Origin of the sequence: Desulfoplanes formicivorans, from assembly GCF_001748225.1 — a bacterium.
GTDB lineage: Bacteria > Desulfobacterota > Desulfovibrionia > Desulfovibrionales > Desulfomicrobiaceae > Desulfoplanes > Desulfoplanes formicivorans.
The window spans coordinates 1-57671 of sequence record NZ_BDFE01000004.1; the positions used below are offsets into that span (position 1 = coordinate 1).

Below are 57671 nucleotides of genomic sequence, written 5' to 3' on the forward strand. Positions count from 1 at the left end.
TAGCCGGGAATAATTTTGTGCTCACATCATGAAATTATCCGTTTAAGTCTTTCCGTTTACTGTGAGCGACATTTTTACTTTTTGCAGGCAAATCATAATTGACAATTTTAAACTACGTTAACTTCCTTGTCTGATACATCTTTTCTAAATCTTCTATACCATCCAGTCCACATTAAAATTATTAGAATCCAAAACAATGCTCAGGGATAAGAATCCGCAAAAGCACAAGTGATAGGTGGTGGGACAAGATCGAATGCTTCAGCGGACGTAGCAATTGTGATCCTGCGCTGCTCGCCCGTAAGGGCTGATTTCCTTTACTTGGAAAGACGAGATGATTTTAATTCCTCAGTCCCGCCACCAATGACATATAATCGGCACCTACTCCCAGACTTTCGACAACAGCTGGAACCACCACCGGGTTCGTCGGCCACCATCACGGCATCCGTTTTAAATTCAGCATCATAGATCATAAGTCCTGCAAATATTGATCATCCACTCCTCCTGGTTGATTGTCAGGATAGAGACTTAACTCCGACTTCTCAAGTCTGGCCCTTGGAGCAGGACCCTCCTCCTTCCTTCCCGGCCTTCAATCACTCCACAATTGCATCCGCAACAAATCGTGATCTGCGCATGCAAAGCTCCCTGGGCGTTTTCCTAAAACCAAATTCACAAGCCTCGTTTTTCCACTTGCTCATCAAGGAGAGTTTTGCTAGCAACGTTTGCACGTTAGCGCTAATGAAATAACATTCAAAAGGAAGGAACTAAAAATATGCAGGAAAATAAGTGGGTAATAGCGATAAACGAATTCTTGCACGTTGGCCTGGCCCTGGTAGCCATCATAGCGATCGTGTCCATCATCACAGGAATCATCCGGGAATATATCCCGCAGGAGAAGTTGCAAAAAAAGCTGTCCAAGCATGAAAAATGCGGTCCGATAATAGGAGCCCTTTTGGGCATACTGACCCCCTTTTGCAGCGCATCAATGGTGCCCGTTGTTATGGGCATGGTCGAAGTGGGTGCATCCATGGGGACAATCTTTGGATTTCTGATCTCCGCACCACTATGTAACTTTGCTGTTGTCGGGTTGATTCTCGCCACCTTTGGCGTAAAAGTGGCCACAATCTATCTCATACTAACCCTGGGAGGGGCCATTCTTGCTGGATACATCATCAGAATCACGCCTTTAAAACATGAAATTCGTCGCAATATCACCAACAAGACGACTTGTTGTAGTGCGAACATGAATACATGTTCCAACACGTCCATACAGCCATTATCATCATGTTCTTGTGGTCAACCACAAAAAACATGCGCAACCCATTATAGTCGCGTTGTTGCTGCCATGCCTTTTGCGTGGACACTCTTTAAACGTATTATTCCTTATATACTGATTGGTGCAGTCATAAGCGCTTTGTCGGCTGCCTTCCTGCCTGCGGATGTGGTTGAAAGGTACGTTGGCAATGATAGCTGGTATGCCATTCCGGTAGCTGCGACCATTGGAGTTCCGCTCTATCTGAGAATAGAAATGGCGATTCCCCTTCTGCAGGTTTTGATTGCAAAAGGGATGAGCATGGGGGCAGCGATGTCACTACTCATAGGCGGAACTGGTGCAAGCCTGCCGGAAATCGCGATTATTTCATCGGTACTCAAACCCAAGGCGGTTATCGCTTTTGTTTGTACCGTTATCCTGATCGCCATGGCTGGGGGATGGTTTTTTATCACCGTAAGTTAACCCCTACGCAGCGTACCCCAATAGCAGAAAATCTTTCCTGAGCGTCTGTTATTGGGGTACGCCCCAGTTTCATGAAAATAACTTTCTGATTTTTTTGAATTTATATATCATGCTGCTGGAAACATAGACAACAAAAAGCCGCATGACACATATGCAACACCATCAAGAATATATGATTATTACAGTTAAAAATATATTCAAAAACATACCGTATACTTTTAGATTGAACACATTATGATGCATGCGCTTTTGAATACATAAAATATGGCAATCACATTGCGCTATACAATATAAAATTGTCATAAAATGCTCATTTACAAACAAAAAAGACAAAACCAATGAAACTTGATTTTTTACGAAGTATTAAATATTTGTGCCCGTACACTCATATCTGGCGAGCTGTGCGCTGTATGTTCGCTGAAAAGAAAATACCAGCAACAGCCAGACAGGGTGCTCTCATTGCGTTGCTGGGGTTGTCCTGCCCTCTGTTCTGGATTGCCTATTTTTCTGGTGCCAGCAGGGAGGAGTTGGTCTTTCATGGATTGCATTCTGCGATGGTTTTCGTTGTAGGCATTATTTTATTCCTGATCGGAATCATGAAAGACATCAAACGCAAAAACCAGAATAGAAATGAGTGAACACACAAGTCATCAAATCGAACTATTGTTCGTTCGTTTTGATTGATTCGCACAAACAGGATCTTATATTTTTATATATCGATCTATCCCTACCTTTTATAGTTGGTCAAACAATACATATTGGAGCATAAAAAAATGTTATCAGACAACAACTTTTATGTGCGGGCATTAAAAGCATTATCAGAACCAAACAGATTACGTCTATTCTGGCTTCTTGTTCAGATAGACGAACGCATCTGCGTAGCCGAAGCCATAGATGTACTTGGTGATTCATACTATAATGTTTCACGAAACTTAAAGACATTATTAATGGCGGATCTTGTTTTTGCAGAAAAGGAAGGAAAATGGGTTTTTTACACCCTCAAGAAAGGAAATCATCCGTTCAGAATCAACATATTAAATGCAGTACGAAGTATTCCCGAAGAAGAATTCATGGATGAAATCAAAAAATGCAAATTGCGTCTTACCTTGCGCCAGAATGGCAGGTGCGTCATAGGGCCAGGCAGCAAGGAATGGGAAGAACTGAGCTCCTGCGGAGTATAGCCTGCCGGGATAGACGAATTACCCTCCACCACCGCCCTTTTTTCCTCACCCCCCTCTTTTGACACCAAAAACCGTGGTTCCGGATAACACCCCTGGTACCGCAGGCGCTCATTGCCCAAAAATCTGTCTTATTGCTTCCACAACACACGCCCATCTGACCGTGCAAACAGGCCCAGCCCCAAGGTTCCGGCTTGAAAAAACGTGCCGGGAGCTTTGACCGGCAAGGCGAACAACGCATTGCATGTGTTTGCTATTATCGAAACAGTCCGGTCAGGCTCAACCTTGAGAACGCGTCCCTTCAGCTGACCCTGCCCCATACCCTGACCCGACGTCTCCCATTCTTGCGCACGATTTTCCACCTGATTCCGAGAGCGGGCATGGACCCGGTCCGGATGGAAACTGGACGAATTCCGCCACACAAACATGTCTGCGATTTTTCGATGAGCCTGTATGGTGCCCACGGCACATGGAACAGCATGCTCCTTCTTTCAGCTTTCCAGGCATGGCTCTGGCAATGTTTTTACTCTCGTGATATGCACAGGGGATGATAAACCTTCAAACCCGGAGGGTAGCATGGCTGTTATCGAACAGGTATACGGATTTTTTATTCCCAGCGTCACACTGATCGGCATTGGAGCTTCCAAGGAAATTCCCGCGCGCATCAAGGCGCTTGGGGCCCAAAACCCCCTTCTTGTCACGGACAAGGGCATCACTGCTGCAGGAATCACCAAAACCATTACCGATCTGCTGGATGCAGCCGGCCTGGCATACGCGATCTATGACGAAACCGTACCCAATCCCACGGACACCAATGTTGCAGACGGAGTACAAGCATACAAGGACGCCCATTGCGATTCGCTTATTTCCCTGGGCGGAGGAAGCTCTCACGACTGCGGCAAGGGTGTGGGGCTCGTCATTGCCAATGGCGGCACAATACATGATTTTGAGGGGCTGGATAAAGCAACCAATCCTCTGCCTCCGTATCTTGCCGTGAATACCACGGCAGGAACGGCCAGTGAAATGACCCGGTTCTGCATCATCACGGATACTTCCAGGAAGATCAAAATGGCCATTGTAGACTGGAGGGTCACGCCGGACATAGCCATTGATGACCCCAAGCTCATGATGGGGATGCCTCCTGGACTTACGGCAGCAACAGGCATGGATGCCCTGACCCATGCCATTGAAGCGTATGTCTCCACCATTGCCACCCCCATGACCGACTGCTGTGCCCAAAAAGCCATTGAACTGATCGCACAGTATCTGCCCAAGGCGGTTGCCAACGGGCAGGACATCAAGGCCCGGGATAAAATGTGTTATGCCCAGTATCTCGCCGGCATGGCCTTTAACAATGCCAGCCTCGGCCATGTCCATGCCATGGCTCACCAGCTGGGCGGTTTCTACGATCTGCCCCATGGGGAATGCAACGCCATCCTGCTGCCCCATGTGGAACGGTTCAACCTTATTTCCAACATTGATCGCTTTGCAGATATTGCCATGTTCATGGGGGTCAATATCGAAGGCCTCTCCCAACGGGATGCTGCGGAATTGGCTCTGGAGGCCATTGTCCAGCTGTCATCTGATGTGGGTATCCCCAAGGGGCTCATTGAACTGGGCAAGCGCTATGGCAAAGAGATTAAGGAAGAAGATATCCCCATTATGACTGCTAACGCCCAAAAAGATGCCTGTGGGCTGACCAACCCGCGCTGCATGAAGGCCGAAGATGTGGCTGCCATTTACAAAACGGCTTTGTAACGCTTCGCTTGCACTGAAAGCCCTCATGTCGGAGCGATGCAAGTCAAACAACGATATAACGCCAACAAGCCGGACAGGACATACCTGCCCGGCTTGTTGGCCATCAGCCGGTCATAAGCAATTATCCTCTCCCCTTGTCCCGGCAATCACCTGGGCACATTCGTTCCCGGACCTCCAAAATCAAAGCAGGCTGCAACATGACCGCGCCTGCATGAACATCCTTCCCTCCTCCCTTGTATACCCTAAAGACGATTGAACCAGCATACAAAAGATTTCAGATTGCCAACCCCAAACAGCGCCAACGGATTTGATTGCCGTGCAACCGAACGTGAAAATGGCCATCGTCTTTGAAAAGGGCTTTGTGCACGGCCATGTCGCCCCGCAAGCAACGCCCATCGCACAGACACAATCCAGACTGGCATGGATGGTGCCGTTGGATGAAACGGTAATCCCTGTGTACAGACGTAAGCCCATCAACAACCATGGCCAAAATGTTGCAGAGTCTACCAGGGCCATCCACTGTTTATGGACAGTTGTTTCCCGCGTTACATAAACTTCCAGGTCAGGTTCTTTTCAACACCACAGAAAAATGATCTGCTGGCTACAGCGTACTGCACATGCAAATCCATGCGGCCCTATTGTGAAATATCTGAAAACACATCTGATGGCCTGGGACAGGCAATTCAAAAACCTATTTATACCAATATTTTTCATCAAACACGATTTACGACAAAAAAATACATGCAGATATATACAAATATTTGTATACCCATAAATCGCAGGCATAAAAAAAATGAGTTCCATCAAGTATCGCCCGGAAATAGACGGATTACGAGCTGTGGCTGTTATACCAGTTATCCTGTTTCACATGGATATTCCGTGGATTCCTGGTGGATTCCTTGGTGTTGATGTTTTTTTCGTGATATCAGGGTATCTCATTACCTCAATAATATTAAAAGAACATGAAAGAAATACCTTTTCCTTCAAGCAATTCTGGTTGCGGAGAGTACGAAGGATATTGCCGGTTTTGATTGCAATGGTTTTTGCTTCCCTCACTGCCGGGTATATGATCCTCTACAAACCGGATATAAACGACCTGGGGCAGCAGGGCATGGCTTCTTTGTTGTCAGTGGCCAATATCAGCCACTGGTTGCTTGAGGGCAACTATTGGGGAGCCAATGCGGAAGCTTCTCCTTTTTTACACACATGGTCTTTGTCTGTTGAAGAGCAATTTTATTTTTTCTTTCCGATTATACTTATATTTCTTTTAAAATATTATAGCAGATACATTGTTCATATTTTATGTTTCTGTGTTGCAGCCAGCTTATCATTATTTATATATGGATCAAAATTTCATCCAGAAGCAACGTTTTATTTGCTTCCAACACGTGCATGGGAACTAGGAACAGGATGCCTGCTTGCCATTTTATACACAAAATACAATTCAAGAATATTTTTTAGCAATACTTTTTTTGCTTTTTCAGGACTTGCTTTTATTTTAACATCTTTTTTTATCATTTCCGGAGAATCCGAAATATCATATTTGTTTGCAGCACCTGTTTTTGGGTCTGCATGCGTTATTGCTTTTTCAAACCAAAAAAATAATTTTGTTTACAAGATACTATCAATTCCAATCATTGTTTACATTGGGAAAATATCATATTCGTTATACATATGGCATTGGCCTGTGCTAATATACTCAAAAAATATTTCTTTGAAAGAAGATATCCAGTTTTCATTTTTTACGAAACTATTCATAATGTTTTTACTGTCCATTTTTTCATATTCAGTCATTGAAAAATATACTCGGAAAAACATAAAAATAGTCCCGTATATTTTTTTAATGCTTTTTTCTATTCTTTTCTATGCTTATGACCTGTCAGCTTCAAAGCATACAGAAGATATTTCTGGATTTACCAGAACCGAGTGGAAAGGAAATATGTACAACGTATCCCCGTATCAAGCATCTCCAAACACCATACCCAAAAGGATGCAGGGCATAACTGTTCGAAAAAAGATTCGTATGAACAAAGACCAATACCTGCGTGAGGGTATTAAAAAAATATATGGTTCAAAATTACCAGAAATTATGGTTTTTGGGGACTCACACGCACTCATGTGGTCAGGACTTCTGGATGAAGTTGCAAAAGATACACGAACTTCCATTTGCTTTTATGGTGCAGAAGGCACGCCAACATTCTTTTCAATTCCGGTACAAAAGGCCCAAGGTACGCGCTATTTTACTGCCGATGAAAAATATGTATTTGATACGTCAAGGCTTCGATGCTTAAAAGAGTGGAAACCCAAAATTGTCATTATTGCAGCAAGATGGTCCAATAAGAACATTGAAAAAACCCAAGACCTGCTTGAGTATATCGGAACAATCGGATCGCAGGTTTTTTTGATTGAAGATCCGCCAGAACTGTTTTTTGGGGATAAAAATGCTCCCCAATACCTCTCATTTTTAGGCATCGTTCCCAAGAAGGGAACCATGCGATATATACAACATGTACATAATCCCGACTATGAGAAAGGACGATCCCTCATACGTACCATTTCAAAAAAATATTCTTATTGCCATATTATCCCTACAGCAGATCTGTATATAAACAATGACATGACACTTGTCGTGAAAGACAACGATTGTTTATATATAGATGATGATCATTTAAGCACACAGGGGTCTTTGATTGCCTACACAAGGATACTTAACTACCTGTCCCTTTTTATTTAATTTTAAAACATGTTAAATATATTCAAATAGTAACAAAAACGTATCCATGCACTCAGATGCACTCTCAAAAAAATCAGTTCAGCGATTGTGTGCACAAACAGTCCATCCCCGGACCCCTTGTTGTTCACAATTGTTCATCATTGTCATCCAACCTTACAGGAGAACCCCATGTCCCTCACTGAAAAGCTGGCAGAACTAAAGGCCCAGAATCTGGCAAAGATTCCTAAGGACGCCCAGAAGATCATGCTTGCCGATCTGGAAAAACTGGCCAAGTCGGACCTGGTGGAAAACGCACCCAAACAAGGCGACACCCTTAAGGACTTTACGCTGCCAAACCACAACGGCGAAACCCGCCATCTTGCGACTCTTCGACAAAACGGCCCAGTGGTCATCATCTTTTACCGCGGGGGATGGTGCCCCTACTGCAATATGGAACTGCACGCCTACCAGCAGGCCCTGCCAGACATCAAGGCAGCAGGAGCAACCCTGGTGGCAATCACCCCGGAACTTCCTGATGCCTCTCTTACAACGGCTGAAAAACATGGACTGGAGTTTGAGGTTCTTACGGACCAAAACTCCACGTATGCCCGCGAAATCGGCATCGTCTTCACTCTGTCCCAGGAGTTGCGCCCCATCTATACAAGCTTTGGCATTGATATCGAAGGACACAACGGGAAAAATCAATTTGACCTGCCCCTTGCTGCAACCTTTGTGGTCGATACCAACGGCACCATTGCCTATGCTTTTGTTGCTGCAGACTATACCCTGCGCGCCGACCCGGCTGACGTTGTAAAGGCACTGCGATCCCTTAAAAAATAATCCACCCGAAAACACAAAATCCCTGCATCTGGGTGTTGTTGCAAGCCCCTCTCACGGCATGGAAGACAACTCGTTGGGGTTCACGGCACAACGTGTTGCCCTGCCAGGAACAGCAGGCTGCCCGTTGGGAGATCAAAAAAGGTAATCCCATGTGACCAACAGGATGGAACACGGATGAATATCAAGATCCATCGTATATATGATGATGACGTGCCCCAGGGATATCGCGCTCTTGTGGATCGGTTGTGGCCACGCGGTATTTCAAAGGAAGCAGCCCATCTTGACGGCCATTGGAAAGACCTGGCTCCAAGCAACGGACTGCGCATCTGGTTTGGTCATGATCCTGGGAAATGGAATGAATTCAGGAAACGCTACCTGGACGAACTGCGCACCAACAAACACAGGGCCCAGGAACATCTTAAAGAGGTGGACAGGCAAAACCTTGTTCTCCTGTACGGTGCAAAAGACAGAAAACACAACCACGCTCATGTTCTGAAAGACTTCCTGGCAAAGCTGACCTCATAACCTGCCGCGATTGTGCTGGGTCACATGGTGTTCGGCTGGTCTTGGCACGGGGAACGCGGTTGCGGGCATCCAAACCTTCATTGACGCGACAGATTCTCGTGGCAACAGAAAAAAGGGACTATGACCCGCAAACCGTGTCTTCGTGCCAGAGGTGCTGTTGCAGGCCAAGAGCGTGACAAGGATGCTGCCTTGAGGTCGTTTATTGAACGATTGCTCAAAAAGCATTGACACTACTTCCTCCTTTTTTTAACTTGATCATTCATTCAAGAAAGCAACGTTCCTTTTACCCCGGAGAAACAATGCGTGCTCAAGTTATCGGCATTTCAGGAAGCCCGGTCAAAAATTCCAACACGGATCGCCTTGTCCAGGCGGTCCTGAACAGCACAGGCCTTGCAACCGAATTCATCAAACTGTCCCAGCATACCATCCGGGGGTGTATGGCCTGCATGAGATGCGTCAACGACAATATCTGCAAAGTCAAAGACGATTTCCCGGAAGTGGCCCGAAAGGTAAGGCAGGCTCAGGCATTGGTTGTTGGCGGCTATCCACCCTATGGATCACTGGACAGCTTTACCAAGGCGTTTTTGGAAAGGCTGTTCTCCCTGCGACACCGCCATGGCTGCAACCAGGGCAAGTTGGCCGTCACCGTGGTCACAGGCAATGGTCGCGGCACCCCCGGGATAGATATGGCAAGCGCGCAGATCAAGACGGCATTGACCCATGAAGGCATGGAAGTGCTCGGCCAGCTCAAGGTGACCGGCAATCTGAAATGCGTACGTTGCAGTCATGGGCAAACCTGTTCCATGAGCGCCCTGCCCCGACTTTTTGGCGATGATATCAATACCCTCCCCCAAACGTACTGCCGGGTTGAAGACCAGAAAGAGACGTGGGAACAGGCTCAAAAACTTGGCAGGGAAATCGCCACAAGGTTGGCCGGAAACCGTGAAACCACATGAAGAGTCAAACACGGCCAGGCATTGCGGTTGCTTTTGCAAGGGACCACGCAGCCCTTTTCCACCCGTTTTCTTCCATCCGGGCAGCAACCGTCCCCGATTCCGGTAGGTGGTCAAGGCCAGAGGCTCCTCTATCTCGCGCCAAACATTGCACAATATCCCGGCCCCAAGCTGCTCCATTGTGTTAACGGCCCGGGCACGGTTTCCTTTCTCATCCAGCACCGTAAACAGAATCTTTTTCAGGACCACCAAGGAGTGCTCCCATGTCCCCTTTGAGCCCCAAAAAACTCAATATCCTCTGGACCAACGACAATCCCGTCACCGCAGAATTGATGGTTTTCATGTACGCCATCACCGCCAAGGAGCGGAAGCTGTGGGATGAAATAACCCTCATCATCTGGGGGGCAACCGTGAAACTGGTCAAGGAAAATGAAGATATTCAGGCCCTTGTGCAGAAGGCCCAAAGGTCTGGAGTCCATGTTTCCGCCTGTCGGGCCTGTGCCGACGAACTGGATGCCGTCAAGACACTGGAAGCACTTCATGTTGAAGTTATTTACTGGGGCGCTCCCCTCACTGAAATCCTGCAGAACAATGGCAAACTGATCACCATCTAAAAGAAGCATATCTGACGGCAGACAAAGGGTTACGTGCAGTGCGCGGCCCGCATGACCGGAAACATTTCGGACCATGCGGGCTTTTTTGTATCCCAAAACGATTAGCATTGAATTAACATATCCCCCATGGTATCCTCATATATCAAAGGTGTTGTGCGCCCGGTTGTCCGTGGACAAAGAACAGCACGCCGAAACATGGAGGGAACAATATGAAATCAATGACATCTATTGAGGGGCAGGTGGCTGTGGTCACCGGAGGTACAGCAGGCATGGGCAAAGCCGCATGTATCCGCTTTGGCGCTGAGGGTGCAAAGGTTGCTGTTGTCGGCCGCACCCCCCAAAAAGGCGAGGCGGTCGTCAACCAGATCACCAACGCGGGTGGCGAGGCCATATTCGTCAAGGCGGAGTGCGCCCATGAGACCGAGGTCAAGGCTGCGGCAAAGACCATTTTGGATACCTGGGGCCGAGCCGACATTCTGGTCAATACGGCGGGCGGATTTGTTAACGCTCCACCCCTTGAGGAGGTTACCCAGGAGGGAATGCATCAGAGTTTCGACTGGAATGTGATGGCAAAATTCCTCATCACCCGGGAGCTGGTCCCGGTCATGAAAGACAATCACTACGGCCGCATCGTCAATATATCCTCTGTGGCCGGACGCACGGCGCTACCCGTTGCCTCAATCGAATATTCCGCCAACAAGGCCGCAGTCATCGGCCTGACCCGCCGTCTGGCCAAGGAACTGGCGCCCTTTGGCATCACGGTCAACGCCATTGCCCCCGGGCTGGTGCGCACCCCACGGGTACTCCGCGTCAGTTCTCCGGAACTGCTGGCCGAACGTGAAAAAGCAATCCCCGTTGGCCGGGCCGGCAAACCCGAGGAACTGGCCCACGGCATCTGGTATCTGTGTACACCGGGTGCGGCATTCACCACGGGCGCGGTACTCGACATCAACGGAGGAATGTGGATGGGTTGAATCAGGGAGAGGTCATCGTGAACAGAGGGACTGTTACCCAACGTGCTTCCGCAGGGTGGGCAGAAAGATGGAAAGCATTCCTTGTCTGGCAGTATATTTCATGTACAAAGATACAGGCGTCAGCCACCATACGCCACGCCATCAGCCTGCAAGCCGATCCAGCAGCGTGGCCACCAGTTCGTCCAGCCGCTTACTCTCGGGCAATCCAAGGACAGACGTATCCGTCATCTGGCGTTTGATCAGACCTTCCACCACCGGCACAGCCATCCACTTTTCGGGAAGGCCATCCAGCCTCGGCGGCTCCCCGCCCTTGTAGCGGTTGAGCACCAACAGCTGGTTGGTCACTCCCAGATCCAGGGCCAAACGTCCCACCTGGGCACCGGTCTGCAAACTGCGCATGCTGGGTTCCGAAACCACCACCAGCCCATCCACATGGGTCGCTGTACCTCGACCCAGATGTTCCACGCCCGCCTCCAGATCCACCAGCACCCAGTCGTCGCGATCCATGACGATATGTGCCAGCAATGCCTTGAGCAAGGCATTGGCGTCACACGCGCACCCGCCGCCCGCATTGGTGACCGCGCCCATGACCAACAGCCGCTTGCGCCCGGGGGTTGTCCCGGACAATGGCGTGCCTCCCAGGGGCAGATCAACCGCCAATTCCTCGGGCAGATCGCCCACTTCAGGATTCAGGTTCAAAAACCCGCCTTCGTGAATGCGTTCGCGCACCAGATCACTGCGCCGGACCAGGGGCTCGGGAAGGGCATCAGCACTCAGGCCCGAGGCCTGGCCCAGGGACAACGCCGTGTCCGCATCCACCAGCCATACATTTTTCCCGCTTCGGGCCAGCCAGTCCGCCACCCACGCACACAACGAGGTCTTGCCTACACCGCCTTTGCCTGCAAACGCTATCTTCATGCAACATGCCTCCCAAGGCCTTTCCCGCTTTTTGCAAATGTATGGATGTCTTTTGCTCCAACAACCAACAGATCATTTAGGTATCTGATGACTCCGCATTACATGCCAATGCCCTAGCACCCCCTGCACGCAGATACACCTGCAAAATGGGGCAAAGGGATGCCAGGGCATGTTGTTACTCACTCAGGCCAAGGGCCTTGCGTTTGGTTCGGATGCGTTGGTCGAACATGTCGGCAGCCTTGACCATATCGGGTTCAATGAAAAAGGTCGCGCCAACCAGGTCTTCCAGGCCGGATACGGCCAGATCCGTTACGGTCTTGGAACCCAGAATATTCGGCGGGTGGCCAAGGTGGGTATAGATGCCCGAGGCCACGGCATACAGGCCGATGGCAGCGGCCTTTTCCGAATACCATTCGGGCGAGGACGCGCCCACGGGCAAATCGGAAATGTCCACCTTCAGGGCGTTGGCCAGGGCCGCGCAAAGCTGCAGAATACGAGCATTATCCACGCAGGAGCCGTAATGCAGAACAGGCGGAATACCCAGGGAGCCGCAGACCTTTTGCAAGCCGGGACCCGCCTTTTCAATGGCTCCGGGCACAAGAAGCCCGGCCTTGCCTGCGGCCGTGGTCACACAGCCGGTAACAAGTACCAGGATGTCCTTTTTGATCAGCTCTTCAGCGAGCTTCACATTCATGGAATCCTGCTTGATCTTGGGATTGTTGCAGCCGACAATGCCCACGGCGCCTCGAATGTCGCCTGCGGCAATGGCCTGGACCATGGGATCAAGGGAGCCGCCCAGGGCGGCAATGACCGCTTCATTGGAAAACCCGGTCATGATCTCGATGGGCTCACACGGGATGTCCACCCTTCCCGGATCGCGCTGGGCAAAGGCCTCCACGGCAATGGACACGATTTCACGGGCCTGCTTCATGGCCGTTCTGGGCTGGAAGTCGAAATGGATGGCCCCGGTAAAACGAGCCTTGTTGGCCGTGTCGATGAACTTGGTGTGATAGCATCCAGAGATCTGAACCAGGGACGGCATGATGCACTGGTAGTCGACCACAATGGCTTCCACCGCACCCGTGATGATGGCCAGTTCGGTCATCAGATGGTTACCTGCCATGGGAATACCCTGGCGCATGAGCAACTCGTTGCCGGTACAACACAAACCGGCCACATTGATGCCGGTTGCGCCCAGCTCCTTGGCCCGGTTGACAAGTTCCGGCTCGCGAGAGGCAGCCAGAATCATCTCGGAGACCACGGGATTGTGTCCGTGAACCAGGATGTTGACCTTGTCCGCCTTGATGACCCCTAGGTTGGCCGTGGACATCTTGGGAGTGGGAACACCAAAGATGACGTCGGACAATTCCGTGCCGATCATGGAACCTCCCCAGCCATCAGCCAGGGCCGTGCGGGCCGCATGGATCATGGTATTGGGCGCGTCATTGTCGCAACCCATGTGGGTGCGGTGCATCATTTCCGCGATCTCCCGGTCCACTCCCCGCGGGGTCATTTTGAGCCCGGCCCATTTGTCCTTGCGCACCTGGGGTACCCGGGCCAGAAAGGACACCTCTTTCTTGCGCGAACCAAAATCAGCAAAAAAACAGTCCATGACGTCGCGGGCCACCTCCATGGTCGAGCGGCCTTCGGTCTGGATGCCGACTTCCCCGGCAATGGCGCGCAGCTTGTCTTCAGCGACGATCCTGTAGTCCTTGGTCTCACCTTCGACAATGGCCTCCAGAACCTCAATGAGGTCCCGTCCATGATCCGAATGCCCGGCCGCACCTCCGGTTACGAACCGGCCAAAATTGCGGGCCACGATAACATCCGCATCAGCGCCGCACACGCCCAGGGGATTTTTCTCACTGACCCGGCACGGGCCCATGGTACAATTGCGGCAGGTGGTACCCAGCTCGCAGAATTTGCAATGCGGGGTCTGCCTGTCCAGCCGGTCGTGAACAGTCTGGATACCTTCGGCGCGGGCCTTCCTGAGCATGGCCTTGGCGTCGTCCCAAATGGTCAATTCATCGATAGGTCTTGGTTCTTTAGCCAAAATATGCCTCCTGTTCCATGTTTCGGGTCCGATCCAGGCACCCCCCGTTCATACAACGTCTCCACTGATACGCAATAATACCATACCAAATGAAAACGGTTTTGTACATCGGCTGGTGTCACCACAAACAAAACCTGGAGCCTCCCGGCACGTTCAGGTTCACAACAAACAGGGCCTGCTTGATGCGTATTCCCCCCCCTCTGCCAACAGGAAATCAACCAGGAATGGTGTTTCAGACCTGGGCATACTTGGTTCGGGTCGGTCACGAACCAAAGGGGGGCAAACCTTGCCATGACCGGCCTGAAAGAATCGGGAAGGTTTTGCCACGAGACCTGCCTTCCACATGGTGAGGGCCTCTGCTTGGAGTGAATCACCGGGATATTCCTGCCCAACCCCCTGTTACTGGTGCTTGATATTCTGGGCCCTTGCATTTTACATATAGACGTTTGGCAAACAGCGATACGGCATATGACGGGACGGGCATAGTTTGCAGGACCGTCCCGTAGAAAATCAGGAGGTTTGGATGGCTTATTTTTGGGATGCCATGAACGCGAACGGGATGTTCATTGTGCGACTCCTGGTAGCAATGATTCTTGGAGCATTTGTTGGCCTGGAACGTCAGACCCGAGGCCGGGAAGCAGGCTTGCGGACAAATATTCTGGTTTGTCTTGGCTCGGCCACAATAATCGTTGTCTTCCAGAAACTTTCCATGGAATTCAATGTGGGTGCAGAATCGGCCATCCGCATGGACCCGGCTCGCGCGGCTGCCGGCGTGATCACCGGCATTGGTTTTCTGGGCGCAGGTACCATTGTCAAAAGCAAGGATTTTGTCCGTGGCCTGACAACGGCCGCCTCCATCTGGGTCGTGTCCGCAATTGGGGTAACGGTTGGCCTTGGTGAATTTGTCATTGCATATGTACTGACCATGCTGGTGCTGGTGGCCTTGTACGCCCTGCATCGTCTTCCCATTGTCCGCGATCACTATTTCTCCCTGCACATGAAGTGGGAAGGCGATTTGACCCTGCTTGACCAAATAATCGATCAACTCCAGGAAAAAGGGATACAGATCAAAAATCGCAGCATAACCCGCCAGCCCAAAACCGGGAGTTGCCATGTGACCCTGGTGTTGCGCACGCGCCACGAGAAAACAGTGGCGCACCTTGTCAGCAAACTGCAAACAGATACACGATTTGACGAGGTTGGATGGCATTGATTTTCGGATTGACCCACGCGGCCTGCCTCCCCATGGACATGGCCCGTTGTCCCACCAGGAGCCGTCAGCAAACGTTCCCCACCGGTTGACACGCGGATCATGTTCTTGCTGATCACAAAGAATCAAGGTAATTTTTCCAGGTCATGCATGGCACACGGTTCGGTCATGGGGACAGGCACCATCCTGGCCGGTTGACCAGCCAGCAGGTGTGCTCATCGCATCGCGGGTTCAATAAAATGGATTGCACAATGTTTCAGGACTCAACCAATACATGAAAAAGAGGGGTTTCAATGTCTTTGATCAAGTGGAATGACAGCTTCAGCGTCAAGGTTGCAGAAATCGACAAACAACATCAAAAACTGATCGTCATGATTAACGATCTCAATGACGCCATGAAGCAGGGCAAGGGCAAGGATGTTCTGGGCAAGATCATCAATGGTCTGGTTGAGTATACAGCAACGCATTTCAAGACCGAAGAGAACTACTTCAAACAATTCAACTACCCCCAGGCCCTGGCCCACAAAAAGGAACATGATGCCTTTGTCCAAAAGGTCTCTGAATTCAAAGACGAATTCGAGAAAGGCAAGATTTCCCTTACCCTTGAAGTCATGAAATTCCTGAGCGACTGGCTCCGCAATCATATCAAGGGCACCGATAAACACTATTCCCAGTTCTTTAATGAACATGGTCTGAAATAAGCCCCAGGCAGAACTCATATCCCGAACAGCAATGAGCAAACCGACAAGAAAGCTCATTGCTGCCCGGGATGCAGCCTATCAAAAGCGCCCTCCCTGAGTATCATGGCTCGTGGTTCCCGGACGTGATCTGACCGATCTCCTTTCTGACACGCCAGCCCCATACAGCCTTACCGTCTGATTCTCGCACCCCAGCAGCTATCCATCCGATTTTCCCTCCAGAGCACCCATCCGTTGGCAGCCAGGACATGGACAGGCACACCTCCCAGGAACCCCTCGCCTCCTGACATGCGCATACGAACCACAGACGGCCAGTCTCCCTGCCTGTGCAAAATCGGGATGTCTTTTCCCAAAAAACCTTTGAATGGCATGTGCAAATCAGGTAGGGTTGAACCTACCTTGTCTCCTCTCCGGGCAACCCATAACCCATGGGAAACGGCCGGGGCACAAGGTCAATGCAATACATCCCAATTGACAGTCTGTCCGGCACACATCGTGGCTGGCAGGTGGTTGCGGATTGTTCCTGCATAACGGATTCCACGGGATCCTTTGGAACATCAAAGCGTACATTCAAGGCCAAGGGAGGCACGACATGCAAAAAAGGCAGATTCGCAAGGGCGTTCATTGGATGGGAGCCATAGACTGGAACCGAAGATTGTTCGACTCGCTGGTACCTTTACCCGATGGCACCAGCTATAACGCCTATCTGGTTCAAGGATCGCACAAAACAGCTCTTATTGATACGGTTGACCCGATGATGGAAGAGGTATTGGTTCGCCAGCTGGCACAGGTGCCCGAAATCGACTACATCGTGTCCCAGCACGCCGAACAGGACCATTCGGGCACCATTCCCCTTGTGTTGGAAATATATCCGCAGTCCACGGTCGTGTGTTCTCCAAAAGCAAAAAAACTTCTTCTGGAACATCTGGAAATCCCGGACCAGCGCATTCAAACCGTTGAGGATGGCGACTCCCTTTCCCTGGGCGACAAGACCCTTCGGTTCGTTCATACGCCCTGGGTCCACTGGCCCGAGACCATGATCACCCACCTCCCCGAGGACCGCATCCTGTTCACCGGTGATTTCCTGGGTTCACACATTGCCACAACCGATCTTTATGCCGGAGAAGATCCCTATGTCATTGAAGCGGCAAACCGTTACTACGCTGCCATCATGATGCCTTTTCGCACAATGATTCAAAAAAACCTCAAAAAAGTGCGCAACCTTGACTTTGACCTGATAGCACCCAGTCACGGGCCCATGTACGACCACCCTGAACAGATTCTGGCGGCCTATGAGGAGTGGAGTTCTGACAAGGTATCCAATCATGTGGTCATCCCGTATATCTCCATGCATGGCAGCACGGAAATCATGGTGGATCATCTGGTAGCAGCCCTGGCGGACAGAGGCGTCAAGGCCCACAAATTCGACTTGACGGTTACGGACCTGGCCAAACTGGCCTCTGCCCTGGTTGATGCGGCAACAATCGTCATCGGCACTCCCACGGTACACGTCGGACCGCACCCCCTTGTCTTTTCCACTGTCAATCTGGCAAACGCCTTGCGGCCCAAAGTGAAGTACGCTGCCATCATCGGCTCCTATGGCTGGGCAACCAAGGCGGTTGAGCAGATATCGGGCCTGATACCCAACCTGAAGGTGGAGATCCTCGGCACCATCATGAGCAAGGGACGCCCCCAAGACGAAACCTTTGCCCAACTGGATGCCCTGGCTGACGCCATCCAGGCAAAACATCAGACCATCTGACCTCCCACAGGGAAGGGCATGTCATGGCTCTGGTGCACCACGGGACATCTGCCCGCAATGATGTTTCAAAACCGCTTGTTATCTCCATGAAAAGACATCTCTGACTCCTGTTCACAAGGGGCTTCAATCACAAAGGCCACGCGCACTTGGCATGCACGTGGCCTTTTGTCTGTTTCCTTCCGGATGGCTACCGCCCTATTTGATGGTGATCCTGTCACTGCGGGTCAAGGAGATCCTCTTGCTGGTTCCCGGTCCGGTCTTGAGAAGGATAATCGTGGCCTGCTCAACATAGGGGTCTGCTGCCGAAAGGCAGTCAACAGGCAACACCACATGCATCCCCCGGAATCCGGCAGCTGTTGCCGTGTGCAGGACAGCTCCGTGAGCCGCAGTGCCCGTAACAATGACCGAAGTGATGCCCTTGCTTTTGAGAATATCTTCAAGATCGGTATTCCAGAATTTATCCACGCTGGAATGCACAACAGGTTCGCCTGGTTCGGGAGTGACCGGTGGCAGCATGGTGTCCAATGTGCCCCGGGGGGTCATGCTGTAAACCACGGGAAGCCCGGCAGCACGGGCCCGTTTGATCAAGGCGGCGATGCGGGGAACGGTTTCCAGGCATCGAGGCCGACGAGCCTGGTTGCAGGTCAGCTCCTCGATGTCCAGGACGAGCAGGGCCGTGGTTGCCGGAGCCACTGTAACCGTTCGGATTTCCGGGAGATCAGGAGGTGAAACCTCATCCCAGATCTCGTCAATGGATGCGGCCATGGCCGCACAGGGCAACAGGCAGAAAAGCAGGAGAAGCACATGTGGTACGCGTCGCATAAAGACCTCCTCGGTGCTGCATGGTGGATGATCCCTGGTCCGGGAGCCTGACACAACAGAATCCGGGCAGGGACTTTTCAATGTAACCAGTATTGATACCAATGCACCATATTTTCAGATTTGAAAACACTACCCAGCAAAAAAACGACAGCCCTTCATGTGCCCGGCACCTATTTCTCCCGGTCAAACAGAATGTCCGGCTCCACGGCACGTGCCCGGGCCGTGCCCGTAAGTACCATGGCCTGGACCAGTTCGGACCTGACCTGATCCAGATAGGCCTCTACCCCTTCCTTGAGCCCACCCACAGCAGCCACGGCAATGGGCCGACCGATCATGACGGCATCAGCCCCCAGGGCAAGCATCTTGAGCACGTCCGTGCCCGTGCGCACCCCGCCGTCGACCAAAACGGCCATGTCTCCCCTGACAGCCTGGGCCACCCGGGGAAGGACCCGGGCCGTGCCCGGAGTGTGATCCAGAACCCGCCCGCCATGGTTGGAGACCACAATGCCGGCAGCCCCGGCATCCCGGACCCGTTTGGCATCGTCCGGGGTCATGATCCCCTTGACAAGGAATGGAACCGGACAGCGTTTGATGATCTCGGCGAGTTTGGTCACGGGCTTGGGACTGACAGGTCGACCCATTTTTCTCAGGGTAATCAGACCGGCCGCATCAATATCCATGCCCACGATCCTGGCACCACTGGCCAGGGCCTTGTCCAGTTTGTCAAAAAGTTCGGCATCTTCCCATGGTTTGACAAACGGAATACCTGCACCGCCCAGCCGGGAGATGGCCGCAAACCCGGCTTCGGAAATAAACGCAGGAACCCCGTCCCCGGTGCATCCCAGCGTACCATGTTCCACACACCCTTCCAGCACCCCGTGAATATATGCCTCTTCCGTGACCTTTCCGCCCATGTTGAAGGACACCCCGCCAATGGGTGCGGCAAGCACGGGCATGTCCAGGGTTCTGCCGCAGATTTCCACTGACGTGTCCGGGTCGATCACATGGTGCACCAACCGCATGTTCAGCTTGCGTTCGGCAAGAGCGCTCACATTGTCCCGGAAGGATGCGGCCGTACCCAGCCCGCCCATGCCAGGCACCTCGCCCACACAGGCCCGACCATCACACACCGGACAAACCCTGCAATATCCCTTCATCCGCTCCCTGGCGGTTTGCCGTATCTCCTGCAAATCCATAATGCTCCCGAGTTGAACTGTTTATACTGTATACATCAGACCAGTTCCCAAACCATGATTCAACATGCTTGCAGACCCCATGGCAACCCGTATGGGATCTGCAAAATCACCTGACCACCCTATGGTTTGATATAGGCAAACCCGTTGTTTTGCAGATCAATCAATGCAACAATGCCGGCGGCCACAACCTCGCATTGGGGAAGAAGTTCCTCCTCCTTGATGGAAAAAGCGTGCAAGGCGTTGTTGCAGACCTGAAAACCCACCCCACGTTCTCCCAGTTCACGCACTCTGGAAGCCACCTCGTCGGCACTTCCCTGCCTGAACAGATTCACAGCAGGACCGTTGACCACAACAACGGATTTACCCTCGGGCTTGGCATTCAGAAAATTGGCCACATTGTTCAGGGCCAGCTGCAACCTGTTGGGATCGTTCAGATCTACGTGAAAACATGCTTTGTATGTCATCTTTTTTTCCTCCTTGTGGATGTTTGAAATATTTTTTGCGCATGACGCACATTCCCGGGCAAATACCCAACTCCCCTTGACCGGGCAATCAAAAAACAGGCTCCAAACTCGTTCACTCAGCCGAATATCCGGCCAAGATCACGCTGTTTTTCTCCAAAAATGAAAACCAGTTATGTTTTTTTCAACCCCTTTAACACAATCAGGACCAAACATTTTTTCTTGTGACACGAAGCACAGATTGTGCGTCCCACAACCGGCTTCCATGATGCACGCATGGGGTTTCGTTGACTCTATGGTTGATATGACATAAATGATCTGCTATCATACAGCATCGTACATTTTCCAAGGAGGACAGCGTGTTACGCATCCTGTTCACAATTCAGTTCCTACTGCTGATACTTGGGGGTTCCATCCCGTGCACAGCATCGAACCTCGCCAAGGCTGAAAAACAGGTCCAACAGAATCTGGCCAGGGAGGCCCAGGCCCAAAAAAGTCTGGAAGCCTGGGAAAATCAGAAGGCCTCCATTGAGGCCCGCATCCGTGATCTGATCCTGGAAAAAACCTGGCTTGAATACCAAAACCAAAAATACCAGGGGTACATCCAAAGGGAATTGGCCGAGCTGGACGAGCTGGAAACCCGAAAAAAGGAAATGGAACACATCAACATGCGCCTGGAACCGTTTCTGGACGAGACGGTTGCCAACCTGAAGGCTCTTGTGGCCACTGATCTTCCCTTTCTGCCCGAAGAACGAGCCAGGCGGATCGCCTTTCTCGAGGAAAGCCTCGGGGATTATCACCTGAGCCTAAGCGAAAAACTTCGCCGGGTTCTGGAGGCATTGCAGGTGGAAGCGGATTACGGCCGAACCCTGGAGGCCACGGACGCGTCCATTACCCTGGACGACACGACCATCCAGGGCCGCATCTTTCGGCTGGGCCGGATCGGACTTTTCTTCCAGTCCATTGACAAGCGTGTTATCTCCCGGTTTGACGCCTCAACGCGAACCTGGGTTCCTCTTTCCACTGATTATGAACGGGATCTGGACCAGGCCCTGCAGATGGTGGATCGCAAACGGGCCGCATCCCTCCTGGTACTGCCCGTACAGGGAGGAAGCCGTGAATAACAGCATTCATGGACTGATCCGCCTGCCAATGGTCATCCTCACCCTCTTCCTTGTCTGGACGTGTCCCGCATGGGCAACGGACGAGGCCACCCCGACATGGCAGGCCATTCACAAGGATCTGGCCAGGGAAGCCCGAACCGTTGCCAGGGAAGCCCAAACCACCCGGGCCATCATTGCCAAAGAAAAAAAAGAACTCCAGGCCCAGGCAGCCCGACTCGAAGCAGACATTGCCCGGGAAAAACAACGCCTGTCCACACATAAAAAGGAATTCGAACGCCTTCTGGCCAGGGAACAAAAGGCCCGCCTTGCCCTTGAGGAGCATCTCGAAGACATCAAAACCATGGAAACCGTTGTCAAAAGCGCTGCACGGGACGCAGACGCCATGATCCACGACAGTCTGGTGTCCCCGGCCTTTGACAACCGCCTGGCCCAGATCTCCCCCCTGCTTGACGCCAACCGTTTTCCCGGGTTTGAGGATATTGCCCATCTCATCGGCCTGTTCTTTCAGGAAGCCCAGGAGACCGGAAACATAGCCTTGATCACCCGTGAAATCATTGGGCCCGATGGCAGCAGAACTCCGGCTGAAATCCTGCGCGTTGGCGCATTCACGGCCCTGTACCGCCTCAAGGATGGAAATGTGGGATATCTGCGCACAGCCAAGGACGGCAAAACCTGGATCGCGGTTCCCGCTGCCCTGGGAAGGAGCATACGCCATCACATACAAGCTGCCTTTGAGGGACAATCACCAGACATTCCCTTGGATATTTCCCGAGGTGCAGCATTACAGGGTCTGGATCGCCAGAAAGATCTTCTACAATGGTTGCGCTCCGGCGGCGTGCTCGTCTGGCCCATCCTGTTTGTCGGAGGCATCGCCCTGCTCCTGACGGTTGAGCGCATGGTTGTTTTGTTGCGACAAAAAACCACGCCAGGCGAGACCATGGCCCAGATCCTCTCCCTGGTGAAATCACGCAACTGGGAAGGCTGCAAAACAATCTGCTCGACCATGCCCCGCTTTCCGGCCATACGGGTCATGGCCCGCAGCGTTGAAGCGGCCGAATCTTCCAAGGATGTTCTGGAAGCCGCCCTGGAAGAGGCCATTCTCAAGGAAATTCCGTCCATGGAACGTTTTCTGGCCACCTTGAACATCCTGGCCGCCATCGCTCCCCTGCTCGGCCTTCTGGGCACGGTCACGGGAATGATCAGCACCTTTCAGGTGATCACCCTGTACGGAACCGGTGACCCCCGCATGATGTCCGGCGGCATTTCCGAAGCCCTGATTACCACCCAACTGGGCCTGGCCGTGGCTATCCCCATCATGATTGTGCACCATTTTCTCCAACGCAGGGTGGAGACCCTTCTCAGTGATATGGAAGAAAAGGGAACCGCTTTTGCCGCGGCCGTTCTGGAGGGGAAAGGGAAACAATGAGCCTTGCCCATATCGCCCGGGAGTCCCTGAACTATCTGTACAGCGGAGGCATGATCATGATCCCTTTGCTTCTGGTCTCCGTGTGCATGTGGGCACTCATCTTCCGAAAACTGGTTACCTTCAGTACAATGTTCAAAAAGGAGGTCCCGTTTAGGGAATGTCTGGACGCACGTTCCAGGCCGAATCCGTCCGGAGCGCCCTGGCAGCAGCGCCTTGTTGCTCTTTTTTTTGACCAGCGGACCGGAGACCCCTCCTTTGACATGACCCTGGCCGTTTCCCTGGCCAAAACCCAGTCGGCCCAGGCCAGACGGTACATCGGAACCATCCTCGTACTGGCTGCAGCAGCACCGCTTTTGGGGCTCCTGGGCACGGTCACGGGAATGATCAGCACCTTTGATGTCATGGCCCAATTTGGTACAGGCAACGCAAAGGCCATGGCCTCGGGTATCTCCCAGGCCCTGATCACCACCCAGACGGGACTCTTCATTGCCGTACCAGGGCTGTTCATGGGTAACTTTTTACGCCGCAGGGCCGAAAACCTCGCCGACAAAATGCAACGCTTTGCCATCAGACTGGTGGGGGAAGGGGGAAGTGCGCACTTGAGTACACAGTGCACAGTTAGCGGTGAGTCAGGTCGTTAATAATCGTTGTTATAAATGAAAAAATATATTTTTTCTGATGTTATTCGTTTTTTATGTTCGGTTGATAGTGGCATCGCTTATCCTCAAAATCCTGCATAGTGCGCAGTTGTGAGATGTTGGGATCTTAACATTTCGCCAATAACTCCGCGCACTGAGTACTGTGTACTGAGCCCTGTGCACTTAAGTGCACACTCAAGTATAACTTAAATTACCATGAAATCACTCCGTCATATCCGTGCAAACCGATCCAGGGGGGCTGAAATCAATATGGCTCCCTTGCTGGACATGGTTTTTATTTTACTCATTTTCTTTGTGGTCACCACGAGCTTTGTCAAAGAATCAGGGGTGGACGTGCACCGTCCCGTGGCCAAGACAGCCGTGACCAAGGAAAAGGCCAACATGATCATCGGTGTCACAGCCCAGGGGCATATCTTTATCGAGGGCAAAAGTATCGATATCAGGTCCGTGCGCACACGCATGGAACGCTTCCTGGCCGAGACCCCCGAAGGCTCGGTTGTGGTGGTGGCGGACAAAAAAAGTGAAACAGGGGTTGTGGTGCAGATCCTGGATGCCTGCCGCCTGGCAGGCGTGACCAACATCAGCGTTGCAGCCAAACGACCGGCATGAAACTCGTCTACAATCTGACCTTCTGGTGCGTGCTTCTTGCCGCAGCCATCCTTGTCAACATTTTCATATGCATGGTGGCGCCCATTCTTTCGGACAATGAGGTACACCAACAGCACGACCTGTCCTCTATGCCCGTTCTCCTGACTCCGCCCCCGCCCCTGCCAGAACAAACCAAGCGCGAAATCATCAAAAAGCCCACGCCCACACCCCGCAAACCGGTCAAAACGCCGACCCTGTCAATGCAGCAGCCGCTCCAGCACAAATCCCGGCCCAAACTGACATTCAAAACACCTTCCTTTGAAATGGCCATGACCAATCAGATCTCTCCAGGCCTGGAAGTGGCACCGCCTTTGCCGGATGCATCCACGGATTTCACCAGATCCGGCCCTCCTCAATCGGCAACCATCGGTTTTGAACTGGGCGAGCTGGACACCCCGCCCATACCCATACGCCGAGTCCCGCCGGTTTATCCATTCCAGGCCAGACGCAAGGGAATCACCGGCAAGGTCACGGCCCGCTTTCTGGTCAATATGACCGGTATGGTGGAAAAGATTTCCATTGTCACCTCGGAACCCAAGGGCGTCTTTGATCAGGCCGTCAAGGAGTGCATTGCCAAATGGCGCTTCAAGCCCGGCATCTACAAAGGGAAACCCGTGGCCACTTGGATGATGATACCTATTTCCTTCAAACTTTGATCGCGTTGTTACATGTCAGGTGTTTTCGTGGATCGCAGAAACATTGTTACCATCTGCTGCACGTTCAGGAATAACATGAAATTTTCAACAGGCATCTTCCTCTTCTTTCTGATTGTTCTCAGCACGGCCAGCCATACCCATGCCGAGAACAACCTCTCTGTGCCCGAACAGCGCATCCTCTACCGGGCCCAGCAGGCCATGGACAGGGAAGACTACCCCGAGGTTCGAAAAACACTTTCTTCGTATCTCAAACGGCATCCGGACACGGAGCCCGCCTTGTTCTTTCTTGTTCTGGGAAATGCCTGCTACCAACAAGGGGATCTTGCTGCGGCCAACAAATGGTACCAGCAGGGTCTGAACAAACACCCGGGCAACCTTGCCCTATGTCGCAACCTGGCCGCAGCCAGATACGGACTGGAACAATTTGCCCAAGCAGGCAAACTCTTTGAAAAAGCATTCAAGCTCTCCCAACCCGGGGAACCCCAACTCCTCTACCAGGCGGGCATTGCCTTTTATCAGGCGGAACAACTTGATGACAGCCGCAGGGTCCTGGAACAACTCCTTGAGACGGCTCCAACCACACGCAGGGAATGGCTCGCCCTCTTGATTCAGGTCTGTTATGCGCAACAAAACCTCACGCGTACCACACGCCTTCTCACATCATTTCTGGAAACCTATCCGTCGGAACGGGCCTATTGGAAACTCCTGGCCGGTATCCGCACGGAGCAGGAACGTTATGCCCAGGCCGCTGCTGCCCTGCGTACGGCATTGAGCCTGGGCAACGCAACAGCCAGAGAATGGAAGGAACTGAGTTCCCTGTATTTTTATCTCAACGCCCCCTTGCAGGGAGCCATGTGTCTGGAAAGGGCGGCAGCACTGGCGCCTGACGCCAGAGATAACGATGCCCTGGCCAAAGGATTTCTGCGCGCCCATCGGATCGACAAGGGCTTGCACTACCTTGACCAGGCCATTGCCCGTCAGGCAACGCCCCAGCGCTTGATGACCAGGGCCAGGACCCTGATGACAACCCGCCGTTTCAAGGAAGCTATAACCACCTTGCAGCAGATCGTGAACATGCAATCGAATACACGCGATGAGGCCTACCTGCTCATGGGTTACTGCGCCATGGAAACCCAGAATTGGCACCAGGCCGCAACCTGGTTTTCACATGTCAAAAATGACAGATTTGCATCTCACGCAGCATCTGCCCTACAAGCCCTAGCTCCCCTTCTTGAAATCGATGTTGACCAATAAAACCATAATTCTTCCAATACCTCCAGGCATTTCGCTTTATTTCAAAACCCATTGACATGAAATCATTTCATACCTTACAAGTATATCATTTTAGACCTACATGCTTTCTTCAACACAACTCATTTTGGCTGGGAGGTAGAAGAATGAAACAAACATGGTCGTGCATCATCCTCGCCCTGATCATTGGACTCATGGGTCAAACAGCTTGGGCAGAGGACGGATCCCAAGCAGCTGTCTACAATTTGGGAGAAATGGTGGTCACCGGAGACAAACCCGGGGTCAAGGATATGGCCATCACCAACGACATCACGTCCGAGGAAATCAAGGCCACCAATGCCAAGACAGTTGCCGAGGCCTTGCAATACGTGCCCGGGATTACCGTGACGACCGGAGTGAAAAACCAACCCAATATTTCAATGCATGGGTTTGATTCAAGCAAAATCCTTATTCTTATTGATGGTATCCCCTACTACGAAACCAATTATGGCAAACTGGACCTGAACAAGATCCCGGCAAGCGTTGTTTCCAAAATCGAGGTTATCAAGGGAGCCCCTTCGGTTCTTTATGGTGCCAATGCCGAAGCCGGTGTCATCAACATCATCACCAAACAGGGAACTGAAAAACCCTGGGCCGAGGCCAATGTGGGGTTTGGAGAAAACAACACCTATATTGCCGAAGCATCCCATGGCGCTCAAATCGGCGTGGTCAACTACTGGCTGAGTTACAGCAGGCAGCATACCGACGGATGGCGGATGTCCGATGATTACGATGTCCATGATGGTGAAGTCTACCACAAGCCTGGAAATGATCCCGCTGACAAAATTGAAATTGAAGACGGCGGGTTCCGGGACAATTCCGCGTACACAACCGACGCCCTTTGGACACGTGTCGGCCTGGTACCCGACGAGGAAACCCAGTACTTTGCCACGTTCCACTATATAAGCAGCGAGTATGACATGCCCGCAAACGTGGATTCAGTTACAATTCGCAATTTCGGCGATGAGGATCCGGAAAACTTCTCCAAGGGCTTTGGCAAAAGCGACGACAATATTGACTGGGGAATTGATCTGAGCGGCAAGCAAAAGGTAAACGACATTCTGACGGTACGGGGCAAACTGTTCTACCATAACCATCAGGACGTCTATGTATCCTACGATGATCCTGTCGACTATGACGATACCATCGCCCATAGTAAATACAAGGACTACATGGCAGGTGGTTCTCTGATCACCGACCTTGACCTTCTGGAATGGTATACGACTCGCTTCTCCCTTCATTATCGCGGAGACTCTCACAAAGAACGTACATCAGAAAAAGCGGATTATTACGATGCCTTCTCTTATACGGGATCTGTTGGCATGGAAAACGAGTTCAGGCCAATAGAGGGATTAACCTGTATTTTGGGTGCCAGTTATGATTGGTTTGAAGTAACCAAATCAGACTTCCTGAATGATGATGGCGATGAAATTGACAAACCAGATACCATGGACGAATTCAATCCCATGGTGGGACTGAGTTATGAATTCAAAGACACAACAAAACTCTATGGATCAATAGCACGGAAAACAAGATTCCCCACACTGCAATATCTTTATTCCGGAAGTTCATACAACCCTGATCTTGAAGCCGAGCACAGCGTCAATTATACAATCGGGATTTCACGATCATTATTTGACTGGCTGGACGCAAGTATTGAAGGCTTTTACAGTGACATTTCAAATTGGATTTCACGCGATTACAACGAAGACGGGCTTGATGGTGACGGACAGTATCAAAATGAAGCAGAAGTTGTCTTCAGTGGTGCTGAAATCAACTTCAAAGCGTACCCCATGGAAAACCTGACTCTTTCTCTTGGATACACATACACCATTGCCAAAAATAAAAGCGATGAAGCCGTTACCGAACATATGGTAAACATCCCCAAACACAAAGTGGATATGGGCATTGATTACCTCATCCCGGTCGTCACAACCAAACTCCATCTCCAAGGGATTTACTTTGGCGAGAGTTATGCCGAAGTCCCCATAGAGGAAGGTGACGACCCCGAAGAGAAACTGCACGACTACTTCATCCTCAACGGTCGTGTTTCCAAACAATTCCTGGAACACTTTGAAGGATACGTTGAAGTGAACAACATCTTCGACAAGGACTACTATTCCGAAGAAAGCTTCCCCGGTCGCGGAAGGAGCTTTCTGGTTGGTCTGTCCGCCAAGATCTAAATTCCCTGGCACCATTCCTTCCCTCAGGCTTCTTGAGGGAAGGAATGGTGCACCCTGTAATCGCCACATGGCTGCCCCAATGTTTCGCAATCTTATCCCGAGGATATCGATGTGAACACCTCTTTTCGCCCACCGGCCCTGTTTTTCTCCTTTTTTTTCCTTTTTATCCTCGCCTCCCCGGCCCTGGCCGGATGGACCGTAACCGACATGGTGGGGCGCAAGGTGTTCATACCCCAAAAGGCCCAGCGCATCGTGACCACGTTCAAGCCATCCACCCTGTCCGTGTACTGTCTTGGTCTGGCCGACCGGTTGGTGGGTGTGGACAACGAGTGCCGGTATGAACCCTTTACCACCGGGGTGTATCCGCCCATTGCCAGGGCAGCAGGTGTGGGGAGCAAGAGCTCGGGGCTGAATCTTGAGACCATTGTGGATCTGAAACCGGACCTAGTCATTCTCTTTTCCCAAAAGGACGGCATTGCTCTGGCCGACCGCCTGGTAGGTCTTGGCATTCCTGCCATTGTCATTGTTCCTGAAGATTTTGCCAAATTGGACCAGACCCTGCTGCTCATCGGCAGGGCAGCCGGAGTGGAAGATCATGCCCGCAAGATGGTTGACCTGTGTCACGAGATCCTAAGCAGCGTACAGCAAAAAGTAGCATCCATCCCCTTAAGTGAGCGCAAACGCTGCTATTATGGGGGCTCCCGAGGATTCTTCTCCACAGCATCAGGCGACATGCTCCAGAGCGAGATCTTTGCCAAAGCAGGCGGGATCAATGTTTCACAATCCTTTACCGGTTATTTCAAACGCATCTCCCCGGAACAGTTCATCACCTGGGACCCGGATTTCGTGGCCGTGACCAGAAATACCCGCAAAGGACTGACCGGTGTACTGGCCCGCAAGGAACTCCAGGGGGTCAAGGCCATTGCCCACAAACAGGTCTATGTGTTTCCCGCGGATATTGCGCCATGGGACTTCCCTTCGCCCCTGTCCACACTGGGAGTGGTTTGGTGCGCCACACGCCTTTACCCTGACCTCTTTTCCGAAGCCGAGCTTGAACAACGCATCGACCATTTTTTCCTGACCCTCTTCGGGAAGACACTCACTGACCTCGGAGGCTCGCTTGGCGACAGAGTCTTCCCGTAATCATCTTGTACAACGCCTCACCACGCGTTTCCGCAAGCCCAGGGTCTTCGACCCCCACAAGACCACCCTGGGGGATACGGGATATCGGACACTCCAGTACGCCACCCTAGGGGGGCTCATGCTTCTGACGATCATATCCCTGCACACAGGCAGACTGGATATCTCATCAAGCGAAATCAGAACCATTGTCTGGGCAGCGCTCACCGGTACCCCCGTTGACAATGCGCTTCTCTCCAAATCCCTGGTCTTTTTTCAGGTCCGCCTCCCCAGGTGCATTTTGGCCATCCTCGTGGGTATGGGGCTTTCCGCTTCTGGTGCGGTATACCAGGCCCTTTTCCGCAACCCCCTGGTCTCACCCGATATCCTGGGCGTGGCAGCAGGCTGCACCTTTGGAGCGGCCCTTGCCCTGATCCTGCCGGGCAGTTCCTTTGCCCTGGTCCGGGTACTTGCCTTTATTTTTGGCCTGACTGCTGTCTTTTCAGCTCTGGGCATTGCCCGGGCCGTTGGAGTCAAGCCCATTCTCATTCTGGTTCTGGCAGGGCTTGTGGTCACCTCGTTTTTCAACGCCTTTGTCATGATCCTCAAATACATGGCCGACCCGTACAACCAACTTCCGGCCATTGTCTTCTGGACCATGGGCAGCTTCAGCCGGGCTGCATGGAAGGACGTGAACACCCTCATTCCCCTTGTGGGCCTGGGGCTCATACTCATTACCCTTCTCAGATATCGGTTAAATGTTCTTTCACTAGGCGATGTTCAGGCCAAATCTCTGGGGCTCAACCCCAAAGCATACCGAATCCTGCTTATTGTCATCAGTTCGCTCATTGTGGCTCTGGCCGTGGCCACCTGCGGTCAGGTTTGCTGGGTCGGCCTGGTCATCCCCCATATTGCCCGCACTCTGGTTGGTCCCAACCACAAAAAAATGCTCCCCGTGACTATTACCCTGGGGGGCCTGTTCATGCTTCTGGCCGATGATATTGCCAGGTCCGTCACAACGGCCGAATTGCCCATCAGTATAGTCACATCCCTCATCGGGGCCCCGTTGTTCGCCTTTCTTTTATACAAAAACCGCGGGAGCGGATGGATATGAGTCTTTCCTGCCATTCTCTCAATTATTATTACGGCCCCCACCATGCCTTGAAGAATATTGATTTCGAAATCAAAGACGCCTGCTTCTGCGCTCTGCTGGGACGAAACGGGTCAGGCAAGACCACGCTCTTGCACTGCATGAACGGCATTCTCAAACCCTCGTCAGGCAGCCTCGTGCTGGATGGGATGGACATGACCAGGGCCACGGCCAGGGAGATCGCCCGGCAGGTGAGCATGGTACCCCAAGAACGGACCGAAATGTTTCCCTTTAACGTCCTGGATGTGGTTGTCATGGGTCGGACCCCGTTTCTCAAGATGTACCAGTCCCCTTCAGATCTGGATTACGCCATGGCCAAGAAGGTCCTGGCCATGCTGGGCGCCCGGAAATTGGCCCCCAGAAATTTCAATCGCATTTCAGGTGGAGAACGCCAACTTGCCCTGATGGCCAGGGCTCTGGTGCAGGACCCCACAACCCTGCTTCTGGACGAACCCACCAATCACCTTGACTTTAAAAATCAGTACCTTCTCCTGGAGCGCATCAAAGCCCTGTGCCGGGAGCGGAAAACCCGGGTGGTCACATCCATGCACGATCCCAACATGGCCACCCTGTTTGCCGACTGGGTGGTACTTCTCAAATACGGCCGCATTGTTGCCCAGGGGCCGACCCAGGAAATCATGACTGAAACCAACCTGAGCGATCTCTATGAGACCGAACTCAGAAAAATCAATATAGGCACGGACCGACCCGTGTTCCTCCCTGCCAGCGTGACCGCATGAAACCCACAACCATCATCCTCACCGGCGCACCCCAATCGGGCAAATCAACCCTGCTGGCCCGGGCCCTGGACAGGCTTTCCGACCTGAAGACGACGGGCTTCCTGGCCAAAGGGTTGTGGAAAAACAATCTGCGTGAAGGATTCGACCTCGTGGACCTGACAACCGGCAAGACAACCCCTCTGGCCAGGCGTAATCCTCTGGCCCCCCCGAAGACCATTCCGTTCACCTTTTTCCGGGAAGGCATGGAGGCCGGAAACAAAGCCCTTGATCCTGCAAAGTGCAAACATGCCGACCTTGTGTGCGTGGACGAAGTAGGCAAGCTGGAAATGCAGGGCAGGGGATGGGCCCGACTCCTTGGCCCCCTGCTTCAACTGGAACACCCCGTCCATCTATGGGTGGTTCGACAGGAACTGGTGCACCCGGTATCGTGCATCTGGAGTCTTCAAAACCCGGTTATTGTGGACGTCCACGACCCGACGGCCCTGGAACTCCTTGTAACCCATATCAGGACACAACCATGATCCAAGCCCTGTACCCCACCCTGGTTTTTGTGGCACTTACCTGTTTTGTTCTGACCACTCTTCTGGCCCGGTTTGTCTCGCCCCAAACCGCTCGCCTGGCCCTGGGATTGGGTACGGGAGTTTGCGGACTGATCGTTGGTCTCCTTGTGGGGATCATGGAACGTCTTCCCCTGTTTGGTGCCTATGAAGCATTGACGTACACGGCATTTGTGGTCGGATTCCTGGAACTGTGGGCCGGCTCCTCCCACCAGGGATTGAAACGGCAAACCCTGCTCACCGGCATCATGACAAGCCTGCTGCTTTTCCCCCTGGTTTTCCGCTCCGATGTCATGCCCAGGCCAAGTTTCTTCTTGTATTCCCACCCCCTGGTGGCCTGTTTTTTCTTTTGCAGACTCACGGCCCTGGGATTTTTCGCCCATGCGGGCATTGCCTATCTCGCCGGAGCCATCCCATCTGACAATCCCAACATCCGACTGACCAGCGAGACACGGGGCCGCAATTTTCTTTTGCTGGGAACAGTGGTGTTCCTCCTGAGCGAATTTGCCGGGTCCCTCTGGTGCTATGCGGGTTGGGGTGATTCCTGGCGGTGGAGCGGAAACTTTTTCCGGTCCACCATGTTCTTTCTTTTGATCATGCTTGGACTGCATCTCCCTGCCCGCTGGAAAACGCAGCCCCGGATGACCTGTTGTATCGGTTCCTTTGCCTGTTTGTTCATTGTTGTCTGCGTGCTTGGTCGTCAGCTTCTGGAATAGTCTGCCAACCCCATCGGATCTTTCCTGCCAATCTTCATCACCTCGGAACAATCATGCTCAAACGACTTTCTTCCATGTACTTTGCTTTCTGGGCCATTACCGCCCTGGTCCTCTGGATGGGTCTTGGAGCCCTTCTGGCCAGCAAGGGCGGCCCCTATTACGACCTATTCAAGGAACTCAACGAGCAAATGATCGCCACCTGGTTGGTCCGGGATGCGCAGGATCAACCAATCATTGCCGGCTGGTTCGCGGGCTTGTGCCTGATTGCTGGTGCCCTGCTCCTCAATACCGGATTGTGCATCTGGCAGCGCATCGTGCCCATGTTCCATGCTGGCAGGATGTCCAGAAATCTTCTCGCCGTGATGCACATTCTGGTGATTCTGGTCATGCTCGGCCACGGCCTGAGCATGATTGTGGGGGACAAATACGCCAACAAGGTCATGTTTCCGGGCCAGACCATTGCCTTTGGAGACGGCTACACCCTGCGCATGGATTCATTGGTCTTTGTGGATGATCCGACCCTGCTCCGTCTTCCCCAGCACGACAAGCACATGAAGATGACCAGGGATGCCGTCCATATGCAGGACAATCAGGTAACCCTGACCCTTTCCAAAAACAATCAGGTCATTGCCCGCCCCCAAGTCAAGATCATGGAACCCTTTGATCACGGCTCCCTGCACGTTGTTCTCAAAACCTTTGTCTGGCCCAAAAACAAGAACCATGTGGGAGCGGTCATGATCATTGTTCGCAATCCATTGGCCACCTTGTTTTTCATTATCTATGCATTGATGATCGCAACCCTTGGATGGTACGTGATCATCACCTGGAAAAAGCCGCTCTCCAGACGGCATGCCAACCAGCTAACCCAGACGGCCGCCACCTGATCACGACCATCACCAATTTCGACGAGACGTCCCAACAACAAGGAAGATATCATGTCACCAACCATCAGAACACGACTCAAGGAAAACGCACTTTCCCTGGCTCAGGACCGTACCGTGGCGGATGTGCGTATCGGACTCGGTTACACGGCCGTCCAATTGGACAACGGACAAACAGGCGTTGCCTGCACCTTTCACAAGGATGCCAAGGGCGGATGCACCGTGTTCCAGGGTCTGCGCCCCCTCAAGGGCACACCCGCAGCCAAGGTCCTGACCATGCTGGATGCCACCGATCCCATTGCATCGGCCGTGGCCATTGCCACAAGTAACGCCCTGACCAACACCCCTTCCCCGGACATGACCACCGGAGATATCCTGGAAAACATTACCCTCTACCCCGACGATCATGTGGGCATGGTGGGTTTTTTCGCACCGGTCATTCCCAAACTCAAAGAACGCACAGGTCGGCTGGACATTTTCGAGAAACAGGACCGCGGTCCAGGCACCCTGCCTGCGGACGCAGCCAGGGACATCCTGCCCTCATGCCAGGTGGCCGTCATCACTTCCACATCCATTATCAATCATACGGTTGACGATCTCCTCAACGCCTGCACCAACTGCCGGGAGGTGATCATGCTCGGGGCATCCACACCGCTTCTTCCGACTGTTTTTGCCCGGACACCGGTCACCGTGCTTTCGGGAATCATTGTCACCCAGCCGGAGAATATCCTGCAAATCGTCAGTGAAGGAGGCGGAATGCAGCTGTTCAAAAAAAACATCCACAAGGTGAATTGCCGCGTGCAAAAGTAAGAGGAAAAGGATTTGCCGCCAAGGTTCCGGTCAAGGCCTGCCCATCATCCGGACATGCACGTGAGCCTTTTTGGCAAAAAAGATCCCCCAACCGGCCATCCATGCGGACGACTGGTTGGGGGACGTTTTCCTTTTGACAACAACTGCCGTTAGAGGGCCTGCAATCCCTTGAGCACCTTTTCGGGCCGGGCGGGAAGATGGGTGATGCGCACACCGCAGGCGTTATAAATACCATTGATGATGGCCGCATGGGGAGAGGCCAGGGGCAACTCGCCTGTTCCCGAGGCACCAAACGGACCGTCGGGCCGAGGGCTTTCCACATAAATGAGTTCTATATCGTCGGGAATATCCCTGATTTCGGGAATACCCGCCCCCTTCATGGTGGAATGTCGCTTGATGTCCTCATAATCCTCGCTCAAGGCAAGACCGATTCCCTGGGCAAGACCGCCATAGAGCTGCCCGTCAACAACAAGTTTGTTGTTGATCTTGCCCACATCAGCCACCATGGTCATCTTCTCCACGGTTGTCTTGCCGGTTGTGGTATCCACGGCCACCTGGGCCATGAACAATCCGTACATGTAGCAGCAAAAGGGACTGCCCTGGCTGTTCTCATCACAGGCCTTGCACGGCGCCACCCATTTGCCCTCGTACCGCAGGGGCAGTCCTTCAGCCTTCATCTCTTCATAGGTCCTGAAGGAACCATCTTCCTTGGTCATCCCCTTGATCAGATTCTCACAGGCCACGCGAATGGCATTGCCCGTGAGCACCTGGGAACGTGATCCTCCGGCAGGACCGCTGTTGGGAGTCATGCTGGTATCACAGGACACACGATCAATGTCCTCCAGGGCGATTCCCAAAGGACGCAATGCCTCGTGGGCAGTTCCCAAAGCTCCGATATCCGCTCCCTGACCGTGATCTTCCCAGGAATCACCAAGCAGCACCTTGCCCTCACCCGTGAGTTCAATCCAGGCCTCGGAAGAATCCGGACCGTCCAGACCGCAGCCATAGACGCCAACAGAAACCCCCACACCCCGTTTGACCGTATCCGTGGAAGCTGCCTTGGCCTGTTTCAGGGCCTCTTTGTAACGGGGCCGCAATATATCGATCATCTCGGGCAGGCTGTACACCTCGGGATCCTGACCCGTAGGGGTGGTATCCCCCTTTCTGTACACATTGCGAAACCTGAACTCCAGGGGATCCATGCCCAGTTTTTCCGCCATTTCGTCCATAAGGACTTCCCAGGGAAATTCTACCTCAGGAGCGCCGTAACCGCGAAAGGCCGAACCCCAGGCATGGTTGGTACAGACGGTACGCCCTTCCCCCCGGATACTGGGAATGGCATATCCGGCTCCGATGAACTGGGAACCGCGAAGGGTCAAAAGATCGCCAAATTCCGAATAGGGGCCATGATCCACGGTCCAGTCGCTTTCCAGGGCAAGGATCTTGCCTTCCTTGGTGGCGGCCATGCGCAGATGGGTGAAAAAGGGAGAACGTTTTCCAGTGTAGGTCATCTGCTGATAATAGGAATAGCGCAGAAAAACCGGACGTCCCGTGGCCATGGCCGCGGCGCCCAGAAGACCCTCGTTAGTGGGACTGAACTTGTACCCAAAGGTCCCCCCTGTATTGTTCTGCACCAGAACGAGATCGCCCGCATCTATGCCCAGGCCTTCGGCAATCATGAAATGGTGGGCATGGATGGCAATGGACTTGGAGTGAATGACCAGCTTGCCCTCGTCATTGGTGTAGGCAAACCCCACATCCGGTTCAATGGGCATATGGGGCTGGCGGCCCACATAAAAATCATCTTCCACCACGGCGTCGGCCTTGTGGAAAATGGGACCGGTATCCTCGCCTTTAACCGCCTTGGTAACATAATACACATTGGGGGTACCCGGATGGATCTCCATGGCATCATCTGCCATGGCCTCGGGCGCGCTCATGTATTCGGGCAGGGGTTTGAGGTCCACTTTCACGGCTTTGGCCGCGGCCTTGGCCTGTTCCTCGGTATCGGCACAGACAATGGCTATGGCATCGCCAAACTGAAAAACCTTTTCATCACACAAAATGGGCCGGTCAAACCCGTCTCCTTTGTTCTCGGGAAAGGCCAGGCCGTTGATGCGGTTTTTGCCCTTGATATCCTTGTGGGTGATCACCTTGAACACCCCTTCCATGGCCTCGGCCTCGCTGGTGTCAATGGACAGGATTTCCGCATGGGATACATTTGCCTGGACCAGAGCCAGTTGCAGCGTCCCATCGGGCAGGGACAAGCCCACATCAGCACCAAAATTCCAGGTTCCCGTCACCTTGGGCAGGGCACTGGGCCGGGGAATGGAAGTGCCCCAGACGCTACCGTCCTCGGGTATCTTGTAAGTCAACTCTTCCCGGGTCATCTCGCCGCGGATAACCCGGGCCGCGTCCATGACCGCGTCAACCAGGGGTTTGTACCCGGTGCATCGGCAAATGTTGTGGTGTTTTTGGAACCAATCGCGAACATCCTGCCTGGAAGGATGGTCATTCTCGTCCAGCAGGGCCTTGGCCGAAACAATGAATCCGGAAGTACAGAATCCGCACTGGGCCGCTCCATGGACCATCCAGGCCAGCTGAAGAGGATGCAGATGCTCGGCACTGCCAATGCCCTCAATGGTCACGATATTTGCCCCATCCTTGACGCGGCTCATTTTGGTAATGCACGAACGGATCACCTTGCCATCCATGATCACGCTGCAAGCACCGCATTGTCCGCTTTCACACCCCAGCTTGAGTCCCAAAAGACACAACTGGTTCCGAAGCACCTTGGCCAGAGAATCCTTGGCATTGACATAGAGTTTGCGGGGAATCCCATTCACAATGAGTTCTTTTTGGATCATAAGCCTTCCTCCTGTGCGTGGCCGAGGAAATGTCAGGTCGCGCGGGTAAAGTATGCTCGTGTCGTTTGACCACATGCCCGGTTGCTACCGGAAACCGGGACATACACAACCAGAAATTGGCGAACCTTGTTGTCCCGTGCGGTCCAACCAATTTTCGCCAATAAATATGTCTTTGTTCCCATAAAAACAACACATGGTCAACAGGGGAAATGCAATTTTTCCATCTGCTTGATCTCCCTGATCTGCTTGGGATAAGACATTTCCATGAAGTGGCCGTACCCACTCTCATCCCCCTGTATCCACAGCTCATCTCAACCCCGGGAGCCAATATGCCCAGACGTCCCTTTCCGGTAACACCCCGATTCGATCCCACTGCCCAAAAAAAGATCCTGCAGTTCTGCTACATCATGTACGGCCTGGTCTTTCTCGCCGGTGTCACAGCCATCGTGGCCATTGTTGTCGATTACATCAAAAAGGACGACGCACGCCAGGACCCAGTCCTGTCCAGCCATTACCGCTGGCAGATCCGCACCTTCTGGTTCAGCCTGCTCTGGGCCTGTGTGGCCGCGCCCCTGGTTGTTCTCCTGGGTCTTGGCGTGGTTCTGGGCTTTGCCGTGACCGTCTGGTACATTTACAGGCTGGTCAAGGGATGGATCAGACTCATGGAATACCGGCCCATGTATGAATAGCACACGCGTTCAGTGACCGCCTTTGGTCAGATACGCAAGGCGGTCACTGTTTCCAGACCCCTGAAGGAGACCAGGACCAAACGCTTTCCAACCAGCGCAACCGCATGGGCCTGGTCCGTTACACGGATGCTGGAAATGCAAGGAGTTGCAGATCAGTTGGGCGGGTTGCACCTCCCGTAACGTGATTTTTTTCCCGATCAAGGCGAGACAGTCCCGGAGAATAACGCTTTCTGCTGTTCTCTGGCGCCTGTTTTTTCACGAATACAGACTTTTTCATCCCAATGATTACCTTGGAAGAGAAACCACGTATTGGTTGAGGAATTCCAAGGACACGGACCTCCCCTTCGCCCCCCTGTGTTGTGACTTCAGGAGAATCGGCAACCTCCAGGCACCCCAAGGGCACCCCGCAAACGACCTGCCGTCCTCAACCCGCACGCGGAAAAACAACCCGGGTTTTCCGTACCCCTTACCATTCACGGGAGGAGCATCCATGAACGTCACGGCACTCAACCATCGGGCCACCATCTACCGGTTTCTGGCAACCCTGTTCCGGGATGAACCTTGCCTGGAACACGTTACATCCTTTGCTCCGGGAGGTATTGCGGACACAATCGCTTCTGCAATGTCCACCCAGCCTCCTCTTGCCTCCTGGTTACAGCAATTGACAGCATTTCTGGACACCGCTTCCCCCCAGGACCTCCTCAGGGAACTGCGTTACGAATACGCCGATCTGTTCCTCAACGCCGGACCTTCCCCGGTTTTTCCCTATGCATCCGTACATGTTTCCAACATTCCCGTGGTTCAGCAGGAACCCCTGTTTCAGATGCGCCAAACCCTGCGAACCCTTGAGCTGCATGTTGATCCGGAGTTCAGGGATCTGGACGAACATGTCAGTGTGACGTTCGAGATATGCGCGATCCTGCTCGAACGGGAAGAGCTGGAATCCTACGACCATTTTCTCTCCTCAAACATCATGAAATGGGTGCCCGCGTTTTGCGACCAATTGGCCACTAACGCCCAGTCTCCCTTCTACCGCGTATGGGCCGAAATCTGTCGCTGGTTCCTTGAAAAGGGTGCCCGACTCAACACCGAGGCCGGCATTGAACCCATCCTTGCGACCCTGGCTCAAGGACTGGCCGGGGCAGATCTTCTCGGACCAGGCCCCCTGCTGCTCCCCGGAGCCCAAGCCCCCCTGCCCGATCAGGACATCCCCACCCACTGCTATACCTGCGGGGCCCTGTGCGGCATGACCGCCAAGGTCAGGGACGGGGTTCTGATCAAGGTGGCCGGGCTCAAGGGTGATCCCAAGGGAGATGGGAGGCTCTGCCCCAAGGGAGGGGCCGCCACCAAACACGTCAACAGCGCCTATCGTCTCAAGGCCCCGCTGATCAGGGAAAACAACCGTTTTCGCAAGGCCAGCTGGGACGAGGCCCTGGACCTGGTCGCGGCCAGGCTGGCAACCATTCCCCAAGGCAAGCTGGCCTATTTCCGGGGCAATGATTTTGCCGGATTCGTGCACGAGACCTTTTTCGATCACCTGGGCTGCCCCAAGGGAACACACCGGACCATGTGCGACAACTCCAACCGCATGGCCAACGAACACAACCTGAACGACAAGCGCCCATGGATCAATTACCAGCAGTCCGATTACATCATTCTCTTTGGCAACAATGAACTGGCCACCTCCTATGGCCAGCGCAAGACCGCCCAACTCAAGGCAGCCCTCAAACGGGGCGCCAAACTGGTTGTTTTTGATCCCCGCAAGTCGGAAACAGCCGCCAAGGCAACCACCTGGATTCCCATCAAGCCGGGAACCGACGGTGCAGCCGCCATGGCCATGGCCTATGTGATCATCACCGAAGATCTGTACGACAAGGATTTTGTCCGGAACTGGACAACGGGTTTCAACGCCTTTCGGGACCGCATTCTGGGCAGGGAAGACGGGGTGGCCAGGACACCACAGTGGGCCGAGGCCATCTGCGAGGTTCCGGCCAAAACCCTGCAGACCATTGCCCGGGAATTTGCAGGGGCCACGGCCAAGGGCGTCATGTCCTGGTCGGGACTGGCCCAGACACCCAACGGACACTGGGCAACCGCCGCCATTCAGGCATTGAACGGATTGTGCGGAACCTTTGACGCGCCTGGCGGCCCGTGTCTGCCCTGGAAACGCAAGCTGGGCTCAGCTTGGAGGGACGGACAGGTCAAACCGGAAAAACGGCCCTCACCCAAGATGGACCATTTTCAGCTCTGGTCGGGCTGGTCCCCGGCCAAATTCGAAGAACACGTGGCTGACGGCCGCATCAAGGGGCTTGTCTCCTACTGGGCCGATCCCGTTCTCACGTGGGGGAATACCGAATCCGTGACCCGCGGGATCAGGGGACTTGACTTCTGCGTGACCATTGATGCTTTCATGTGCAATACCGCCCTTGAAAGCGACGTGGTCTTGCCCGATGCCACCTGGCTGGAGCAGAGTCAGATCAAATCCGACTGGCTGTACGAGGCGTTCCTGAGTTATTTTGCCCAGGTGGTCAAACCCATGTACGACAGTCGTCCCATGTACCGCATTGTTCAGGGGCTGGCCGAGCGCATGGGGGTCAAGGACGCCGTGCCCTGGAAAACCATGGACGAGGCCTTTGCAAACCAGATGCGCGACCTCCCCTGGGATTTTCAGGATCTCAAAAAGCAGGGCTTTCTCATCACCAACCCGGCCTCCTATTACAAATACAAGGAGTGGGGATCCATCAATCCCCCCAAGGGATACGGCAGTTCAGGAACAAGCCGCACCGGCAAGTACAATTTCCTTAATCCGGTGAGCCTTGAAAAGGGAGTGGATGCCCTGCCCGATCACAAGGAAATCGACCCCCGGTTTGCCCCGGACACGGAGTTTCCCTTTATCTTCGGCAATTTCAGGATTCTGCAGCATGAACATTGCTCCACCTTCAACAACTACCAATTGATGAAGCTCAGGAAAACCAACACCCTGATCATGAACAACGAGGATGCCCTGCGCCTGGGCATTGCACCCGGCGAAACCGTCACCATTGCCTCGCCCTGGGGAAAGATCAACATCAGGGTTGAACCCACGCCGGACATGAAACCGGGAGTTTTGGGGGCGGCAGGAGGCTACGGCCATGTGCGGGGCCTTGAGGGCGATGCCGCGTTTCCGGATTTTGGCGGAGTCAACGTGCCCGGAGCGCTCATGCCTCCCAATGTCACCGAACCCACGGGCGGCACCCCCTTGCTCAAATACATCAAAGCCAAAGTGATCAAGGCATGAAGCCCCGGGGATACTCCTGCACATGCACCCCACAAGCGGCCCGCTTACGGGCCGCTTGTGGATCCGGGGCCCAATGCAACCATCTTCCCGCAATCACCCCTTGCCCCGTACCGTGCCCTGGACAAAATCACGCAGCACTTCAAGGGGATGCGCACCAACCAGCCGTTGGCCGTGGGCCACAAAAGTGGGGGCGGCCATGATCCCCAATGTACTGGCCCTGGCCAGATCCTGATCCACAAGGTGTTGAAAGGTGCGGGCCTCAAGCACCTCTTGCGCCTCTTTCCGGGGAAGACCCAGCTCCCGGACCAGGTCCAGAAGCACTCTGGTGCGTCCCAGATTTCTGCCTTCCACAAAATAGGCCGCAAAGACACGCTTCCCAAATGGCGTGCCCAGGCCGTACCGTTCCCCTGCCCAGGCCCTGAGTTCATGGGCCCACCTGGTGTTGCAGATCATATCAACAGGCTCGAACTCCAGCCCCCTTTCCTTGGCGAGGGTCCTCAATGAGGCCAGCATGGCGGGGACATCGGCGTGGGGATCACCCATAAATTCCTGAAGAGTCATACCCTCTTCAGGGATCTCCTCATGCAGTGGAAGGGCCCGCCAGACGATTTCAATGCCATATATATCATGCAGTTGTTCAATACACCCGGTACTGAAATAGCACCATGGTCAGGTAAAATCGGAAAACACTTCCAGACGGTGGGGTACATGTTTCATACAAACGTCCATGACAGGTTTGATGGTTTGCCAAATGGTCTGCCACATGGAATATGCTCACACCTGCTGTTGTTTCTCCGGCAGATTGCGACCATGAAAAACAGCCGTTGCTAATAAAAACGAATGGTTGATCGCTGCACCAACGCCAACTCTCTGACTTTCCGTTGATTTTTTGTCCTTTCAATGGCAATATCGAACACTTCATGACGAATGGTTCGTGCGGACCATCTCCCATGCGCCTGAAACCGATAGGTTTACTCCTGGCGCAACAAGGAATCCTCCATGGGCACATCCCCACATATCATCCTTATCGATATAGACTACCAAATCCCTTCAGATACGACATCCATCCTGCAAAACGCGGGATATGCCGTCAGTGTCGTAAAAAATGGCACCGAAGCCATGGCCAAAATGCGCGCGATGGCTGCCGACATGATCCTGACCCCCTATAGGCTTCCGGACATGAATGGGGACCAGCTCTGTCAGAAGATCAGAACCGCTACGGATATGGACCCCATTGCCGTGGTCATGTTCGCCCCTCGCGAGGGTTCCCCCCTGGAGCATGCCCAACTTCTGGCTGCCGGGGCCGATGGATACATCCCCTTTCCCCTTGATCAGGAAGATTTTGTCCTGCGCATCAGATCCATTCTGAAAGTCGGTAAACTCCAATCTTCTCCCGAAAACGCCAATGAAGATTATCGGGAGATGCTCGAGACGACACCGCTACCCTACCAGAGCCTCAACGCCAACGGTTGTCTCGTCCAGGTGAACAGAGCCTGGCTCACCACCCTGGGCTACGAGCACGAAAAGGAAGTGCTTGATCGTCCATTCAGCGATTTTCTGCCCTCAGGAGAGGCAAAGCTTTTTCCCCAGCGATTCCAGCATTTCAAGCAATCCGGCCAGCTCTGCTGTGTACAGTTCGAAATGCGCAAAAAGGACGGCTCAATCATCCGGGTCAGCTTTGACGGTCGTATCGCTAGAGACACAAACGGTGAGTTCATCAGAACCCACTGCATCTTCCAGGAGATCAAGGCAAGGCAGCACCTCCAGGAACATGCCCTTTTCGAGCCCAAACCTCTGCAAGCGTCCTTTTGGAAAACCCTGGCCGGATCGGTCTTCTTCTTCATGACGGGAGTGACCCTTCTTGCCCTGATGTTTGCCCCCATTTCCAGCAGAGAATGGCAGATCAGCCTTGCCCTGATCGGTCTGATCATGGTTGTGGCCGTAGTCGGCTCCTTCTACTTTGTACGGAAAATGCTGGCCATCATTGAGTATTACCACAACGAGGTCGACCAACGCGAACACTCCCTCAAACTCATCAGCGAAAATCTTGAATCCCAGGTGAAACAACGGACTCAGGAACTGACTCAAAGTGAACGCAGATACCGTACCTATGTATCTTCATCGCCACTGGCCATCCTGGTTACCGACGCAACAGGCCGGTTCGTGGATGTCAATCCAACCGCTTGCAGCCTGCTGGGGTACTCCCAGGACGAATTCCTGCACATGGCTGTTCCGGATATTCTCGATCCCGACCACAAACAGCGGTGTCGGGAAGGGCTCAACACCCTGATGCACCACTCCAGGCTGAGTGACGAATATGTCTTTCTCCACAAAAAGGGGACCAAAATCCCTGTCAGCATGGAAGGCGTCACCCTTGAAAACGACAGCTATCTGTTTTTTTGCCAGGACATATCCCAACGCAATGCCATGCAGGAAAAACTCCGGCACACCGAAAAACTCCGGCTGGAAGAATCCATGAAAATGCAGAAGCTGGAAAGCGTGGGCACCCTGGCAGGTGGTATTGCCCATGACTTCAACAACATTCTCATGGGCATCTTCGGAAACATCGAACTGGCCAAACACAGCCTCCCTTCGGCCCATCCATCCCGCGACTTCCTGCACAAGGCGGAACGCTCATTGGACAGGGCGGTCCACCTGAGCAAGCAGCTTTTGACATTTTCCAAAGGAGGAGAACCCATCAAGGAAACCACGGGATTGGCAGACCTGCTCAAGGATGTGGCCCGGTTCGACCTTTCGGGAAGCCCGGTCAAGCCCATGTTCACCATAGATCCGGATCTCTGGGACGCCTCTGTGGACAAAGGCCAGATCCAGCAGGTCTTCTCCAACCTGACCATCAATGCCAAACAGGCCATGCCTGACGGAGGCAATCTGTACTTCAGGCTGGAAAACCGTGTCCTTGCTGCCGACGAGATTCCCTCACTCGCCCCGGGAAAATACATCCGCATCACGGTCAAAGATGAAGGGACCGGTATTCCTTCCAGACACCTTTCAAGGATTTTCGATCCCTACTTCAGCACCAAGCAGACAGGAAGCGGCCTGGGCCTGGCCACCGTGTATGCCATCATTTCCAAACACAAGGGGCATATTGCGGTTGAGACCGAACCGGACAAGGGCACGGCCTTCACCATCCATTTGCCCGCCTCCACAAGAAATGCGGCCGAACAGGCTCATCCACCATCACTCCAGGACATCACCCCAACGGGCCAGGGACGCATCCTGATCATGGATGACGAAGAACTGATTCGCGGAGTCATGAAAGAGATGCTCTCAACCCTGGGATATGACGTAGACACAGCATCAGATGGACAGAAAGCGCTGTACCTGTACAGGCAGGCCATGGAAGCGCGCACCCCCTACGACGCGGTAATCATGGATCTGACCATTCCTGGAGGAATGGGTGGCAAGGAAGCCATCTCGCATCTTCTGGACATGGATCCCGAAGCCCGGGCCATTGTTTCCAGCGGATTCGTTGCCGATTCGACCATGTCCCAGGCCAAACAGTACGGGTTCAAGGCCGTGATATCGAAACCGTACACTTTGAAAACCCTTCATTCTGTTTTGAGCAAGGTTATCGCCGCATGATTGACCAGAATGTGCATCGGCGCTGTCTGCCTGCAGCACCGTGTAAACACGAATGATCACAACCGTCCGAGGTACGGTTGTCAGATTCATAAAACGACCACCCTTGCCCTTTCGGAGCACCCATGCCCTCATTACCCCCGCTCTCGCAAGCTTCTCGCCTTGTCTTCTTGCGCATGGTTCTTGCTGTTGCCTTCGGACTGACCGGATTTGCCGTCAGTTTTCTCGACTTCCAACTTCCCCAGACGACAACGTTCTCCATAAGTATTTTCATGGGCCTTTTCTTCCCCCTGGTCATTGCCCTGGCCTGGGGATGGCGGTACGGCCTGCTCAGTGCCCTGGCCGGCGGGTGCCAGTCCATGTGGTGGATCTGGCATGCAGACGGCTGGGGCCTGTTATATACGGTGCCAATCTTTTTCCTCTGGATCGGTTGGCATGGCTGGTGGACTACCATGAGAAGCAGGGGCAACGGCCACTATCCATGGTATCAATCCGTTTTCATCATTGAAATTCCCTTCCGCATAATCAGCGAAGCGGGCTTTCTCACCCTGTTCACCTGGCTGGTCTCCCTCAATCCCCCGCCGTGGGCACCAACCCTCGCGTCCAACGAAGTGTCTCCTGGCACAATGCTCGGAGCGGCCTTTGATCACACGATCGCCGGGTACATGCTTCTTCTCCTCGCCCATACCGTGCTCCATCTCACCAGGGTACGCCAGGCTCTGGGACTTACGGACAAGACAGTCCAGAACGACATATCCACCCTATATGCCAGCTCCATCTTCATCGGATTGACAGTCTGGGCCGTGGACTCCATGCTCCATCTCAAGTTCGGGAATACGGATCATGCCACATTCTGGCAGGTGGCCCTGTTCGATCCGGGTCCCCATCTCTTCATACGCATCGCATTCATCTTTTTCGCCCTGTGCGGCGCCATTGCCGTGACCCCAATGCTCCGCAACCGGGAACGGCTCCAAAAACGCGTCATGCATCTCAACCATGTTCTGGACGGCCTGCACAAAGTCAACAGGATTATTGACCGGGTCAAGGATCCCCACGATCTGATCAATGCCATTTGCGACCAGCTTGTCCAGGTGGAAGGCTACCTCTCGGTATGCATCTTTCGACTGGATGCCCAGGGTGAATACATGGATTACGGCCTTGCAGGGGCCCCAATGCACCAGCGCCCACCCGTACTGTGTACTCATGGTCGCAACGCCATAACCTCCCAGAATCTTCTTGTGGCGCAACACCATGTGGACACATGCACCGATTGCCCCTTCCGGAACAACCAGACGCCCATAGACACACCTCTGGGCTGCCTTGCCCATCCCATAACGTACAGGGGCACGACCTATGGAGCGCTGGTGGCGTCCCTTCCCCTGGACCGCGCGCTGGACGTGCAGGAACAATATCTTTTCAAGGAGATTGCAGCGGACATTGCCTTTGCCCTGCACAGCCTGGAAGAAGAGGCCGAACGGCGCCTGGCCGAAATAGCTCTGCGCGAGAGCGAGCAACGATTCAGCCAGCTCCTCGACAGCGTACCCGAGGTAGCGGTTCAGGGATATGGAGCCGATGGAACCATCCGTTACTGGAACAAGGCCAGTGAAATGATCTACGGATATACGCGGGACGAGGCCATTGGCCGCAAATTCCACACAGTCATCCCCGCATCCATGCACGAACAGATCTCAGACATCATGGCCGCGGGAACCCAGAACCATCACATGCCTCCACCTCAGGAACGGACATTCACAAACAACCACGGCGAGACCATCACCGTCCTGACAAGCCACACCATGGTCGTTCGCACGGGACAGGACTCCGAGCTGTACTGCATTGATATCGACCTCAGGCAACGCAAGCAGACGGAATCACGTCTCATGGACAGCAAGGCCGAGATCCAGAGCATTTTCCGATCGTCTCCCGTGGGTATCGGGCTGGTCCAAAACAGGATTTTCACCCGTGTCAATCAACGTTTTTGTGAAATGCTCGGATACACGGAAGAGGAACTCCTGGGGAAACCTTCCTCCATGATCTATCCTTCCCGGGAAGAATTCCATCGTGTTGGCCAGGAAAAATACGCCTTGATCCGAAAAACAGGCACAGGAACCGTCGAGACCCGTTTTCTGCATAAAGACGGCTCCATCCTCCACGTCCTTTTGAGCTCGACGCCCCTGGATATGGACGACCATGCCAAGGGGGTCACGTTCACGGCCCTGGACATCACCGACAGGAAACAGGCTGTGGACGCCCTGCGTCAGAGCCAGGAACACCTCAAGACAACCCTGCAATCCATTGGCGACGCCGTTGTGACCACGGACCATCAGACCCGGGTGATGACCATGAACCCGGTGGCCGAGGCCCTGACGGGATGGACGCAGGACGAGGCCAGGGGTCTTCCCCTTCGGAAGGTTTTTCCCATTATCAGCGCCATGGACCGCAAGGAATGCGAAAACCCGGCAGCCAGGGCCATGAGCCAGGGCACCATTGTCGGACTGGCCAATCATACCCTGCTCATTGCCAAAGATGGCAGGGAACGTCATATTGCAGATTCTGCCGCTCCCATCCGCAATCTTGACGGACAGATCACCGGAGCGGTTCTGGTCTTTCGGGATGTCACCCAAGAATACCGCATGCGCAGGGAACTGCAAAAAATGGATAAGCTCGAAAGCCTGGGCAAACTGGCTGGCGGGCTGGCCCATGATTTCAACAACATTCTCATGGCCATTTACGGAAACATTGAACTGGCATCGAGCCATTTCGCACCCGACCATCCCGCGCGCACCTTCTTGGACCACGCCGGACAATCCATTGACCGGGCAACCAAGATCACCAACAAGCTGCTCACCTTTTCCAAGGGGGGCAGCCCGGTCAAGGAGCGTCTTGCAGTGGCCTCCCTGGTCCGGGAAATCGTTGGCTTCGACCTTTCCGGAAGCGGTGTGAAAGCCGTTTTCGACATCCCGGACAATCTCAGGGACATAGAGGGAGACAGGGGGCAGCTGGAACAGGTCTTTACCAACCTGACCGACAATGCCAGGCAGGCCATGGGGGATGAAGGTACCCTGTACGTGACCATAGCCAACCAACAGGTCGCAGAGCATGAAGTAGCAGGACTGCAGTCCGGCCCCTATGTCACCCTGGTGTTCGAGGATACGGGTCCAGGTATCGCTCCCGAACATGTGGGCAAGGTGTTTGATCCCTATTTCACCACCCATCAGACCAGATCGGGCCTGGGCCTGGCCACGGTCTATTCCATTATCTCCAAACACGACGGCATCATCACGGCCGAATCCCGGAAGGGACAGGGCGCGCGGTTCACCATCTATCTTCCGGCCCTGGACGCGCCCCAAGACCAGGTTCATGCCCCATCCACCCGGGCTGTCACGGAGGCACCACGCCCCACGCATTCCCCAACCCCACGACGCATACTGATCATGGACGACGAGCCCATGATCCGGGATGTTCTCACCGCGCTGCTTGAGGCCCTGGATTACGAAGTCGAAAGCACCGTTGACGGCGACCAGGCCGTGACCGCCTACAAGGACGCCATGGAAGCGGGTTCACCCTTTGATGCAGTCATCCTTGACCTGACCATTCCCGGAGGCATGGGTGGTGCCAAGACGATCCAGCAGCTCTTGCGGATTGATTCCAACGTCAGGGGCATTGTCTCCAGCGGATATGCCGATGATCCGATCATTGCCAGGTTCCAGGACTATGGATTCAAGGGAGTGGCCATCAAGCCCTACACCCTGGAGGAACTCGGCAACACGCTGGACACGGTGCTGGGATAAGGGCATGAAAGGCAGATACACCGCATCATTGGAAGATGCCCTCAAGGGCACAAACGCAGCACCCGGTTCCGGTGCCTGCCTCATTTTATCCCGGCCTATCCCATCATGCTTCGCATATCCAATACCGTCATTCTCCCGGACAACGAGATCGAGCTCATTCCCATCCGTGCCCAAGGGGCCGGAGGACAGAACGTCAACAAGGTTTCCTCGGCCGTGCACCTGCGTTTTGATATCCAGGCATCATCCCTGCCCCAGGTGTACAAAGAGCGCCTCATGGCCTTGCGGGACAACAGAATCACCCGGGACGGGGTCATCCTCATCAAGGCCCAGAACCATCGGACCCAGGAAAAGAACCGGGAGGAGGCCCTCAAACGGCTTTGCCAACTCATCCGCTCCGTGACCGTGGTTCCCAAAAAACGCAGGCCCACCCAACCCAGCAAGGCTGCCCGCAAACGACGCGTTGCCAGCAAGATCAAACGCGGCCAAATCAAAACCCTGCGCCGGAAGGTCAACGATACGGAATAATCCTGCCCAAACCCACACCTTTCATCTTTTCCTCTCCCCTTGACGCACCACATTCTTTTGTATAGGCAGCATGCGTATTACGAATTTTCATTGCGTGACATCATTGCAACTGCATTGCTGCGTCAGGCCATATCCGAGGAGATCACATGGGTCGCGCCCCTTTCCTGCTTCTTGCTCTGTATCTCTCTGTCCTGGTTCCCTTCACGGTTCTTGCCGCACCCACAAGATCCATAGTCGATGTGACCGGAGCCACGCGCACCATTCCTGCAGATGTCAGGCATGTCATCTGCTCGGGTTCCGGGTGTCTGCGCCTTTTGACCTATCTTCAGGCCCAATCCATGGTCACGGGAGTGGATGACATGGAAACCCGCCGAAGCCAATTCGAGGCCAGGCCCTATGCTCTGGCCCATCCCCACTTCAAACTGCTCCCCACTTTTGGCGAATTCAGGGGACACGACAATCCCGAGCATATCCTGAACCTTTCTCCCCAGCCCGATGTCATTTTCAAGACCTTTGCCTCCAGGGGCACCGATCCGGATGAACTGGCCCGAAAAACAGGCATCCCGGTGGTCGTACTTGAAGTGGGCGATCTGGGAGACTATCGCCAGAATCTGTACCATTCCCTGCGCATCATGGGAGAGGTCATTGGCAAAAAAGACCGGGCCCAGGAGGTCATTGATTTTTTCGAAAAAAATATCCGGGAAATCGGGTTGCGCAGCAGGGACGCCCGTGGCGAACACCCATTGAAGGTGTACATCGGCGGCGTGGCCTCAAGAGGGCCCCACGGGTTCCAGTCAACAGAACCCGATTATCCCCCCTTTCGTTTTGTCGGCCTCAGAAACGTGGCCTATACCCGGGGACTGACTGGCAAGGGATTGCGGCATTCGGACGTGGCCAAGGAGAAAATTCTTGAATGGGATCCGGATGTGCTTTTTCTGGATCTAAGTACCCTGCTCTTTGGCAAACAGGGGGGAGGACTGTATGAACTCAGAACCGATCCCGCCTACCGGGCCCTGACCGCAGTCCTCCAGGGCAAGGTTTATGGGGTACTCCCGTATAACCTGTATTCCCAGAATTACGGCTCCATCCTGGCCAATGCCTGGTTCATCGGCAAAACCCTGTTCCCCGATGGGTTCAGGGACATCGACCCCAAGGTCAAGGCCGACGCCATCTATACCTTTCTGGTGGGCAGTCCGGTATTTGACACCATGAACCAGGCCTTTGACAACCTGGTTTTCACCCAAATACGCTAAGATCCCCTATCCCCGGACCATGAAAAGACCAGGTATTTTCCCCGTGCACACACCAGGAACCAGCGCAAGGATGTTGTCCCATCTGCCCCCTGCCAACCTGCAACCCCCAACTGTCCATGCATCTTGAAGACGGCCATATTCCTGCAGAATACTCCCGGTATATCGGGCGCAAGGTTCTTCTCATCTCGGCAACCGGTCTGCTTTTGGCAGGTGCCCTGCTCACGGCCATTTCCCTGGGAGCGGCCCATGTGCCCATGGGTGATGTAGCCAAAAGCCTTTTGTCCCTGGATGTTTCCCGACGAATCCAGATCATTGTCTGGGAGATACGTCTGCCCCAGGCCCTGTCAGCCATCATCGCCGGAGGAGGACTGGCCATATCCGGCGCGGTCATGCAATCCATTTTGCGCAACCCTCTGGGCTCCCCGTTCACTCTGGGCATCTCCCATGCAGCGGCCTTTGGAGCCGCCTTTTCCGTCATGCTCTTGGGATCAGGCGTCATGGGCAGTTCCCAAGTGGGGTCCATCAACATCACCAATCCCTATCTGACCACCACGGCCGCCTTTGTGTGCAGCCTGGCGGCCACGGCCATGATCATTGCTGTTTCCAGACTCAGGGGAGCAACCCCGGAAACCATGATCCTTACAGGGGTTGCCCTGGGAGCGTTGTTCACTGCCGGAACCATGTTTCTGCAGTTCTTTGCCGATGACGTGCAGCTTGCAGCCATGGTCTTCTGGACCTTTGGAGACACGGCCAGGGCATCCTGGAACGAAATCGCTCTGCTTGCGGGTGTGACCGGAGTGGCTTCCGTGTATTTTTTGGCCAACGGATGGAACTACAACGCCATTGACGCTGGTGATGAAACCGCACGGGGGCTGGGCGTCCGGGTGGACAGACTCCGGGTCACGGGCATGCTCATGGCATCCCTGGTCACCTCGGTGATCATTGCCTATCTGGGAATCATCGGCTTTGTGGGCCTGGTTGTTCCCCACATGGCTCGCCGCATCCTGGGCGGGGATCACCGCTTCCTGCTTCCGGCCACCCTGTTTCTGGGGGCGCTCTTACTCCTTGTCTCGGACACGGCGGCCCGCCTCATGCTGGCCCCGCATGTCCTTCCCGTTTCAGTGCTCACCGCGTTCATGGGAGCACCCCTGTTCATGTATCTCATTCTTCGAGGGTACAAATAATGATCCTGGACGTATGCGGCGTTTCCTTCACCTATAACTCCCATCCGGTTCTTGATGACATCTCCTTTACCCTGAACCCGGGAGAGCTTCTGGCCATTCTCGGTCCCAACGGCGTGGGCAAGACCACCCTGCTCAAGTGCATCGACGCCATCCTCTCCCCGTCCAAAGGATCGGTCCTGGTCAAGGGAACCGACGTGCTGCAACTAAGAAGTCACGACATTGCCAAAACCATCGGCTACGTTGCCCAGCAATGTGAAAGCTCTTGCATGACCGTATTCGACGCCGTACTCATGGGGCGCAAACCCTACATCCACTGGCGTGTGGGACAAAAGGACCTGAACATGGTGGATGCGGCCCTCAAACGCCTGAACATGGAACACATGGCTCTGCGCCCCATCGACCAGATGAGCGGGGGCGAACTCCAGAAGGTGGCCATTGCCCGGGCCCTGGTCCAGGAACCGGACATCCTTTTGCTGGACGAGCCCACCAGTTCCCTGGATCTCAAGAACCAGATGGAAATCCTGTCCATGATCCACCACATTGTTGTGGAACACGGCATGGCCGGCGTCATGACCATGCATGATTTGAACACCGCCCTCAGATTCGCCAGCACCTACCTTTTTCTGAAAGACGGCAGAATCTACGACATAGGCCGGGTGGACCAGATTTCCCCGGAAATGATCGAAAGCGTGTACGGTTTGCCCGTGGAGATCCATTCCATCAACGGCTATCCCACGGTGGTTCCCCTGGCCTGCTGACCCCGTTTTTTCCCGGAAACCACAGCGATTCAAAAAATACGACCCGCATGCAATAATGCATGCGGGTCGCGGCTTGTAAACTCTTTCCAATCGGTCTGATGACATCACGAATTCAGACGGAAGGGGCCGGGACATTCATCCACCTGACCACCCATCCCTTCCTGCCCGCCTCCAGATGGGTCATCCTAGCATAATCAACTCCAAGGGAAAACATCTGCCCCAATCGAATGCCCAGGATATGACAGAGCAAAACCCTGATCACCCCGGCATGGGTGACCACGAGAACAACTGCGTCCGGGTCAAGGTTGCTGCACAGGGCCTTGAATGCTGCAACCACCCTTTTTTGCAGATCAAGAAAACTCTCCCCTTCCGGGGGCCTGAATCCCGCAAGGTCCTTGCCGCGCTGGGCATAGGCCCCGGGAAACCTTGTCCTGACCTCCTGCCTGCTCACGCCCTCCCATGCTCCCAGGGATATTTCCCGAAAGCCCGGCTCACGTTCAATGCGCACACCAACAGAACCAACAGCATTTTCCGCGGTCTGTATGGTACGTGTCAGATCGCTGCAGACAACACGGTCTGGGACATGAGCCGCAAAAAATCCCCGCCAGGCCCGGGCCTGCTGGATACCCAGCTCGCTCAGGGGATAGTCGATCTGCCCCACATAGCGCTTCACTCCGTCGGTTGTGCAATCTCCATGGCGTAACAGATAAATGTTCATCAGGCCGTCCTCCAGGAGCACATGCTGATCAACCGGAGACTCGCATGGGAAGAAGGTGCAAAACCGGACACACCCCTGCGCTCAAACCCGCACAAGGCAGATATGCACAAGCCATTGATCCATGTTGTATTCTGCAAGACCATGCTCATCACTCCGGACACAGGCTGTTTCCACTCACCTGGTTGGCCAATGCCTCCAGCACGATTCCTGTACGCTCCTGAAAACGGGCTTCGGCATGCAGAGCATGATCCAAGCGCTCTTTGACATGGGCTCGGGCTTTGGCATTGATCCCGTACTGCTCCATTTTGGCACCGTATCTGACGGCAAGCGATACGGGCCGGTCTCCCTTGAAATACTTGTCGGCCAAAAAAATGATCTCCTGATGGGTGATGGGTGCGCCATCCGGGACATGCATATCCGAGTGAGGAGCTATCACACGTGCCACTTGGCTTAACCCCATGGCATCAAGGATCTCGGCTCCCCGTGGTCCATGATGCCGTTCAAGGCGCGCGATATCGTGGAGCAGGCCAGCCGCCTCCAAAAGGTCCGGATCAAAGGCTCCGCCATGTTGGTTCAAATGCTCGCCCATGGCCCGGGCCAATGCTGCCACCATAATGGAATGGGCCCTGATATGCTCGGGAATGGGGTGCACATCCTCCATCACAACCAGACATTCCTTGCGGGAGGGAACACCAAACCTCTGCCATGCCGCAAGGATACGCTCATAGGCATCGGGAGTATTCATATCCATGAGCATGTGCTCATCCGGCACCTGGACCGGAATGATCCCATGGGCAACCGATCGAAACAATCCGTGCAGGCCTTTGTCTCCTGTCCAGCCAAGGATGTCCGCTGCCCATGAGGAAGGAACAAGAGGGGGGTGCCCGCTTTGTTTTCCGCAATAGGGTATGACAACAGACGTATCATTCTCCCGCCATGTCTGCGCTGCAAGCCGCAAGGTACACGACCGGACAAGGGGGATATCCACGGGCAGAAGAAACATGCCCGCGCATTCTTTGGCCAGGGCCCTGATCCCCGTGCAGACAGAGGCAAACATGCCCTCTTCAGGATGAGGATTGCAGGCCTCGACCACTCCGAGGCCATCCAGCAAAGGGCGGATGCATTCTCCGTGAAATCCCGTGACCACGCAGATGCGTTCGATCCCGACCTCCCGGAACAAGGCGACCTCATGTTCCAGCACGGTTCGCCCCCCCAGGGGAAGCAGGGCCTTGCATCGGCCCATGCGGGAAGATTCTCCGGCGGCCAGAATAATTGCACCCAGATCCTTCATAATCCGGCCCGTCGTGCCTGAATGAGTTGGGCCACGATACTCACCCCTATTTCCTGGGGTGTCCTGGCTCCAATGGACACGCCCAGGGGGCAGTGCACCCGGTCCAAATCCTTTTGAGTCAGACCCTTGTCCAGAAGATCGGCAAAAATGGCCTCCCGCTTTCTGACACTGCCAAGCATTCCCACGAACCCGGCCGAGGTGGCCAGGACCTGTTCCAGCAACACCTTGTCCAGCTGGGGAACCCGCGAGGCAATGACCACCAGATCCCTGCGGGTCAGGGAAAAGGACGACACGCAGTCGTAAAAGGACGAAGGACAATGGATGGATGTGGCCCGCGGGAAGAACTCGGCCGTAGCCAAAGAAGTGCGATCATCCACCACAATGGGCGCGAAACCGGCCAGGGCGGCAATTTCCACTGTGGCCCGACTCACATGCCCGGCCCCGAAAAAATACACCTTGGGAGGGCCCATGACCGGACAGACAAACCATGTTCTGCCATGTTCGGAAAAGGTCATGGGACGGGGAAACGTCCCGGCCCGGCTCTGAAGCATTGTCCTGTCCATGTCCACCAACCCGTGCTCGGCATCCACAAGAACCACCTGATCTTGATGGTATTCCTCCTCCCCAAGGGGAAAAGCCAGAAAACAGGATTTTTCATGATCAATATGTTCCACAACCCGGGAAAAAAGAGCGCGATCCCCTGGTTTGAGCAGGTTCACGAGAATCTCCACCTGGCCCCCGCACACCATGCCCATGCTGCTGGCCGACCGGGGATCGGTCATGGCAAAATGCCGACTCACACGTCGCAATGTTCCCTGTTTCATAAGCTCCCGGGCAGCTTCCATGACCTCGGCCTCGGCAAATCCGCCGCCAATGGTTCCCGCAATCGCCCCGTCGGCAAACACGGCCATCATGGTCCCGGCATCCCTGGGGGTCGAGCCTTTCTGGTGCACAATGATCGCAAGACCAACCGGCTCGCCCTTGGCCAAGCGTTCCTCAATCTGTTGAAAAAAATGCTGCATATCATCTCCCTGGTGCAGCCCGTCCTTACAAACGGTGCACAAACAGCCCGGCAGGCACGTCGATCTTCCGGGACAATTCCAGCACCCGACTGTGGTGGGTAAACAGCAGAACCTGGGTTTGAGCTGCCAGATCCGCAAGAACTTCAAGGCCGACCTGTGTGCGACTGTCGTCAAACCCCACAAGAATGTCGTCCACCACAAAGGGCATGGGTTCGCCCTTGCCGAAATGTTTCTCCAACGTGGCCAGACGCAGGGCCAGGTAAAGCTGATCCCTGGTTCCCTCGCTCATCCCGTCGATCGGCACCTCGTCGTCGTTGGGACGGATGCCCAAAAGCACCGGCGCGCCCGAACTGTCCAGTTCATCACGAAGGCCTGCGTAGGATCCCAGGGTCAAGCGGGCAAAAAGTTCACCAGCCCGTCCCAAAAGGGGTCCTTGATTTTCCTTGCGATAGGCCTCGATCTGCTGCTCAAGCATACGCTCGGCAATCCGAAGCCGCAGGTATTCCTCGACTCCGGAAGTGATCACGGCCAATTGTTCCTGGGCATCCTGCATGGCCCCGGCCGCAAAGGAGCTGCCGTCATTGGCATGCATTTTTGTATGCAGGGCCTGGCGCGCATCACGCAGCTCATCCCGCTTTTGCTGATACTCCTCAAGGGTCAGACATATTTTATCCAACTCCGCGTCCAAGGCATCCACCCGGGCCTGTGCATACTCGGCTTCCAAAGCCTCAATGCTCAGCCCATCCCCGTTGCGGGCCAATTCCTGTTCCAGATGCTCGAGGCGTGCAACAAGGTTCCGCTTGCGGGAGATCTCGCCAACCTGTTCCAGGTCCTCATCCCGGCTGACGTTGGCACGCTCTCGGAGCTCTGCCAATTTCTTTTGGGCAGCGCGTATGCTGATCTCGGCATCTTGAAGCTCTTGGCGGAGCTCCTGCTGCTGGTTGGTGATTTTTTTGAGAGCACCCCGGGCATCACGCGCCTGGGCCACGTCCTTGCTGAGCTGGGCAACAAAGGTTGTTGCCTTCTGACCGCTTATATCCCATCCGGCACGTTGGGCCAGAGCGCGCACACTGTCTTCGAATTCCTGTTCCACCTGGTCCATGCCAAAGAGCCGCCTGCCAAGGGTCTTAGATTCGTCAAACGCCTTGAAAAAAGATTCCAGCCGATCAAGGGTGTTCAGGGCGACCTGAGGATGGACATCAGGGGTCACGCCCAACCCCTGAACAGCCTGGGTCCATTCTTCCTGCCACCGGGCCTGCTCCGCCTCCACAGCCTTCAGAGCTTCCCGGGCCCGGGACATGCGGCGATCTATCTTGTCCAGGGACGCTTCCACTTGCTTTCTCCGGGCCATATCCGTTTCCACACCCTGAATCCGCTGTTCACACCAGGCGATCATGGCGGCCAGCCCCATATCCCGGGGGGAACAACTCGGATCAAGCAGGAGCATCTGCCGGGAGACCGCTTCCTTGTGCCGCTTCAGTTCCTCCTTGAGCCGTTGGGCCTCCAGGGACACGACACGTGCCGATTTCATGTCGGCGATCATTTTTTCCACTCTAAGGAGCCATTGCTTCATCTCGCGGGGCGTGCCCGCCTCAATGCCAAGGGGGTGCCAGAGCCCTTGCCAGGCAGCTGCCAGTTGTGTCTCGGCCTCCTGAAGGAGATTCTTTTCTCCGCTCAGATCGTCAATGCGAGTCGTCAGCTCCTTTTTTCTCATTTCCAGATTCGCCCGCTTGGCAACCAGATCCGAACCGGCACGCAGGGCATCGGCAACCGTGTCCGCCTGCAAAACATACGTTTCATAGGTTTGGGGAAGATCACCCGAGGACGCGAATGCGCTGACGGCCTGGGCCATATCCTGGCGGCGTTCAATGTACAGGCCCTTGACCAGATCCCAGCCCTGGTCCCTGACAGCCCGTGCTGTATTCAGATCCTCCATGGTCGGAACATGGTCCTGCAGCAGCAGGGCCCCCAGTTCCTGTTCCACACCCCTGAGTTCTTTTTGGGCATCCCCAAGCCGGGTCTGCACGTCTTTGCGGGTCTCGTGCAGGTCTTCAAACCTCTTTTCATACATATCAAGGGTTTCACTGACAGGCAGAGGAACAGCTGCCAATTCGTCCATGGTTCCGGCAAACCGACCCAGCGAGGCAAAAAGGGTTTCCAATGCCTGCTGTGCTTCGTGTACCCGCTGCTCCGTATCGTCCAGACGCGGTTCAAGATCCCCGGCCTTGCTGGCAGCGGCAATAACAGCCTTTACTTCCCGCACATCCAGGTGGACCGTTGGAATATCTGCCAGTTCCCTGGAAAGGGCGTCCCGTTCATCAACAATTTCC

Annotated in this window: 45 protein-coding genes and 1 pseudogene (1 of these 46 running past the window's edge); 35 read left to right on the top strand and 11 right to left on the bottom strand. The window is 54.0% G+C overall.

Annotated features, from left to right (window positions below; genetic code table 11):
- Nucleotides 1–769 precede the first annotated feature (769 nt).
- The 10 genes from DPF_RS00295 to DPF_RS00345 all read left to right on the top strand — a co-directional run bounded on the left by DPF_RS00295 (nt 770) and on the right by DPF_RS00345 (nt 11287).
- Nucleotides 770–1732, top strand: coding sequence for a permease (locus DPF_RS00295; protein WP_069856785.1), 963 nt, complete (start codon nt 770–772; stop codon nt 1730–1732).
- 338 nt (nt 1733–2070) lie between these two features.
- Nucleotides 2071–2370, top strand: a complete 300-nt coding sequence (locus tag DPF_RS00300; RefSeq protein WP_069856787.1) for a hypothetical protein — start codon at nt 2071–2073, stop codon at nt 2368–2370.
- Between the two features lie 135 nt (nt 2371–2505).
- On the top strand, nt 2506–2913 hold the full coding sequence (locus DPF_RS00305) for an ArsR/SmtB family transcription factor (protein ID WP_069856789.1): 408 nt from the start codon (nt 2506–2508) through the stop codon (nt 2911–2913).
- Between the two features lie 573 nt (nt 2914–3486).
- Complete coding sequence (locus tag DPF_RS00315; RefSeq protein WP_069856794.1) at nt 3487–4668, top strand: iron-containing alcohol dehydrogenase; 1182 nt, start codon at nt 3487–3489, stop codon at nt 4666–4668.
- A gap of 793 nt (nt 4669–5461) precedes the next feature.
- Nucleotides 5462–7402 carry an acyltransferase family protein gene (locus tag DPF_RS00320; RefSeq protein WP_069856796.1) on the top strand — a complete coding sequence of 647 codons (1941 nt, stop codon included), beginning with the start codon at nt 5462–5464 and terminating at the stop codon, nt 7400–7402.
- A gap of 168 nt (nt 7403–7570) precedes the next feature.
- Entirely contained in the window at nt 7571–8221 is a 651-nt protein-coding gene (locus DPF_RS00325; protein ID WP_069856798.1) for a peroxiredoxin-like family protein, read from the top strand.
- Nucleotides 8222–8395: 174 nt separating this feature from the next.
- Nucleotides 8396–8746, top strand: a complete 351-nt coding sequence (locus DPF_RS00330) for a DUF488 domain-containing protein (protein WP_069856800.1) — start codon at nt 8396–8398, stop codon at nt 8744–8746.
- A gap of 299 nt (nt 8747–9045) precedes the next feature.
- A complete protein-coding gene (locus DPF_RS00335) occupies nt 9046–9702 on the top strand; it encodes a flavodoxin family protein (protein WP_069856802.1) in 657 nt (218 codons plus the stop codon).
- 260 nt (nt 9703–9962) lie between these two features.
- On the top strand, nt 9963–10313 hold the full coding sequence (locus DPF_RS00340; RefSeq protein WP_069856804.1) for a DsrE family protein: 351 nt from the start codon (nt 9963–9965) through the stop codon (nt 10311–10313).
- Between the two features lie 209 nt (nt 10314–10522).
- Nucleotides 10523–11287 (top strand): SDR family NAD(P)-dependent oxidoreductase, encoded by a 765-nt coding sequence (locus tag DPF_RS00345; protein WP_083254361.1) that lies wholly within the window; start codon nt 10523–10525, stop codon nt 11285–11287.
- 141 nt (nt 11288–11428) lie between these two features.
- Here the strand turns inward: DPF_RS00345 and DPF_RS00350 are convergent, their stop codons facing one another.
- Both DPF_RS00350 and cooS read right to left on the bottom strand, forming a co-directional pair.
- Nucleotides 11429–12205 (bottom strand): ATP-binding protein, encoded by a 777-nt coding sequence (locus tag DPF_RS00350; RefSeq protein ID WP_069856806.1) that lies wholly within the window; start codon nt 12203–12205, stop codon nt 11429–11431.
- 175 nt (nt 12206–12380) lie between these two features.
- Nucleotides 12381–14258 carry an anaerobic carbon-monoxide dehydrogenase catalytic subunit gene (gene cooS / locus DPF_RS00355; RefSeq protein WP_069856808.1) on the bottom strand — a complete coding sequence of 626 codons (1878 nt, stop codon included), beginning with the start codon at nt 14256–14258 and terminating at the stop codon, nt 12381–12383.
- Between the two features lie 523 nt (nt 14259–14781).
- Here cooS and DPF_RS00360 point away from each other — a divergent pair.
- The 3 genes from DPF_RS00360 (at nt 14782) to DPF_RS00375 (ending at nt 17928) form a co-directional block, all read left to right on the top strand.
- On the top strand, nt 14782–15471 hold the full coding sequence (locus DPF_RS00360) for an MgtC/SapB family protein (RefSeq protein ID WP_069856810.1): 690 nt from the start codon (nt 14782–14784) through the stop codon (nt 15469–15471).
- 290 nt (nt 15472–15761) lie between these two features.
- On the top strand, nt 15762–16169 hold the full coding sequence (locus DPF_RS00365) for a bacteriohemerythrin (RefSeq protein WP_069856812.1): 408 nt from the start codon (nt 15762–15764) through the stop codon (nt 16167–16169).
- Nucleotides 16170–16758: 589 nt separating this feature from the next.
- The gene (locus DPF_RS00375) at nt 16759–17928 is read left to right on the top strand and encodes an FprA family A-type flavoprotein (protein ID WP_069856816.1); all 1170 of its coding nucleotides are present in this window, start codon (nt 16759–16761) and stop codon (nt 17926–17928) included.
- 195 nt (nt 17929–18123) lie between these two features.
- Here DPF_RS00375 and DPF_RS00380 read toward each other — a convergent pair whose 3' ends face one another.
- The 3 genes from DPF_RS00380 to DPF_RS00390 form a co-directional block, all read right to left on the bottom strand.
- Nucleotides 18124–18750 (bottom strand): cysteine hydrolase family protein, encoded by a 627-nt coding sequence (locus DPF_RS00380; protein ID WP_069856818.1) that lies wholly within the window; start codon nt 18748–18750, stop codon nt 18124–18126.
- Nucleotides 18751–18920: 170 nt separating this feature from the next.
- Nucleotides 18921–19940, bottom strand: coding sequence for an alpha-hydroxy-acid oxidizing protein (locus tag DPF_RS00385; RefSeq protein ID WP_088178295.1), 1020 nt, complete (start codon nt 19938–19940; stop codon nt 18921–18923).
- A gap of 125 nt (nt 19941–20065) precedes the next feature.
- A complete protein-coding gene (locus tag DPF_RS00390; protein WP_069856822.1) occupies nt 20066–20410 on the bottom strand; it encodes a DsrE family protein in 345 nt (114 codons plus the stop codon).
- A 356-nt stretch (nt 20411–20766) separates the two neighbouring features.
- On the opposite strand from DPF_RS00390, the gene DPF_RS00395 reads away from it, so the two are divergent.
- The 14 genes from DPF_RS00395 (at nt 20767) to DPF_RS00460 (ending at nt 34366) form a co-directional block, all read left to right on the top strand.
- Nucleotides 20767–21531, top strand: coding sequence for a DUF3450 domain-containing protein (locus DPF_RS00395; RefSeq protein ID WP_069856824.1), 765 nt, complete (start codon nt 20767–20769; stop codon nt 21529–21531).
- Nucleotides 21524–22957: a DUF3450 family protein gene (locus DPF_RS00400; RefSeq protein ID WP_176724128.1), complete on the top strand. Its 1434-nt coding sequence runs from the start codon at nt 21524–21526 to the stop codon at nt 22955–22957. Before DPF_RS00395 ends, DPF_RS00400 begins: the two co-directional genes overlap by 8 nt.
- Entirely contained in the window at nt 22954–23598 is a 645-nt protein-coding gene (locus DPF_RS00405) for a MotA/TolQ/ExbB proton channel family protein (protein WP_083254364.1), read from the top strand. The genes DPF_RS00400 and DPF_RS00405 overlap by 4 nt, the downstream gene beginning before the upstream one ends.
- A gap of 213 nt (nt 23599–23811) precedes the next feature.
- The gene (locus DPF_RS00410) at nt 23812–24225 is read left to right on the top strand and encodes an ExbD/TolR family protein (protein ID WP_069856826.1); all 414 of its coding nucleotides are present in this window, start codon (nt 23812–23814) and stop codon (nt 24223–24225) included.
- Nucleotides 24222–24920 (top strand): energy transducer TonB, encoded by a 699-nt coding sequence (locus tag DPF_RS00415; RefSeq protein WP_069856828.1) that lies wholly within the window; start codon nt 24222–24224, stop codon nt 24918–24920. Before DPF_RS00410 ends, DPF_RS00415 begins: the two co-directional genes overlap by 4 nt.
- Before the next feature lie 75 nt (nt 24921–24995).
- Nucleotides 24996–26174, top strand: a complete 1179-nt coding sequence (locus tag DPF_RS00420; RefSeq protein ID WP_069856830.1) for a tetratricopeptide repeat protein — start codon at nt 24996–24998, stop codon at nt 26172–26174.
- A 143-nt stretch (nt 26175–26317) separates the two neighbouring features.
- Entirely contained in the window at nt 26318–28393 is a 2076-nt protein-coding gene (locus DPF_RS00425; protein ID WP_069856832.1) for a TonB-dependent receptor plug domain-containing protein, read from the top strand.
- Nucleotides 28394–28504: 111 nt separating this feature from the next.
- Entirely contained in the window at nt 28505–29536 is a 1032-nt protein-coding gene (locus tag DPF_RS00430) for an ABC transporter substrate-binding protein (protein WP_069856834.1), read from the top strand.
- On the top strand, nt 29514–30626 hold the full coding sequence (locus DPF_RS00435; protein WP_218069946.1) for a FecCD family ABC transporter permease: 1113 nt from the start codon (nt 29514–29516) through the stop codon (nt 30624–30626). Before DPF_RS00430 ends, DPF_RS00435 begins: the two co-directional genes overlap by 23 nt.
- Nucleotides 30623–31402, top strand: a complete 780-nt coding sequence (locus DPF_RS00440) for an ABC transporter ATP-binding protein (protein ID WP_069856839.1) — start codon at nt 30623–30625, stop codon at nt 31400–31402. Before DPF_RS00435 ends, DPF_RS00440 begins: the two co-directional genes overlap by 4 nt.
- The gene (locus tag DPF_RS00445; protein ID WP_069856841.1) at nt 31399–31923 is read left to right on the top strand and encodes a nucleoside-triphosphatase; all 525 of its coding nucleotides are present in this window, start codon (nt 31399–31401) and stop codon (nt 31921–31923) included. The genes DPF_RS00440 and DPF_RS00445 overlap by 4 nt, the downstream gene beginning before the upstream one ends.
- Nucleotides 31920–32675 carry a hypothetical protein gene (locus DPF_RS00450; RefSeq protein WP_069856844.1) on the top strand — a complete coding sequence of 252 codons (756 nt, stop codon included), beginning with the start codon at nt 31920–31922 and terminating at the stop codon, nt 32673–32675. Before DPF_RS00445 ends, DPF_RS00450 begins: the two co-directional genes overlap by 4 nt.
- Nucleotides 32676–32728: 53 nt before the next feature.
- Nucleotides 32729–33559: a hypothetical protein gene (locus tag DPF_RS00455; protein ID WP_069856846.1), complete on the top strand. Its 831-nt coding sequence runs from the start codon at nt 32729–32731 to the stop codon at nt 33557–33559.
- Between the two features lie 51 nt (nt 33560–33610).
- The gene (locus tag DPF_RS00460) at nt 33611–34366 is read left to right on the top strand and encodes a DUF364 domain-containing protein (RefSeq protein ID WP_069856848.1); all 756 of its coding nucleotides are present in this window, start codon (nt 33611–33613) and stop codon (nt 34364–34366) included.
- A 149-nt stretch (nt 34367–34515) separates the two neighbouring features.
- Here the strand turns inward: DPF_RS00460 and DPF_RS00465 are convergent, their stop codons facing one another.
- Complete coding sequence (locus DPF_RS00465) at nt 34516–37233, bottom strand: molybdopterin-dependent aldehyde oxidoreductase (protein ID WP_069856850.1); 2718 nt, start codon at nt 37231–37233, stop codon at nt 34516–34518.
- A 209-nt stretch (nt 37234–37442) separates the two neighbouring features.
- Between DPF_RS00465 and DPF_RS00470 the strand changes: the two genes are divergently transcribed.
- Together DPF_RS00470 and DPF_RS00475 are read left to right on the top strand one after the other, a co-directional pair.
- Nucleotides 37443–37922, top strand: a complete 480-nt coding sequence (locus DPF_RS00470; protein ID WP_218069947.1) for a DUF4870 family protein — start codon at nt 37443–37445, stop codon at nt 37920–37922.
- A gap of 490 nt (nt 37923–38412) precedes the next feature.
- Nucleotides 38413–41199 carry a molybdopterin-dependent oxidoreductase gene (locus DPF_RS00475; protein ID WP_069856851.1) on the top strand — a complete coding sequence of 929 codons (2787 nt, stop codon included), beginning with the start codon at nt 38413–38415 and terminating at the stop codon, nt 41197–41199.
- A gap of 93 nt (nt 41200–41292) precedes the next feature.
- Here the strand turns inward: DPF_RS00475 and DPF_RS00480 are convergent.
- Nucleotides 41293–41856 (bottom strand): annotated as a pseudogene (locus tag DPF_RS00480) (DsbA family oxidoreductase); the annotation flags it as partial.
- 342 nt (nt 41857–42198) lie between these two features.
- Between DPF_RS00480 and DPF_RS00485 the strand changes: the two are divergent.
- The 6 genes from DPF_RS00485 to DPF_RS00510 all read left to right on the top strand — a co-directional run bounded on the left by DPF_RS00485 (nt 42199) and on the right by DPF_RS00510 (nt 52310).
- The gene (locus DPF_RS00485) at nt 42199–44802 is read left to right on the top strand and encodes a PAS domain S-box protein (RefSeq protein WP_069856853.1); all 2604 of its coding nucleotides are present in this window, start codon (nt 42199–42201) and stop codon (nt 44800–44802) included.
- Between the two features lie 122 nt (nt 44803–44924).
- Entirely contained in the window at nt 44925–48590 is a 3666-nt protein-coding gene (locus DPF_RS00490; protein ID WP_083254368.1) for a hybrid sensor histidine kinase/response regulator, read from the top strand.
- Nucleotides 48591–48695: 105 nt separating this feature from the next.
- Nucleotides 48696–49115, top strand: coding sequence for an alternative ribosome rescue aminoacyl-tRNA hydrolase ArfB (gene arfB, locus DPF_RS00495; protein ID WP_069856855.1), 420 nt, complete (start codon nt 48696–48698; stop codon nt 49113–49115).
- 146 nt (nt 49116–49261) lie between these two features.
- Complete coding sequence (locus DPF_RS00500) at nt 49262–50368, top strand: iron ABC transporter substrate-binding protein (protein WP_069856856.1); 1107 nt, start codon at nt 49262–49264, stop codon at nt 50366–50368.
- Nucleotides 50369–50484: 116 nt separating this feature from the next.
- The gene (locus DPF_RS00505) at nt 50485–51552 is read left to right on the top strand and encodes a FecCD family ABC transporter permease (RefSeq protein WP_069856858.1); all 1068 of its coding nucleotides are present in this window, start codon (nt 50485–50487) and stop codon (nt 51550–51552) included.
- Nucleotides 51552–52310: an ABC transporter ATP-binding protein gene (locus DPF_RS00510; protein WP_069856860.1), complete on the top strand. Its 759-nt coding sequence runs from the start codon at nt 51552–51554 to the stop codon at nt 52308–52310. The genes DPF_RS00505 and DPF_RS00510 overlap by 1 nt, the downstream gene beginning before the upstream one ends.
- Before the next feature lie 112 nt (nt 52311–52422).
- Here the strand turns inward: DPF_RS00510 and DPF_RS00515 are convergent, their stop codons facing one another.
- The 4 genes from DPF_RS00515 to DPF_RS00530 form a co-directional block, all read right to left on the bottom strand.
- Nucleotides 52423–53028: a histidine phosphatase family protein gene (locus DPF_RS00515; RefSeq protein ID WP_069856862.1), complete on the bottom strand. Its 606-nt coding sequence runs from the start codon at nt 53026–53028 to the stop codon at nt 52423–52425.
- 148 nt (nt 53029–53176) lie between these two features.
- Nucleotides 53177–54319, bottom strand: coding sequence for a DVU_1551 family NTP transferase (locus DPF_RS00520; protein ID WP_069856864.1), 1143 nt, complete (start codon nt 54317–54319; stop codon nt 53177–53179).
- Complete coding sequence (locus DPF_RS00525) at nt 54316–55341, bottom strand: XdhC family protein (RefSeq protein WP_069856866.1); 1026 nt, start codon at nt 55339–55341, stop codon at nt 54316–54318. Before DPF_RS00525 ends, DPF_RS00520 begins: the two co-directional genes overlap by 4 nt.
- Before the next feature lie 25 nt (nt 55342–55366).
- Nucleotides 55367–57671: the 3' portion of a YhaN family protein gene (locus DPF_RS00530; RefSeq protein ID WP_069856868.1), read on the bottom strand. 1208 nt of this gene lie beyond the right edge of the window; the window shows 2305 of its 3513 coding nt (coding positions 1209–3513); the start codon falls outside the window, past its right edge; the stop codon is at nt 55367–55369.

Coding starts and splice junctions, on each gene's coding strand:
- DPF_RS00390 (WP_069856822.1), bottom strand. CDS start 20,410: ATGACATACAAAGCATGTTTTCACGTAGATCTGAACGATCCCAACAGG.
- DPF_RS00375 (WP_069856816.1), top strand. CDS start 16,759: ATGCAAAAAAGGCAGATTCGCAAGGGCGTTCATTGGATGGGAGCCATA.
- DPF_RS00360 (WP_069856810.1), top strand. CDS start 14,782: ATGGCTTATTTTTGGGATGCCATGAACGCGAACGGGATGTTCATTGTG.
- DPF_RS00455 (WP_069856846.1), top strand. CDS start 32,729: ATGCTCAAACGACTTTCTTCCATGTACTTTGCTTTCTGGGCCATTACC.
- DPF_RS00425 (WP_069856832.1), top strand. CDS start 26,318: ATGAAACAAACATGGTCGTGCATCATCCTCGCCCTGATCATTGGACTC.
- DPF_RS00485 (WP_069856853.1), top strand. CDS start 42,199: ATGGGCACATCCCCACATATCATCCTTATCGATATAGACTACCAAATC.
- DPF_RS00515 (WP_069856862.1), bottom strand. CDS start 53,028: ATGAACATTTATCTGTTACGCCATGGAGATTGCACAACCGACGGAGTG.
- DPF_RS00320 (WP_069856796.1), top strand. CDS start 5,462: ATGAGTTCCATCAAGTATCGCCCGGAAATAGACGGATTACGAGCTGTG.
- DPF_RS00510 (WP_069856860.1), top strand. CDS start 51,552: ATGATCCTGGACGTATGCGGCGTTTCCTTCACCTATAACTCCCATCCG.
- DPF_RS00490 (WP_083254368.1), top strand. CDS start 44,925: ATGCCCTCATTACCCCCGCTCTCGCAAGCTTCTCGCCTTGTCTTCTTG.
- DPF_RS00440 (WP_069856839.1), top strand. CDS start 30,623: ATGAGTCTTTCCTGCCATTCTCTCAATTATTATTACGGCCCCCACCAT.
- DPF_RS00330 (WP_069856800.1), top strand. CDS start 8,396: ATGAATATCAAGATCCATCGTATATATGATGATGACGTGCCCCAGGGA.
- DPF_RS00365 (WP_069856812.1), top strand. CDS start 15,762: ATGTCTTTGATCAAGTGGAATGACAGCTTCAGCGTCAAGGTTGCAGAA.
- DPF_RS00345 (WP_083254361.1), top strand. CDS start 10,523: ATGAAATCAATGACATCTATTGAGGGGCAGGTGGCTGTGGTCACCGGA.
- DPF_RS00505 (WP_069856858.1), top strand. CDS start 50,485: ATGCATCTTGAAGACGGCCATATTCCTGCAGAATACTCCCGGTATATC.
- DPF_RS00460 (WP_069856848.1), top strand. CDS start 33,611: ATGTCACCAACCATCAGAACACGACTCAAGGAAAACGCACTTTCCCTG.
- DPF_RS00325 (WP_069856798.1), top strand. CDS start 7,571: ATGTCCCTCACTGAAAAGCTGGCAGAACTAAAGGCCCAGAATCTGGCA.
- DPF_RS00520 (WP_069856864.1), bottom strand. CDS start 54,319: ATGAAGGATCTGGGTGCAATTATTCTGGCCGCCGGAGAATCTTCCCGC.
- DPF_RS00475 (WP_069856851.1), top strand. CDS start 38,413: ATGAACGTCACGGCACTCAACCATCGGGCCACCATCTACCGGTTTCTG.
- DPF_RS00335 (WP_069856802.1), top strand. CDS start 9,046: ATGCGTGCTCAAGTTATCGGCATTTCAGGAAGCCCGGTCAAAAATTCC.
- DPF_RS00420 (WP_069856830.1), top strand. CDS start 24,996: ATGAAATTTTCAACAGGCATCTTCCTCTTCTTTCTGATTGTTCTCAGC.
- DPF_RS00500 (WP_069856856.1), top strand. CDS start 49,262: ATGGGTCGCGCCCCTTTCCTGCTTCTTGCTCTGTATCTCTCTGTCCTG.
- DPF_RS00300 (WP_069856787.1), top strand. CDS start 2,071: ATGAAACTTGATTTTTTACGAAGTATTAAATATTTGTGCCCGTACACT.
- DPF_RS00415 (WP_069856828.1), top strand. CDS start 24,222: ATGAAACTCGTCTACAATCTGACCTTCTGGTGCGTGCTTCTTGCCGCA.
- DPF_RS00470 (WP_218069947.1), top strand. CDS start 37,443: ATGCAATTTTTCCATCTGCTTGATCTCCCTGATCTGCTTGGGATAAGA.
- DPF_RS00445 (WP_069856841.1), top strand. CDS start 31,399: ATGAAACCCACAACCATCATCCTCACCGGCGCACCCCAATCGGGCAAA.
- DPF_RS00410 (WP_069856826.1), top strand. CDS start 23,812: ATGAAATCACTCCGTCATATCCGTGCAAACCGATCCAGGGGGGCTGAA.
- DPF_RS00465 (WP_069856850.1), bottom strand. CDS start 37,233: ATGATCCAAAAAGAACTCATTGTGAATGGGATTCCCCGCAAACTCTAT.
- DPF_RS00525 (WP_069856866.1), bottom strand. CDS start 55,341: ATGCAGCATTTTTTTCAACAGATTGAGGAACGCTTGGCCAAGGGCGAG.
- DPF_RS00340 (WP_069856804.1), top strand. CDS start 9,963: ATGTCCCCTTTGAGCCCCAAAAAACTCAATATCCTCTGGACCAACGAC.
- DPF_RS00350 (WP_069856806.1), bottom strand. CDS start 12,205: ATGAAGATAGCGTTTGCAGGCAAAGGCGGTGTAGGCAAGACCTCGTTG.
- DPF_RS00305 (WP_069856789.1), top strand. CDS start 2,506: ATGTTATCAGACAACAACTTTTATGTGCGGGCATTAAAAGCATTATCA.
- arfB (WP_069856855.1), top strand. CDS start 48,696: ATGCTTCGCATATCCAATACCGTCATTCTCCCGGACAACGAGATCGAG.
- DPF_RS00450 (WP_069856844.1), top strand. CDS start 31,920: ATGATCCAAGCCCTGTACCCCACCCTGGTTTTTGTGGCACTTACCTGT.
- DPF_RS00295 (WP_069856785.1), top strand. CDS start 770: ATGCAGGAAAATAAGTGGGTAATAGCGATAAACGAATTCTTGCACGTT.
- DPF_RS00405 (WP_083254364.1), top strand. CDS start 22,954: ATGAGCCTTGCCCATATCGCCCGGGAGTCCCTGAACTATCTGTACAGC.
- DPF_RS00380 (WP_069856818.1), bottom strand. CDS start 18,750: ATGCGACGCGTACCACATGTGCTTCTCCTGCTTTTCTGCCTGTTGCCC.
- DPF_RS00315 (WP_069856794.1), top strand. CDS start 3,487: ATGGCTGTTATCGAACAGGTATACGGATTTTTTATTCCCAGCGTCACA.